This is a genomic window from Psychroserpens sp. BH13MA-6 (genome assembly GCF_052983595.1).
In genome coordinates this window covers 288,358-346,028 of sequence record NZ_JBRJGE010000001.1, presented here as the reverse complement: position 1 = coordinate 346,028, position 57,671 = coordinate 288,358, and the positions used below count along the sequence as shown (strand labels likewise).

The following is a 57,671-nucleotide window of genomic DNA, read 5'->3' as shown; positions in this document are numbered from 1 at the left end:
AAAATGAAAACTTCCATATTCCTTATATCAAGTCTTTGAGCTAGGTGCCGGCACTAAGCGGCACCTTAAAACTTTTTTTGATTCCACATATTTGTACAGGAAATAAATCCATACAAAGCAAATGGAATCAAGAAAAATAAGCCTGTATCAAATAACTCCCTCGGAGTTAAAAGAACTTATAAGCGATACGTTAGATAAGAAACTAGAACAGCTCCAAACAACTACTTCCACCAAGTCAGAGGAGGACCTTATGACTGTTGAGGAAACATTAAAACTTTTAAAGTGTTCCAAACAAGCGCTGTGGAACTGGCGTAAAAATGGTATTCTTCCAAGCTACAGAGTCGGCAACCGTGTCTACTACAAGAAAAGTGACATCTACGATAAACTTGTAAAGCAGAGCTAATATGATTGGACACGTAATAATGCATAGAGATATAATGGATTGGGAATGGTACCAATCACCTCAAGTTTCTAGACTTTATTTCCATTTGATACTCAAAGCAAACTTTAAAGAAAAAAGGTGGCAGGGTCAACTTGTGAAACGAGGACAACTTATTACATCGAACAATCATTTGGCTGCCGAATTAAGGCTATCTGTTCAGAATATTAGGACAGCATTATCCAAACTGAAAGAAACGAGATATATCACTGTAAATACAACAAACCGATTTACGCTCATTACTGTTGTTAATTATGATAAATTTCAATCTGCTAAGGGAGTTGCCAACAAACAAAACAACACTCAAATAACAGACAAACAACAATCAAACAACAATCAATCAACAATAACTAAAGAAAGTAATAAGGAAAAGAAGGTTAATAAAGAAAAAATAGAGTTAAGACGTGAAAAATTCAAAAATCAAGTTTTTGAACACTCTCAATATGATATAAAAATTTTAAAAGGTTTTTTTGAATACTGGAGCGAGTTAAATGGAGAAAAAAATAAAATGCGATTTGAAAACCAGCGTTTTTTCGAAATTGATAAGAGACTTGAAAAATGGAAATTAAACGAAAGGCAAAATTCAGTAAGTACTTCTAATAATAAAACTGCATCAAACAGATAACTATGGAAAATATTAATACTAAAATTTCAGAGTGCGATCTTGTATTAAGTAAGATAAGACAGAATGCAAAACAGAATATTAAAACTTCATCAGTGAAACATCCATTTAATAAAAAAGAACTGTGGGAGTTGTTCTTATCTTATTTTAAATCAATTCATGGAAAAGACTTTCAATATACAGAGAGCTATATGAAAACTAAATATGGTGCGTTGTTTTATTATTTTTTAGGAGATTTACTTTTTTTGGAAAGTTCTAACCTTTATCAACACGAGTTGGTTCCAAACCTTAATAAAGGGTTGTTTATAGTCGGGAAAGTGGGAGCAGGGAAAACGGCAATTATGGAAACCTTCGAAAAAATTTTCTTTAACTACAAACCACATAAGTTCAAAATAATTCCAACCTATAAAGTGGTTGAAGAGTTTGAGTCTTTACAGACTCAAAATTGCAGGAAAGAGTTTTTTAGAAATTATAGTATGGGAGATATATTATTTGACGACCTAAATTCAGAGCGGATTGCTAATAATTATGGTAAGGTCAATGTTATGAAAGAAATTATTTTTCGTCGTCACGGATGTGGTTATAAAACACATTTCACAATGAATCCTTTTCCTGGTTTAGAACATTTGCCAGAGCAGAATTTGTTAATGTTGGCAGATTTTTATGACGCTAGAGTTGCGGATCGGCTTTTTGAAATGTGCAACTACATAAATATTGACGGAAAGAGCAAAAGAGTCTAAAACGTTAAATTACACTTTATTTAACGTTTTACAACCCTAAAACTAAGAAAATCATGGCAAAACTAAGACTTTGTAAACATTGTAGACAACAATTTGAGTCACGAAGAAGTAATCATTTATATTGTGCACCAAGTTGTAGGACTAAAGCGAGTTATAAGAGAAACAATTATAAATATGTATCTGGTCACTATCAAAAATCTGAGATTGAAACAGACAGTCAATTACCAGCACCTTTACCTAACGACGAACTTATTATAGCCGTTCAAGAACTGGAAGACAAAATTGAACGCATTAATCAAAATAAAAATATAAACACAACATCTGTTAAAGAAGCTGCACTTGGAACTATGGCTGCTGATGCAGGTTCATACGTTGCTAAAAAATTATTTGCACCCAAAATGTTACCAGCAACAAAAGGCGATATAGAGAGTCTCAAGGAGCAGATACAACAACTCAAAGCCGCTTTAAACTTTTATCGGCCAAAATAAGTTTCTGAGTGAGTATTAGACACTTTTGAAGTATAGAAAACTTTTTAATTGCTATTTTTAGAAATTATAGACTCTTAATTTTTTTAATGGCATTATTTCAGACCTCAGTACTCAAAACATACCTCGCACAGCAAGACAATTCTATTGTAGAACGTGCATATAAAAAATACACTAAGTATTTTCACAATATTACGATACAAGAGAATATTAAAAACTCTAAAGAAGAACAGTACCAGGCAAAGTTTCTGGACGAGCTGTTTGTCAATGTCTTAGATTATACTCTAAATTCAAAGTCTAAGTTTAATGTCACAGCCGAATGCAAAAACCAAGAATAATAAATCAATAGGATATTCAGAATGTGAATAAAATTTTATTAAGTAATATATCAAAGTCTTAGGTGATCTTTATAAATTGAGTAAACTTATTAGATGAAAAATGATGGTAAAAAATTTGAAAAATTAACGAAGGAATTTTTCTCTTTTCTTTTTAACAAGTTGGGTTATATTGTTCATAAAGAGCGTATTCAATTTAACGGAACGCAAGATGGTTTTGATGTTCAATTTGTTATTAGTGAAAATTTAAAGGAAAGGTCAATTTACATTGAATGTAAAGATTATTCGACTGATTTGAGATTTGGGTCTATTTATGCTAAGGCAATTGATTTAGAATCAAATTATAATTTTAATAAATATGATCTGGCCTTATTTATTAGCCCAAGATCTAATTTTCGTAATAACAGAAATGCAGAAAAAACGGAGCCAGTATTCGAAAAATTCTCTTTTACGACAAGGCTTTTAGATCAAGCAAATGGAGTAGAATATTTATTCGCTCTGAACAAAGAAATATATAAAGAAATTTACAATAAGGATTGTAGTTTCATAATTAACGAGGATGAGGAGATTGACAAGTTTAAAAGTATCATTCTATCACGTGGAAATTTTAGGAAAATCATAATAGCTGAAGAGGATAAAGAAAATTATTTATCAAATGCTAAAAAATGTTCAGATTATATTCCACGAAATTTAATTAAAGAAAAAAAAGCAAAAAAATCTTATAGATACTTGTATCACGAAGAAAAAGATTCGGATAATCTAATCTCAATAGTTAAGGATAATATTTTAAACTCTAAGAATGATGGGTTAGCGTTGTTAGGTAATCCTGGTTTGGGCAAATCAGTTGAATTAGCTGAATTAGGATTATACTTTTGGGAGAATAGGGAAGAAACGAATATAATTCCTTTTTACAGAGTAATTAATAGCTTTACTGTTGATAGTGAAATAAGTAGTTTTCTTCCAAAAGACTGGGATAAAATACCCAACCTATTGATTATTATGGACGGCTTGGATGAAATATCGTATATAAATGAGTTCAAGGCTAAACTTCAAAACTTCATTACGAATAACAAAGATAAATTTCAGAATATTTATTTTGTTCTTAGTTGTAGAACCAACATTTACGAAAACATTGTAAAAGGGATACCTAACTTTGAATGCTATTTTCTTGATAGCATTAGCTATCAAAGCGCAACTAATCATCTACAGTCAGCATTCAAATTTCCTCGAAAAGTTATTTTAGGATTATATGTGAATGAAGACCAAAGAGAGTTTTTAGAAAACCCTTTTTATTTAAATCTTTTCGGAGAATACTATTCGGAAAATTCTAGCTTACCAAAAAATAAAACTGACCTTATTGAAAAATACGTTGATAAAAGGTTAGAGGATGACAGAGTTAGAAAATTTCAGAATAAAGAATATGATAAATCTATAATATTTTCAGCCTGTAAAAAAACTGCATTAACTATGGAAGCAATGCAATCAAGGGTAATTGAAGATTCCGAACTAACATTGCTTATTCCAAATCAAAAGACAAAATTAATCAACTCTTGCTTTATCGAAAAAGTTTACAACGTAGACAAATGGCAATTTGAACATAAAAACCTTCAAGAATTTTTTGTAGCTAAGGCTTTATTAAAACTTCCGTTTGAGGAAATTATAAATTTTGTTAGCCTTAATTCTGTAAACAACAAAACACATCCTTCGTGGTTAAATTCTATATCATACCTAATTAATTCTTTAGATTCAACCGAAGATACCTATATAAATTTGATTGAATGGTTAAAAAAGAATGATCCTGAAGTTTTGTTCAAGTCTGATTCTGACCGAATATCTAAAGAGATAAGGTCAGATGTTTTTCAAGAATATTTTATCAAAAGATGTAAAGAGAATACTTTATGGATAGGAACTAATGATGGTGAAACGAGAAAAATTGCTGCATTTGGCGATAGTACTGAAAATATAAATTTTTTAATTTCTGAAATAAAAGATAAGACAAATCATAGAAGAACTAGAATCTCGGCTTTTGATCTGTTATCTCGCATGAATTTAAATGAAAGAGAAAAGGAGATAAAAGAATTAATCTTAAAGAGCTTAGATGATATTAATGATGATTTTGATTTAAACGCTAAATCAGATGTATTAGGGTTTGTAAAGCGTTTAAGTTATCATTTAGATGAAACCTTCTTTGAAGAGCTTCTAAATGTTATGCAAGAAAATGATTATCATAGAACTTACACTGCAATACTTGGATGTTTCCAAACAGACCTATTAACAAATGAAAACCCTATTGATCCAAATAATCATATTGATTATATTAAGAATGTAGCCAAGGTGATAAACGGCGATAAAGAACGGAAGTATGAAAAAGAAAGAAATATTGCTTCTAACGAACGACAAAATTTGAAGAACGTTTTGTTGCAATTTCAAGATATTAATGACTACTTATTTGCCCTAGATTTTCTTTTAATAAGACAAGATAATTATCATCTTAATGAAAATGAGATTATAGATTCAGTTAAAAGGCTTTCTGCGATGTATTCCAAAGATGATAAAGTCTTAGATAAAGTTGTGAATTTTATTTATATAGGTATTGAAAATAGAAAATATCTTTTTGAGTTTGAAAAACGATTTTGCGAGTTTTTTAAAATCACAAATACCCAGCACAAAGGCTTTTTAAAGTTCTATGAATTACGTGATAAAATTGGTGTACGAATTATGTCTTATATAGCTACGGGTAAATGTATTAGGTTTTTGGTTGAAGAATACAAGAAAAATAATATTAATGACAAATCAATCCTCCATTTTAGAAATAATCTAAGTTATGAGGATTTAGAATTAAGTTTAGAATTTCAAAGACTAATACAGGAAGAAACAAGTTATGGTTTTGACGGAGATGTTTTAGAAGAAGTTAAGATAAGTGAATGGCAGCAATTTAATGAGGTTAAAGAAAGTTTAAGTTTTGATTTATTATTTAATATTAATAAAGTTGAAGATGCTATTAAAGCTCTTTTTAAAAATCTCGATTTAGAGAGAATAAATTTTGAAGCAATGGATACTTTCAGAAAGAAGTACTGGAAAAATCTTGAATTACAAAAGTCTATCCCTCAATCTGCTATTGATATTGTACATGATGCGTTACGTCTTTCCGACTTAAAATTTATTACTTACAACGACGTTTTAAAACTAATTAACAGCGAATTATACCTAATAAATAAAATTAGAGATGTTATACATTCCAAACGAAAAAACAGACTAAATCAAGGTACGCGTCAGGGAACAAAAATTACTAAGAAACAATATGATTTTATAAATGATTGGTGTCAAGAAACTATTGAGTCCATAAATCTCAAATCAGAATCTATAGTAGATAAAAAGGAATGTGCTCTGATTTGGTATTTTAGAAATTTACTCAACTTAGAGTATCCTCAAGAAATCCTTTTAGAATTATTAGAAGTTGATGGCAGAATGAATTTTAATGAACATCATCACGGTATTGGCTATATCAGTAAAATAGTGGATAAGTCTAAAGTTGATAATAGAATTATTCAAAATATAGAAAAAGGATTCAATGTTGAACAAATTAGAAAAAACCACTTCATTTATGCCATAGATAACCGTTTAAAAAAAGTTTATCCTATCATAGAAGATTACTTATTAGACAATAATCAAAACCATTATTTTAGAAAGGAAATCTTAAAGAAGTATTGTCAAGTTAACCTATCATCAGATTTACTCAAAAAAATTGCAGATAAAAATATGCAGGAAGAAATCACAGATGATATTGTATGGTCTATTTTTGATATTCTAATTGAAAACAATGAAAGTAACTTTGTTAAAGATAAAATACTGCATTATTATGAAGCAGATATAAAACATTTAAATGATTTAATCACCATTAAGTACCTTATTAAAACAAACTACGAAAAGGCATTTCTATACTTTAATAATTGGATTAAAGAACAAAAAGTTTATTCAAGAAAAACTAAAAATAGTTTACGTACTGAGGATTTTCCAAAACATACTAACTCAAAATCAATTCCTTATATTATTGAATTAATAAATACTTATTACACCAGTGACGAGTTTAATTTTGATGATTACAGTAATCCAATAAGATTTATAGTAGAATCAATTACTGCTATTGCTCAAAACAATTCCTCCGAAGTCTGTAAACAACTTATTATTGGGTTAGAAGAATGCAGAAAATCGCTTAATAAAACTGAACACGATTTGTATTACATCAATCAAGCTATATTAGATTTGAAAGACATAAGTATAAAACTTGAATCTAAACCTATGTCATTTCCTTCTATTGCAAATAAAATGGATGAATATCAATACCATTTGGCATAGTTCAATGGGCTTTTGCACAACCATTGCATCTAATAAATTAGTATCTTTGCTTCGATGAAATTCTTAGCACACATATTAGCTATAACAATACTAACATTATCTGTATTACCTTGTTCTGATGGTCAAAATATTGAAGACCAACAGCACGAGGAAATCAGTGTTGAGCATAATCATCAAGAAGATAGTGACGATTCTTGTCCTGTCACTTGTATTTGTAATTGTTGCGGTATGACAATTACTTACGAACCAATCAAGACATTTGATTTAAAACTCAATGTTGAAATCTCAACGGAGTTAATTTCTACATATCAGCCTATTTACGGGTTTAATTTCCTTTCCAATATTTGGCATCCGCCACAAGTAATTAGCTAAAACAAATCGATTTTAAATCAATTATTTAGTTAATTACAAATGCAATTCAATGAATAAATACCTATTGAGCATAAAGCTCATATTAATACTTTGCCTATCGTTACAGGCACAAACGTCAGACATACAAATAAAAGTCCTAACAGAAGCTGATAACGAGCCTTTGCTGGGTGCTACAGTTTACTTTGAAGCATTAGAAAAAGGAGCAGTAACCGATTTTGATGGTATTGCAACTTTTACAGAAATTCCAGATGGTCAGCATCAAATAATAATTTCTTTTTTAGGCTTTGAAACATTTGAGACAACAATTCAAATTCCAAGTAATACAGCGTTAGTCTTTAAATTAAAAGAAGGTGGCAATCAATTAGATGCTGTAGTACTGCAATCTTCAAGAAGTACGAGAACCGTTAGAAAAATACCGACACGTATAGAGTTTATAGGTGCAGAGGAATTAGGAGAAAAAGCTATAATGAATCCTACTAATATTTCTATGGTGCTTCGAGAAAGTACAGGAATACAGATGCAACAAACATCTTTAAGTAGTGGGAGTACCAATATTCGTATTCAAGGATTGGATGGTAGGTATACACAGCTTTTAAGAGATGGATTTCCATTATATGGTGGTTTTTCAAGTGGGTTAAGTATTTTACAAATCCCACCTTTAGATTTACAACAATTTGAGATTATTAAAGGAAGTTCATCAACACTTTATGGTGGAGGTGCTATTGCAGGATTGGTGAATATGGTGTCTAAAACACCAGACTTTGAACCTGCATTAGATATAATGCTCACACAAACACAAGCGTTAGGAAGTACAGCCAATGTATTTTATAGTAAACGAAATGAAAAATTCGGTGTTTCGCTTTACGGTTCTGGTCATTACCAAAAAGCATACGACCCAGAAGATGATGGTTTTAGTAACCTACCAAAAACAACATCAATTTCATTTAACCCAAAACTGTTCTTTTATCCATCAGATAAAACAACACTTTGGTTTGGGTTAAACGGTACGTATGACGATAGAATTGGTGGAGATATTACAAAAATTGAAAGTGGTGAAGAAGGTATTCATCAATATACAGAAGAGAACAATTCAAAACGATTAAGCAGTCAATTAGTATATCAAACAATATTAGATTCCGTTAGTTCATTAGAATTTAAAAATAGTGTCTCTTTTTTCGATAGGAATTTAACCGTTCCTGACTTTAATTTTGACGGTAAGCAAACAAACACGTTTACTGAAATTGCATATAACACAGCATCAGAAAAAACGGATTGGATAGTTGGAGCTAATCTTTATACCTCAAATTTTGATGAAAATGATAGCGCACCATTACAAAGAGACCAAAAAGATGTGACCTTTGGAGCATTTGCAAATAATATCTATGACCTATCAGAAAATTGGATATTAGAAACAGGATTAAGAGCAGATTATAATACTGATTACGGTTTTTTTCCTCTTCCAAGAATTTCATTACTCTATAAAAATAATAGTGGATTTTCAAGTAGAATTGGTGGTGGTTTAGGGTATAAGATTCCTGATATTTTTACAGAAGAAGCAGAGTATATCAATTTTGAAAATGTGCTCGCCATAGACAAATCTACAGTAGATGCAGAACGTTCTTTTGGTGTTAATTTCGATATAAACTATCAAACACGATTATCTGATGAGATTGGATTTTCTATAAACCAATTATTCTATGTGACTGCTATAAATGATGGACTGCTTTTAAATTCTACAGATAACGGATTATTTCAGTTTGAAAATGCAACAGATGAAATTTTAAGTAAAGGAGCAGAAACCAATATTAAATTTACTTACAAAGACTTTAGATGGTTTTTAAACTATGCGCTTATTGATACTAAACTAAATTATTTATCTGGCAATCCACAGAAACCATTAACCGCAAAACATAACGCAGGAAGTGTATTAATGTACGAATCTGAAAAATGGCGAATTGGTTATGAAACCTTTTATACTGGCAAACAGTTTTTATCAAATGGAACAGAAACTACTGACTTTGTGACTATGGGTTTATTGGTTATGCGTAATTTTAAATTAGGAAGTGTATTTGTCAATTTTGAGAATTTTACAGATAGAAGACAAAGCAGGTTTTCACCTTTGGTTTTACCGCCACACGACAATCCTGTTTTTCCAGAGATTTATGCACCTACAGATGGTTTTATATTTAGTGTAGGACTGATAATTAAACCATTTGGTAACGAAGACAACGATTAAATATGGAAACAATAGAACAAGTATTAGAGTCAAAAAATATTCGTGTTACAGCAATGCGTATATTAATTTATAAGTTTCTTGCAGAAAAAGAAATAGCAGTAACATTGAGTGACATTGAAAGTGCTTTTGAAAAAGCAGATAGAACTACCTTGTACAGAACTATTAAAACTTTTGAAGAAAAGGATATTGTGCATCAAATAGATGATGGCACAGGGCTTACAAAATATGCGTTATGCGAAAAGGGATGTAATTGTGATATAAAAACCGATTTACACTTACATTTCCATTGTAACAATTGTAATGAAACCATTTGCCTAACAGAACATAAAATACCGCAAATTAAAGTACCTGATGGTTTTGTATCAGAGAATGTAAATTTGGTGGTAAAAGGTATTTGCGATAAGTGTAGTGGCTAATAATTGCACTTCCATTGCACTTACTATTAAAGTACATTTATCCAAAATTAGAGGATATGAAGTTTAATACTAAAATACCTAAACATCTGAAACAGGCGTATAACGAAGAATTAAAACTATACAGTTTCTGTTTAGAAAATAAGCATTTTGGTGATGCTTGGTATCATTTAGAACGTAGTCATATAATAGGACAATCTTATCCTATAGAACATACCTATTCACATTGGCTTATGCTAAAGTTTGGATTTAGACAAAAAGATACGAAAGAAGTAATAGGTCAAATAATTAGGTTGCTTGTGGGTGGGTGGAAATCATTTATAAATCACGTTCCACTTGGTAATACAGGTGGAGCAAACGTGCCACCATTAAAACGAATGCCTATTCCCAATGACATTGAAAAATTATTAGATATTAAATGAAAAAAAAGAAAGTCAATTTAAGAGATTTAAAACCAAATTCAGAAGAACAACATTCTCACGATGATGGTCACGACCACGGTAATGGAAGTGCATTCAAAACATACATTCCTGCTATTATAAGTTTTGTTATGTTAATGGTAGGTATCGCTGTAGATTATTTTGATGCCATTCCTCAATTTGAAGGATGGATTCGAGTAGTTTGGTACACTTTAGCATATATTCCTGTTGGATTTCCAGTAATTAAAGAAGGATGGAAAAGTCTTATAAAAGGCGATGTTTTTACCGAGTTCTTTTTAATGTCTATTGCTACAATTGGTGCATTTATAATTGGTGAATATCCAGAAGGTGTTGCAGTAATGCTATTTTATGCAGTAGGAGAATTATTTCAAAACGCAGCAGTCAACAGAGCAAAAGGAAATATTAAAGCCTTGTTAGATGTTAGGCCAAAAGAAGCCAATGTATTTCGTGATGGTGATTATGTTAGTGTGTCGCCAGAAGCTGTAAATATTGGAGAGAAAATTCAAATTCGAGTAGGTGAAAAAATTCCATTGGATGGTATTTTATTATCCGAAAAAGCATCGTTAAACACCGCAGCATTAACAGGCGAGAGCAAACCAGATTCCATTCAGAAGGAAGCCAAGGTTTATGCAGGTAGTATTAATTTAGAAAGCGTTATTGAAGTTGAGGTAACCAATAAGTTTGAAGACAGTTCTATTGCGAGAATATTAGACTTGGTTCAAAATGCTACAGCACGTAAATCTAAAACAGAATTATTTATTAGACAGTTTGCTCGTATCTACACACCAATTGTGGTGTTCTTGGCTATAGGCGTGACATTCATTCCTTACTTTTTTGTAGATGATTATGTCTTTAGAGATTGGTTATATAGAGCATTAATTTTCTTGGTAATATCTTGTCCTTGTGCGTTAGTGATTTCAATTCCATTAGGTTATTTCGGTGGTTTGGGAGCAGCTTCAAAAAATGGAATATTGTTCAAAGGTGCTTCATTTTTAGATGCAATGACCAAGATAAATACATTGGTGATGGATAAAACAGGAACAGTTACCAAAGGTGTTTTCAAAATCAAAGAAGTAAAAGCAATTGATTGGAAAGAAACCGAATTTATGCAATATTTAATGGCGATGGAAGAACAATCCACGCATCCAATTGCTAAAGCAATTTTAGAGTATAAATCAGAAGGAGAAGATTTTGAAGCTCAAGACGTTTCTGAAATTGCTGGTAAAGGTTTAAAAGGCATTGTAAATGGTAAAACAGTTTTAGTAGGTAATAAAGCCTTAATGACTACTAATAATATTGATGTTCCATCTGAAACGGAATCTATTGTAGAATCGATAGTATTAGTTGCAATCGATAATCAATTTGCAGGTTATGTAGTCATAGCAGATGAATTAAAGGAAGATGCAAAAGAAACTATTACAGCATTACACAAAGTAGGTATTAAAAATATTATGATGCTTTCCGGTGATAAAGATTCCATTACGCAACAAGTCGCTAAAGAGTTGAACATCGAAGATGCAAAAGGTGGTTTGCTTCCAGAAGATAAATTAAACGAAGTTGAAATTTTAAAGAAAAATCCTGAAAACAAAATAGCCTTTATAGGTGATGGTATTAACGATGCACCAGTTTTAGCAGCGAGTAACGTTGGTATTGCAATGGGTGGTTTAGGTAGTGATGTAGCTATTGAAACAGCAGACGTTATCATTCAAACCGACCAGCCTTCAAAAGTTGTTAGAGCCATTAAAATAAGTCGTTCCACACGAAAAATTGTTTGGCAGAATATCATTTTAGCGTTTGGTGTTAAAGTCATTGTCTTGATTTTAGGAGCAGGTGGTTTAGCCACAATGTGGGAAGCAGTTTTTGCAGATGTAGGTGTAGCATTGTTAGCAATATTGAATGCAGTTAGATTACAACGAATGAGTTGGGGTTAAGCAGATTAGTCAATTAAACTTCTGTTAAACAAAATTAACATATATTAAATTTTTATACCTTTGCAAATAGATATGAAGCAATTTTTCCATAAAATAATGTCTTTAGTAATGGTTTTTGTAGTGTTATTTTCTACAATGTCATTTACTGTGAATATGCATTATTGCGGAGATACTTTAGTAGAAACTGCTATTTTTCATAAGGCCAAAGGGTGCGGAATGGAAATGGAAAAGCCTTCAACCGAAGGATGTTCTATTACCAAGAAAAATTGTTGTGATGATGAACAATTAGCAATTGAAGGTCAAGACCAATTACAATTGCAAGTTGACAAAATCACATTTGAACAACAAGTATTTATAGCTTCATTTGTTTACACTTACATTAACCTTTTTGAAGGTTTAGAAAATAACGTTTCTACTTACGAAGAATATAAACCGCCACTCGTCATAAGGCAACTCTACAAGATTGACGAAACATACTTAATTTGATTTTTAAACAATAGACTGTTTTATCCTATGGCTTTATGTCGTAAGGATAATTTGCTGTATTCGGTATTTTCTTACACCAATGTCTAACTGTTTAATAATCAAAGCCAATGCTCAATAAAAGCATCAAATTTTTAATAGAAAATAAACTCGTTGCAGTTCTGCTACTCGTCCTTTTTGTAGGATGGGGAACGGTTAATGCACCTTTCAATTGGGATACTGGTTTCTTACCAAGTAATCCAGTTGCTGTAGATGCCATACCAGATATAGGCGAAAACCAACAAATCGTTTTTACAAAATGGGATGGTCGCTCACCACAAGATATTGAAGACCAAATTACCTATCCACTTACAACATCTTTACTCGGTATTCCTGGAGTAAAAACCATTCGTAGTTCTTCTATGTTTGGCTTTTCAAGTATCTATATCATTTTTGAAGAAGACATAGAATTTTACTGGAGTAGAAGTCGTATTCTCGAAAAACTTAATTCCTTACCAAGTGGTTTATTACCCGAAGGTGTTAATCCTGCTTTGGGTCCAGATGCTACAGGATTAGGACAAATATTTTGGTACACTTTAGAAGGTCGTGACGAAAACGGAAATGTAACTGGTGGTTGGGATTTACAGGAATTACGAAGTATTCAAGATTACTATGTAAAGTATGCGTTGTCCTCTGCAAGTGGTGTATCTGAAGTTGCATCTATTGGTGGTTATGTACAGGAATATCAAGTCGATGTGAATCCAGAATTGATGCGTCAATACGACATTGGTTTAAACCAAGTTGTTAAAGCAGTTAAGGAAAGTAATAAAGATATTGGTGCACAGACTTTGGAAATTAACCAAGCCGAATATTTAGTTCGTGGTTTGGGTTATGTGAAATCCATTTCAGACATCGAAAATGCAGTAGTCACTTCAGAAGATTATACTTCAATTAGGATAAAGGATATTGGTAAAGTTTCATTAGGTCCTGCAACAAGACGTGGTTTATTAGATAAAGAAGGTGCAGAGGTTGTTGGTGCTGTTGTGGTGGCTCGTTATGGCGCAAATCCAATGGAAGTCATTAATAACGTAAAGGAAAAAATTAACGAGTTAAGCGCAGGATTACCTTCGAAAGTATTAGCGGATGGTAGAACCTCACAAGTAACCATAGTGCCTTTTTATGACAGAACAGAATTGATACAAGAAACATTAGGCACACTTAACCAAGCCTTAACTCTTGAAATATTGATTACCATTTTAGTAATAATTATTATGGTGTTTAATCTACGAGCTTCCGTATTAATTTCTGGACTATTACCTGTTGCAGTTTTAATGGTATTTATTGCAATGAAACTCTTTGGTGTAGATGCCAACATTGTCGCTTTATCAGGTATTGCTATTGCTATCGGTACAATGGTCGATGTTGGTGTCATACTATCAGAAAATATCATTCGGCATTTAGATGAAGATGATGGAACGCAATCCATTAATACGGTAGTTTATAACGCAACAGCAGAAGTTTCTGGTGCAATCGTAACCGCAGTAATGACTACGATTATCAGTTTCATTCCTGTATTTACAATGATTGGAGCGGAAGGAAAACTATTTAGACCATTAGCCTTCACAAAGACTTTTGCACTAACAGCATCCATTATTGTAGCTTTGTTTTTAATTCCACCGTTTGCTGCATTTTTATTCAGAAAGAAAAACATTAAAAACACTTTTAAATATGTTTTAAATGGTGTTTTAATGGCGTTAGGAATCGCTGCCATAATTTATGGGTATTGGTTAGGATTAATTTTGATAACGTTTGGAATTACAGCACTTCTCAATCTTCAAAGTAAGATAACAGACAAGCAAGCTAACCTTATTAATATTATCATTTCTGTATCAGCTATTGTGTTCTTGTTAGCCGAATATTGGAGGCCATTAGGCGTTGATAAAAGCATTTTCTGGAATCTCATTTTTGTTAGTGTTATTTGCTTTGGTTTATTGGGTGTTTTCTCATTATTCATCAAATATTACACACGCATTTTAAAGTGGTGTTTAGATAATAAGTTGCTCTTTTTGTCTGTTCCAACTGCTATTGTCATTGCAGGATTTTTCATTATGAAAAACACAGGTAAAGAGTTTATGCCATCATTAAATGAAGGTTCTTTTCTACTAATGCCAACCTCGATGCCTCATTCTGGTGTGGAAGAAAACAAACGTGTTTTACAGCAATTGGATATGGCTGTCGCCAGTATTCCAGAGATAAAAACTGTGGTTGGTAAAGCAGGTCGTACAGAATCGGCTTTAGACCCAGCACCTTTATCAATGTATGAAAACATCATTCAGTACAAACCAGAATATATGCTGAATGAAAACGGACAGCGTCAACGTTATAAAATCAATGATGATGGTGAATATGTATTAAAAAATGGAATGTCATTGCGAGCGGAACAACGTGAAGCGTGGCAATCTCTTAATGCAAAAGTACAACTCATTCCCGACGATGATGGCGAGTTCTATCGTAATTGGCGACCAGAAATACAATCACCAGACGATATTTGGAATGAAATTGTAAAAGTCACCAAACTACCAGGTGTCACTTCTGCACCAAAACTACAACCTATTGAAACCCGATTAGTGATGCTTCAAACAGGAATGCGAGCACCAATGGGAATTAAAGTAAAAGGTCAAGACCTAAAACAAATTGAAGCGTTTGGTATGCAATTAGAAAACATTATCAAGGAAGCTAAAGGGGTTAAAAAGGAAGCTGTTTTTGCAGACCGAATTGTTGGTAAGCCTTATCTGCTCATTGATATTGACAGAGAGAAAATTGCACGTTATGGCATTTCGATACAAGATGTTCAAGATGTATTAAAAGTAGCAGTTGGTGGTATGGTATTAACCCAAACGGTTGAAGGTCGAGAACGCTATGGTGTTCGAGTACGATACCCAAGAGAATTACGAGCAAACCCAACAGACTTACAACAGATTTATGTGCCAGTAGAAAAAGGAAGTCCTGTGCCATTAAGCGAATTGGCAACTATTCGTTACGAACAAGGTCCACAAGTCATTAAAAGTGAAGATACTTTTTTAGTAGGCTATGTCTTGTTTGATAAAATGGATGGTTTTGCAGAAGTCAATGTCGTAGAAAATGCACAAGCACTAATCCAAGAAAAGATAGATTCTGGTGAATTGATAGTTCCAAAAGGAATCAACTATGCATTCACAGGAACTTACGAAAATCAATTACGAGCAGAAAAAACTTTGTCGGTTGTTGTGCCTTTAGCATTGGCCATCATTTTCTTAATTCTGTATTTCCAATTCCGTTCTGTAGGGACATCACTAATGGTATTCACAGGTATTGCAGTGGCGTTTGCAGGTGGTTTTATAATGATATGGCTCTATGGTCAAGGTTGGTTTTTAAATTTTAATTTCTTTGGGGAAAATATGCGAGACTTATTCCAGATGCATCCTATTAATTTAAGTGTAGCAGTTTGGGTTGGGTTTATTGCACTATTTGGTATTGCAACCGATGATGGTGTAGTAATGGCAACTTATTTAACCCAAACATTCGATAGAAACACACCAGATAATAAAAAGGAAATTAGAGCATCAGTTGTTGAAGCAGGAGAAAAACGAATCAGACCCTGTTTAATGACTACAGCTACAACCATTTTAGCATTATTACCAGTATTAACCTCTACAGGTCGAGGAAGTGATATAATGATACCTATGGCAATACCAAGTTTTGGTGGAATGCTTATAGCCTTAATAACCTTATTTGTAGTTCCAGTATTATATAGCTGGAAAGCCGAATTTCAACTTAAAAGAACTGTAAAATGAAACAGATAAAATCATACATAAAATCAGTCTTTATTCTTTGTTCGTTATTCTTTGTTCTCATTGGAAATGCACAGCAATTAGAAACGTTAATCAATGAAGCAGTAGCTAACAACCCAGAGATTCAAAAGTTTGAGTTACAATACAAAAGAGCTTCTGAAAAAGTAAACGAAGTCAATACTATTCCTAATACCGAATTTGGTGTCGGTTACTTTGTAAGTGAACCGGAAACCAGAACAGGTGCACAACGCTTTAAAGTATCTGCTAAACAAATGTTACCGTGGTTCGGAACCATTACATCGAGAGAAAACTATGTAAGTTCATTGGCAGATGCTAAATACGAGGACATTGTTATCGCAAAGCGAAAACTAATGGCTTCGGTATCACAATCCTATTATAATCTATACGCCAACAAAGCAAAGCAAGAGGTTTTAACTGAAAACATCAAACTATTAGAAACTTATGAGACGTTGGCATTAACTTCTGTTGAGGTTGGTAAAGCATCCGCAGTAGATGTGTTGCGATTGCAAATGCGTCAAAACGAAATGCAAAAATTACAAGAGGTATTGCAACAACAATTTTTAGCAGAACAAACTAACTTCAATAATCTATTGAATAGAGATAATGATGTTACCGTGAATGTGGTAGATAGTTTAATTATACCTTCTGAAGACTTTGATATTACTTCTGGAAATTTAGCATTACATCCTGAATTACTAAAATATGATAAGCTCTATCAATCCATAGAGCAATCAGAATTATTGAATCAAAAAGAAAGCAGTCCAATGATTGGTTTTGGATTAGATTATATCAATGTTGCTGAAAGACCAAATATGGATTTCAGCGATAACGGAAAGGATATTGTAATGCCAATGGTTTCGTTATCTATCCCAATTTTCAATAAGAAATATAAATCCCAAACCAAACAAAATGATTTGCAACAGCAGGAAATTACTGCTCAAAAACAGGAACGTTTAAATGCATTGGAAACGCTTTTAGACAAGGCGATTAACGAACGCATTTCTGCAAGAATAAGTTATGCTACCCAAGTCAAAAACCTAAAACAGGCTAAAGATGCAGAAGACATTCTAATAAAAAGTTACGAAACAGGAACCATTGATTTTAATGATGTTTTGGATATTCAAGAGTTGCAGCTAAAGTTTCAAATGAACCAAATAGAATCTGTGAAGACCTACTATGTGCAAAGTACAATCATTAATTATTTAATTCAGTAAAACAATGACACACACATATCACATACACGGAATGACCTGCAACGGTTGTCGCAGTCACGTTGAGGAAACGCTCTCTAAAGTAGGAGGTGTTTCAAAAGCAACAGTCGATTTAGATAAGGCAGAAGCTAACATAGAAATGGAATCACATATTCCCATAGAAACATTTCAAGAAGCCTTAAAAAAGGATGGTGGTACATATAGCATTCATAAACAAGGTGAACACCATCAGCATTCAGAAGCTAAAAAGGAAAAGCAACCTAAAGGTACAGGCACATTTTATTGTCCTATGCATTGCGAAGGCGATAAAATCTATAACAAACCAGGTGATTGTCCTGTTTGCGGAATGGATTTGGTGGAAGAACAAAATCTATCAGCAACTTCAAAGGAACAATGGACGTGTCCGATGCATCCAGAAATTGTAAAAGAAGAAGCAGGTTCGTGTCCTATTTGTGGGATGGATTTAGTGCCAATGGAAGCAGATAGTTCAGCAGAAGAAAAAACGTATAAAAAGCTATTAAAGAAATTTTGGATTGCCACAGCATTTACCTTGCCCATTTTCTTAATGGCTATGAGCGAAATGCTCAATAACAATCCGTTGTACGATATAATGGAACAGAAATATTGGAACTGGATTCAGTTTGCATTATCAATTCCAGTAGTGTTTTATGCCACTTGGATGTTCTTTGAACGTGCCTATAAAAGCATTAAGACTTGGAATCTCAATATGTTTACACTTATTGGGATTGGTGCAGGTGTGGCGTGGTCGTTTAGTGTTTTTGGTATGTTCTTTCCAGACGTATTTCCAAGTCAATTTAAAACAGAATCAGGTGCAGTTCACGTCTATTTTGAAGCAGCAACTGTGATTTTAACGTTAGTGCTTTTAGGTCAATTGTTAGAAGCTCGTGCACATAGTAAAACCAATTCGGCAGTAAAAGAACTGTTGAAATTAGCACCTAATAAAGCCATAAAAATAGTAGATGGTGAAGAAGTTGAAGTCAGTATTGACGAGATAGAACTTAATGATATTCTAAAAGTGAAACCAGGAGATAAAATTCCTGTGGATGGTGTGATAACTGAAGGCGAAACAACTATTGATGAATCTATGATTACAGGCGAACCTATTCCTGTAAACAAATCTCAAGAAGATAAAGTAAGTAGCGGAACCATTAATGGGAATCAATCCTTTTTAATGAAAGCAGAAAAGGTAGGAAGTGACACTTTATTATCACAAATCATTCATATGGTTAATGATGCCAGTAGAAGTCGTGCACCTATTCAAAATTTAGCAGATAAAGTTTCAGGCTATTTTGTGCCAGTTGTAGTTCTTATTTCTATTATCACATTTATTGTATGGTCTATTTGGGGACCAGAACCAGTTTATGTGTATGCGTTTGTCAATGCAATTGCAGTACTAATCATTGCTTGTCCTTGTGCTTTAGGTTTAGCAACACCAATGTCTGTAATGGTTGGTGTGGGTAAAGGTGCTCAAAATGGTGTATTGATTAAAAATGCTGAAGCTCTTGAAAAAATGGATAAGGTAAATACGCTTATCGTTGACAAGACAGGAACAATTACCGAAGGAAAACCAACAGTTGAAACCGTTGGAGCTTTTAATGATGCTTTAAGCGAAAAAGAAGTGTTACAATACATCGTGTCATTAAATACAAATAGCGAACATCCTTTGGCAGAAGCGACAGTTAAATATGGCAAAGAACACAACGCAGAAATTTTAAAGTCAGAAGATTTTAGTGCTGTTACCGGAAAAGGTGTTGAAGCCAAAATAGATGGAAAAAAAGTAGCATTAGGAAATCCTAAAATGATGGAATATGCTAAAGCGGATATTACTTCTAAAATGAAAGACGAAGCTAAATCTTACCAAGAACAGGGTAAAACAGTTTCTTATTTGTCAATAGATGAAACCGTAGTTGGATATGTAGTTATAGGCGATAAAATAAAAGAAACAAGTGCTAAAGCCATTAAAGCACTTCAAGATAAAGGGATTGATGTTATAATGCTTACAGGTGATAATCACGATACAGCACAAGCAGTAGCATCAGAACTAAATCTTGCAGATTTTAAAGCCAGTATGTTACCAGAGGACAAACTCAAAGAAGTAGAAAAATTACAAGAAAACGGAAAAGTAGTTGCTATGGCAGGTGATGGTATTAACGATGCACCAGCATTGGCTAAAAGTGATGTCGGTATTGCTATGGGAACTGGAACAGACGTAGCGATAGAAAGTGCTATGATAACTTTAGTAAAAGGCGATTTACACGGTATTGTAAAAGCAAAAAATTTGAGTAATGCTGTAATGAAGAACATTAAGCAAAACCTATTTTTTGCACTTATCTACAACACTTTAGGTGTACCTATTGCAGCAGGTGTGTTGTTTCCATTCTTCGGAATACTACTCTCGCCAATGATAGCAGCTTTAGCAATGAGTTTTAGCTCGGTTTCGGTAATAGGTAACGCATTACGATTAAGAACAAAAAACATTTAATTATATGCAGAAAACAGTTTTCAAAATATCAAAAATGGATTGTCCTTCTGAAGAAAATCTAATTAAGATGAAGCTATCTGATATAGATGGTATCAAACAACTTGATTTTAATTTAGAAGAAAGAATCTTAACACTATATCATAATTCAAATGTAAATGAAATTGGTAATGCCTTAAATGAATTAAAATTAAATGAAAGTTTAATCAGTTCAGAAGATACAGACACAATTATTACTGAATCTACAAGGAGTCAATCCAAACTGTTGTGGACAGTTCTAATCATCAATTTTGCATTTTTTATTATCGAAATGAGTACAGGACTTATTTCAAAATCAATGGGATTAGTTGCTGATAGTTTAGATATGTTGGCAGATTCATTTGTTTACGGATTGAGTTTAATAGCGGTTGGTGGTACAGTTTTAAAAAAGAAACGGATTGCAAAATATGCAGGCTATTTTCAGATAACACTTGCAATTATCGGAATCGTTGAGGTAATACGTAGATTTTTAGGCTATGAAGCTTTACCTGTATTTTCAACAATGATTATAGTTTCAGTATTTGCTTTGATTGCAAATGGCATTTGCTTGTACCTCTTACAAAAATCTAAAAGTCAAGAAGCACATATGCGTGCCAGTATGATTTTTACCTCTAACGATATTATAATAAATCTTGGCGTAATTACAGCAGGCGTTTTAGTCAATTGGCTGCATTCTGGTATTCCAGATTTAATTATAGGAATCATTGTATTTGGATTGGTGATACAAGGTGCATTCAGGATATTAAAATTAAGTAAGTAAAAAGTTTAACTATAAAATCAAAAAATATGGAAAATTCAAAAGAACACTCAAACAAAGGAAATTACAAAACCTTCTTTATAATGTTGGCTTGCTCATTTGTAGCAATGTACATAACGATGTATTTAAACACCTATTCCATAGACCACGTATGGTTTAGTCTAACACGATTCTATATGACGTGTTTAGGGATTTCAACAATGGCAGTAATAATGTGGTTTTTTATGCGAAAAATGTATAATGATAAAAAGAAGAATATCGCAATACTCGCAAGTAGTTTCATTCTGTTTGTTGGTGCATTAGGGTTGGTAAGAACACAAGCACCCATTATTGGTGATGTCCTTTGGATGAAAGCAATGATACCACATCATTCTATCGCTATTTTAACAAGTGAGAGAGCAGATATTCAAGACCCAGAAGTTAAAAAATTAGCAGAAGACATTATAAAAGCACAACGTAAAGAAATAGAAGAAATGAAAGCAATGATAAAACGATTAGAGAATGAAAAATAATAAAATAGTCATATATATTGGCATACTCGTAGTAGGTGTGTTATTGGGTTGGTTGCTTTTTGGTGGCTCGACAAATGAAGAAACAGACCATAATCACGATGCGGTTGCAGCAACCAATCAAATGTGGACGTGTTCTATGCATCCACAAATTATGCAACCAGAACCAGGCGATTGTCCTATTTGTGGTATGGATTTAATTCCTGCGGAAAGCGGAAGTGATGGCTTAATGGCAGACCAATTTAAACTAACAGAAAATGCGATGGCATTAGCCAATATTCAAACAACTGTTGTAGGCAAGGGAAATGTTGAAGGCAACACCATAAAGTTATCTGGTAAAATTGCTGAAAACGAAGAAGCCAATGCAGTACAGGTAAGTTATTTCGCTGGAAGAATTGAACGTTTGAATGTGAGTTTTACAGGCGAAGAAGTTCGTAAAGGTCAATTATTGGCAACCATTTATTCGCCAGAACTCTATGCTGCACAACAAGAATTAATCACAGCAGCTTCTTTAAAAGAATCTCAACCTGCTTTATACAAAGCAGTCCGTAATAAATTGAAATTATGGAAACTCTCTGAAAATCAAATCAACCAGATTGAAGAAACAGGAAAAGTAAAAGAAAACTTTCCTGTTTATGCAACCGTTTCGGGTACTGTTACAGAAAAATTGGTAGAGCAAGGCGATTACATCAAACAAGGACAACCCTTATTAAAAATTGCCAATCTCAACACAGTTTGGGGAAACTTTGATGTGTATGAAAATCAGATTGACCGCTTTAAAAAAGGACAGGAAGTGATGATAACAACCAATGCTTATCCTAATAAAGAGTTTAAAGGTAAAGTTGATTTCATTGACCCAGTTTTAAACACGAAAACAAGAACTGTAACCTTACGTGTTGTTTTAAGCAATAAGGACGATGTATTTAAACCAGGAATGTTTGTAACCGCAAATATTGAAGGCAGTACAGCTAAAAATGATGAAGTATTATCAATTCCTGCATCTTCTGTATTATGGACAGGTGAACGTTCTGTGGTGTACCTTAAAACAAATCCAGACCAACCTATTTTTGAAATGCGTGAAATTAAATTAGGCAATCAAATTGGTAATGAATATGAAGTTGTAGAAGGTTTATTTGTTGGAAATGAAATAGTGACTAACGGAACATTTACGGTTGATGCAGCAGCACAATTACAAGGCAAAAAGTCTATGATGAATAAAGATGGTGGTAAAGTAATGACTGGACACGAAGGTCATTTAGGTATGGATAACAATGCATCTAACAAAGAAAGTGACCACACTAATATGAATGAGCGTTTGGAAGTATCAGAGAAATTTCAAGAGCAGTTAAATAGTGTTTACAATGCGTATATCAATTTAAAAGATGCTTTAGTAAAAGAAGATTCAATAAGTACTTCAGCAAACGCAACAACTTTATTAAATAAATTGAACAAAGTAGATATGAAATTGTTGTCAGATAATAAGGCGCATAACCATTGGATGTCATTAGAAGGCGAAATAAAATCTTCTGCAACTTCAATTTCTGAAACGTCCGATATAAAATCACAAAGAGACCATTTTAAACATTTATCATCACATCTAATCAATGCTGTACAACTATTTGGTATCAATGAAAAGGTCTATGTAGAATTTTGTCCAATGGCAGATAACAATAATGGTGCTTATTGGTTAAGCAAAGAAGAAAAAGTAATCAATCCATATTTTGGCGAAGCAATGCTAACCTGTGGTGAAGTAAAACAAGTAATAGAATAATAAATCAAGTAATAACAATTAAATTTTAAACAATGAATTTTTCAAAGAAAAATCACGAACACAAAAACAAAAATGTAATCGACGTGAGTAAAAAAGTAATTTTAAGTGTAGCTGTAATAGCAGCATTAGGTTTAACAAGTTGTAAAAACGAAACCAAAAAAGAAACAGAAACAACAACAACTGAAATGTCTAAAGATATGGCAATGACAAATCTGTCCTTTGGTGTAAGAGGTAATTGTGGTATGTGTAAGAGCACTATCGAGAAGGTGGCTAACGGAGTTGATGGTGTGGCAAGTGCCAATTGGGATGTCGATAAAAAGAAAATTGATGTGACTTTTGATGATTCAAAAACAGACGTCATGGCAATTCATAAAGCAATTGCAGCTTCCGGGTACGATACCGAAAAAGTTGAAGGTGATGAAGAAGCGTACAAAAATTTACCAGGTTGTTGTAAATACGACCACGATATGATGATGAATCAATCTGGTGAAGAAAAAAGTGATGACCATTCAAATCACGACCATTAGGATTTTTGTTGTCCCTAATGTTGTCCCTGTAAAATTAAAAAACCCTGTAAAACAAGTGTTTACAGGGCTTTAAGGTGGTGCCTCCAGGAATCGAACCAGGGACACAAGGATTTTCAGTCCTTTGCTCTACCAACTGAGCTAAGGCACCAGTTGCATAAAAATGCGAGTGCAAATATAGACCCATTTTTATTATTCGCAAAATGAAACGACAAAAAAATGTGTATAATGTCTTATGATCGAATTAAATCATTGATTTCTATCCAAATAATGTTATAATTTGGTTAATTACAATCAAAAATTGGCAATTCATTTCGTAGTTTTAACCCTTTAAAATAGTTATGAATTTAATTGTTGATGTTGGGAATACCCAAGTCAAGTTAGCCATTTATAATAACAAGCAACTTAAGAAAAAGTTGGTAGGCGCGCTTGATAACTTTGAAACCATGATAGCGCGTCTATTTCAAGAGTATGAGAATATTACACGAGCTATTGTATCTTCCGTAGGGAATCTGAAAGCATCTCAAATCAAGTTTTTGGAGAAAAAGGTAAAACTCTTAGTCCTGTCACATGAACTAGATTTGCCCTTTACGAATTTGTATACAACACCTGAAACCTTGGGTGTTGATAGGATCGCTCTTGTTAGTGCTTCCGTTCAACAGTTTCCGCATAAAAATGTTCTCATTATCGATGCTGGAACCTGTATTACCTATGATTTTATTACGGCATCAAACGACTATTTGGGTGGTGCTATTTCGCCAGGTATTCGGTTGCGATATAAGTCACTAAATCAATTAACCGCGAATTTACCCTTACTTGAAACAAGGGAACCAGAGACCCTTATTGGTGATTCTACCCAAAACGCCATTCACTCTGGAGTGGTTTTTGGTGTTTTGAATGAAATTGATGGTATTATTAATGCATATGCCGAAAAATATTCAGATTTAACAGTTATTTTAACAGGAGGAGATGCCAAATTCTTGTCAAACCAATTAAAAAATAGCATATTTGCCAACTCAAATTTTCTTTTGGAAGGTTTGAACTTTATTTTAGAATATAATTCACAATAATGATAAAAAAACTTGTTATAGTTTTAGTGGCTTTTTTCTCCATACAATCGTATGCACAAGAAGGTACAGCTTCGCCTTATTCTTTTTACGGAATAGGAAGTCTTAAATTTAAAGGGACGGTTGAAAATCGGAGCATGGGAGGATTGAGTGTTTATACAGACAGTATTCATGTGAACTTGCGAAATCCAGCAGCTTATGTCGCACCCAATCTTAAAATTTGGGATGAGGAAACCCGACCAGTGAAATTTTCTTTTGGAGCCAGTCATAACAGTTTAAATCTTAAGACCGAATCGGGAGAAGCTAAAGCAAATTCGACCACGTTTGATTATCTAGCACTGTCTGTTCCAGTTGGTAGGTTTGGACTCGGTTTCGGTTTAGTGCCTTACACGTCGGTTGGTTATAAATTAGAAGATTCAGAAGATGACGTCATTCAGAACAGGTATAAGGGTGAAGGTGGTGTTAACCGTGTGTTTCTCGGTCTTGGCTATAGTATTACTGATAAGCTAAGTGCTGGAATTGATGTCAATTATAACTTCGGAAATATCCAAAACAGTGTGGTAAAGTTCGTTTATGACGATGACGGCAATCTTGTCCAATACCAATCAAGGGAAAGTAATCGTTCGGATTTAAGCGGACTCAATGTGAATTTGGGACTGACTTATAAATCAATGATTAATGAAAAGCTTGAGCTTCAAGCTGGACTGACCTATTCACCGAAAAGTGATTTGAACTCGTTGAATGAACGGTCTTTTGCTACTATCGTGATTAGTGCGAATACAGGGGAAGAATTTGTTTTAAACGAAATTGAAGCCGATTTAGAATCTCAAGGACTGGATGAAACAAATCTTACATTACCTTCGAGGTTGTCATTTGGTGCCGGAATTGGTGAGCCTAGAAAGTGGTTCCTAGGAGCAGAATTTACAACACAAAACACCAGCAAATTTTCAAACCCAATTGTTTCAATAGAAAATGCTAATTTTGTAAATGCTTCCAATATCGCTATTGGTGGATTTTACATTCCTGATTATATCTCTTTTTCAAGTTACTGGAAAAGAGTGACATATAGAGCTGGTCTTCATTTTGAGCATACAGGATTAGAGATTAATAATGAGGCCATAAGAGAGTTTGGCATGTCTTTTGGAGTAGGATTACCAATCGGACAAGTTTTCTCAAATGCTAACATTGGTCTTGAGCTCGGAAGAAGAGGAACAACAAACCAAAACCTGATACAAGAAAACTTTTTCAATTTGAACATCAGTCTGTCATTAAACGATAGATGGTTCCAAAAACTAAAATATAACTAACGTAAAAAAAGAAGAAGATGAAAACGAGAGTCACATTAATCATTGCAGCTTTGTTAATGGCTACCAACTTTGGTTTTGCACAACAAGACGAAGAGTGCATGCTTAACTTAACATTGATGAATGATTATGTTAAGAGTAAGAAATATGATGAAGCTTATGAGCCATGGATGAAAGTAAGAAACAAATGTCCTAAGTTCAATAGAGCTATCTATCAATACGGAGCTAAAATTTTAGACCATAAAATTGAGAATGCTACTGGCGCTGAGAAAGTGGCTTTTATTGAAGACTACTTTGTGCTTCTAGAAAAGGCTAGAGAATACTACCCAAGTAAATACGAATTAGGTGAAATTCTCGAAGATATTGGTGTCATGAAATATGATAACCAGAAAGAATTAGGTCTTTCGGATATGCAAATTTATGAGGCGTTCGATAAGGCATATAAAGAAGATTTGCCAAACTTTACAAGTACCAAAGGTCTATATGTGTATTTCACTAAAACAGTGGATTTATACAAAGCAGGTAAATTTGAATTGCAGAAAGTCTTTGATAAATATGATGACGTTAATGAGCAACTTGAAAGTTTAAACGCTAAATATGCAACCGACTTAAACAAGTTGATTGAAAAAGAAGAAGCTGGACAAAGTTTGACCAAAACAGAAAAGAAATACAAGCCTTACTACCAGGCCAAATTAGAGGCAAACGATAAAATTTCTGGTAGTTTGGATTCTTACTTGGGTCAGTTGGCCAATTGTGAAAACTTAATACCACTTTACAAAAAAGATTTTCCGACGTATAAAAATGATGCAGAATGGTTGAAAAGAGCCGTGAGCAGAATGTATGCCAAAGAATGTACTGATGATCCATTATATATAGATCTAGTAAAAGCTTATGATGCTACAGCACCATCTGCCGATACAAAATACTTTGTGGCTACCATTTTATATAAGCAAGGTAAAAACTCAGAAGGCGATAGCTATATCAAGCAAGCTTATGAGTTAGAAACGGATACATTCAAAAAAGCAAGGTTGGCTAAAAGAATTGCTGCAGGATTTAAAAAGCGAGGAAGTTATAGTTCTGCAAGAAACTATTATAGAGAAGCACTCAAGTTAAATCCATCAGATGGAACACCTCACTTGTCAATTGCAGCTATGTATGCAAGTAGTGCTAACAGTTGTGGCGATACAGCATTTAATAAAAGAGCCGTTTTCTGGTATGCAGCACAAGAGGCTTTAAAAGCCGGTCAAGCAGATCCAAGTTTAAAGGGTGCAGCAAAACAAGCAGCAGACTCTTATAATGCGAACGCTCCTACAAAGTCAGAAATATTTACATGTAGTTGTGAAGGAACTACCATCAACATTGGATGTTGGATTGGAGGTAGCGTGAAGGTGCCAAGCCTATAAGATGATCGCGAAAAATAGACATACAAATAAATTCATAGTCACGGCCATTGCTGTGACTATGTTTTTTTCATGTAAAAATAATTTTAAGGAAGTCCAGAAAATTGGTGTGCTGCAAAACCAGCCTATCGGTGAAGCAAAAAATATTAATTTAAAATATACCGAAGCAGAGGATTCTCTCGGACGCGTTATTGCAAATTTGGAAAGCCCTAAAATGCTAGACTATTCCAACCGAGAATTTGCCTTTTCTGAATTCCCTGATGGTGTGCGTTTGTCACTTTATGATGAGAACAACCAAAAAAATATAGTATTGGCAGATTATGCCATTGTTTATAACGCAACAGAGCTCATTGACCTTCAAGGAAATGTGATTTTAATTACGCCTCAAAAAGATAGCCTGTTTGCAGAACAAATGTATTACGATCAAAAACAAGAATGGCTATTTAGTAATCATCCCGTCGAGTTAAAGTCTGTCGCATCCCGAAGTGGCCATGGAAATATTTTTGATGCCGATACTAAGTTTAACAATTACACCATATTAGAAGGTCGTGGTGAAACCATCTTAAAAGATTAAGCTTCCTAAAGATTGTTTATAAAACATCTTTATCTTTGTATCCAATAAATTATAACAATCAATGAAACTACTCAAGTTTTTTCAATATGTTTATCTGTTCTTTGCCATACTCTTTATTTGGGACGCTATCTCAAATATAGGTGTGGATAGCTCAAGGGTCTTGATTTCATTTGCTTTTGCAGGCTTGTCGATATTTATGTTTTTCTTCCGAAAAAAATTTAGGAAAAAATTCGATAATAATAAGTAATCACAGATGGACTATAGCATTGTGATTATTGTGCTTATGCTGTTGCTTTCGGCCTTTTTCTCCGGAATGGAAATAGCCTATGTCTCCTCCAATAAAATTCATATTGAGATTGAAAAAAAACAGGGAGATTTCTTAGCGAACATTTTAACGAAGCTTACAGAGAAGCCATCAAAGTTTATTGCTACGATGCTGATTGGAAATAATATCGCATTAGTGGTCTATGGTTTTGTAATGGGTGATGTTTTGGTAGATTGGTTTCAGTCGATGCTACCTTCAGACTACGCACTGGTCAATTATCTATTAAATGATTTAAGCCTGTTAACTCAAACCATCATATCGACTTTAGTCATATTAATTACCGCAGAATTCTTACCAAAAGTCTTTTTTCAAATTTATGCGAATTCATTTTTGAAGATATTTGCCTTTCCAGCCTACCTATTTTACATTTTATTCTGGTTTATTTCTTCATTTATTATTTGGATTTCAGATAAAATATTAAAACGGTTTTTTAAAACGGAAGGCGATGATGTGCAATTGGCGATGACCAAGGTTGAATTGGGTAATTATATCAGTGAGCAAATGGAATCGGTTGAAGAACACGATGAAGTTGATAGCGAAATCCAAATTTTTCAGAATGCTCTTGAGTTTTCAGAGGTTAAGGCGAGAGAGGTCATGGTGCCTAGAACAGAAATTACAGCGGTAGAAGTGAACGACTCTATCAAGAATATTAGCACACTTTTTATTGAATCGGGATTGTCTAAAATTTTAGTTTACAAAGAGAGTATTGACGATATATTGGGTTATGTGCATTCATTCGAATTATTCAAAAAGCCTAAATCGATTAAATCAGTTACAAAACCCGTAGTGTATGTGCCTGCAACCATGTTGGTCAAGGATGTGTTGAATATTTTGACCAAAAAACGTAAAAGTATGGCGGTGGTTATAGACGAATATGGTGGTACAGCTGGTATTATGACCATAGAAGATATCGTAGAAGAACTCGTTGGTGAGATTGAAGATGAACACGATAGTGTCGAGTTGCTAGAAGAAAAAATTGATGATACGCACTTTAAATTTTCCGCGCGATTAGAAGTGGATTACATTAATGAAGTCTATAAACTCAATTTGCCTGAAGATGAAACGTATGAAACATTAGGAGGATTGATAGTCAATGAAACAGAAGGTATTCCTCAGGTCAATGATGAGGTCGTTATTGGTCATTTTCAATTTAAAATCTTAGAAGTATCGTCTACAAAAATCGATAGTGTATCGCTTCAAGTTCTCGAAGAAGATTAATTTTTTACAACATTTATTCAATGAGATTTTGTCGGTTTATCATCCATTGTATAATGCGCTTCTGAAACTTTCGATGAAACCCATGAAATATCGGGAATAAAAATAGAAATCTACTTTTATTATTTAATAGAAAATGGTATTTTCGCCCACTTATTATTCGTTAAATTATACAATATAATGGCAGTTTTAAATAAAATTAGACAACGTTCACTGTTCTTGATTTTAATCATCGCATTAGCGTTATTTTCATTTGTTCTTACAGATCTATTCAAAAATAGTGATGCTTTGTTCGGTGGTGCTCAGGATGTCGTAGCGACAGTTAATGGTCAAAACATTAACAGAATAGAATTTATGAATCGAGTGGAAAACATGCAAAGGCAAATGGGACCTAATGCCACTTCTACTCAAGTTATGGAAAGAGTGTACGACCAAGAAGTGCGTCGTGCTGTAATGAAAACACAATTTGAAGAATTAGGTTTGACCGTTGAGAAGGATCAAATGAAAGATCTTTTGGAACAAAGTTTTGCCAGTTATCCAGAATTTCAAAATGAAGCCGGTTTGTTTGATGAAAACAAATTAACAGAGTTCGTTGCAAACCTGAAGTCTTTAAATGGCGAGAGAGCCTTATTAGGGAATTTTCAATTAAATTATAATGACTGGGTGAACAATGAAAGTTCGATTGCCATTGGTGCTCAGGAGCGTGCCTACTATAATATGGTAAAAGCTGGAGTCAATGCTACCTTGAATGAAGCGGAAGTAGATTACATGTTGGAAAGTGCTACACGTGATTTAAAGTTCGTTCAAATACCTTACACTACAATCAATGATAGTTTGGTTGAGGTAACGAAATCTGATATTAAAGCGTACATCAACGAGAATAAAAAGAAATTTGAAGTAGAAGCTTCTCGTGATATTGTATTTGTTGAGTTTAAAGAAGAACCGAGTCTGAAAGATGAGGACGCTCTTAAAGCGAGTTTCAATAAGTTTATTGATGGCAAGCTTGAATATGATAAGGACAATAATGATACAATCAGAATCAAAGCATTCTCTCAAGTGAAAGCTGATGAGATGACCGATTACATAAATTATACGGCAGAATCTGATGTGAGTTATACAGACACTTTTGTCAAGAAGTCACAGTTATCAGATGCAGTCGCAGACACCTTATTCAATTTAAATGTTGGAGATATTTATGGGCCATACAAGGACAATGGAATGATGAAATTGACCAAAATGGTGGCGACTACTCAAATTCCTGATTCAGCGAAAGTAAGACATATCCTTATTCCTCATATTGGAGCAACCAGAGCAGCAGCTGATGTGACTCAAACAGAAGCACAAGCTAAAGAAACAGCAGATAGTGTGTTAGCTGTAGTGAGAGCAGATCGATCTAAATTTCCAGAATTGGTAACAGCCTTGTCATCCGATCAAGGAAGTGTTGAGAATGGTGGTGTCTATGATTTTCACCCTAGTACACAAATGGTGAAGCCTTTCAGTGATTTTGAGTTCCAAAATAATGTTGGCGATATTGATGTGGTACAAACGCAGTTTGGTTTCCATATTATTGAAATTTTAGATCAAAAAGGGTCATCTAAAGCAGTAAAAGTTGCGACCATAGCAAGAACGATAGAGCCTTCCGAGGAAACTATTGATGAGGTATTTACGAATGCTTCTAAATTTGAATTAGCCATCCAAGATACAGATTTTCAAGAGGCTGCTGATGCACGTGATTTGAAAGTTAAACCAGTCAATAGTATCAAGATATTAGATGAAAACATTCCAGGTATTGGAAGTCAAAGACCTATTGTAAGATGGGCTTTTGAAGAAGGAACTAAAGTTGGAGATTATAAACGATTTACGATTCCAGGTGGTGGTTATGCCGTTGTTCAAGTCACTAAGATCAACAAAGAAGGTTTAATGGATCCTGAGAATGCTTCGGCTTCAGCTTTGAGTGAAATCAGAAAAGAGAAGAAGGCGCAAATGATTCGTGAGAAAATCTCAGCAACAACGGTAGAAGAGGTTGCTAAAAGTCAAAATAGAACAACAAGTACAGCAGCTTCTGTTAATATGAAGAATCCAACCTTGTCTGGTGCTGGTCTAGAACCTAAAGTAGTAGGCGTCGCATTTGGCTTAAACGAAGGTGAAACTTCTGGTTTAATTAATGGTAATAGAGGTGTGTTTATGGTGGAAGTTACCAAAGTGAATGAAGCTACGAAACTTGACAATTACCAAGCCATTGCAAACCGATTGAGCACAGCTAGATCGAATGCCGCACAAACTAAAGTTTACAATGCGCTTAAAGAAACTGCAGACATTGAAGATAATAGAGCAAAATTCTATTAATCTGAGCAAAATGATATAATTGAAAAAGCTTCACCTTGTGGTGAAGCTTTTTTTTATTCGTTCATGATTATGTCTGAGTACGATAAGATGGTCTTGTAGCCTTTGCCTAAGAAATAATTGGTAGGGTCTTGCTCTGACGCAGTCATTATAAAATCACCACCCCAAGCACCAAGGCTTTTAATACTCCCTTGAAAATCGGAGAACAATCGCTGCTTTACAGAAGTGGTTTTAATCACTTTGGAAATAATGGATTCATGGTCTTCCATGAGGGTTCTAAACGTCTCAAGCGACTTGCAATGAATCATTTGACTGGTAATCCTATTAATTTTTAGAATGGATGATTCATCTAAGCCTTTGTTCGTTCTATATTTAGCGATGCCATCTCTACTGTTTTGCTTCTGATTCAGATGTATAAAGTACAGCTGTTGTTTAAAAGACGGATTGAAATCAACGGTGTTTACTAAAGGTTGTTTTCGGTTGTTCAATTGATAGGTAAGTGATTGATTAGATTGCGCACAAGCGATATCGTAACCACTACCACCAAAAGTTAATGCTAATAATCTATAAGGGTCAACACCAGCCCATGAGGCGATATTGTTAATTAGCGTGGAAGAGGTTCCAAGACCCCAATTTTTTGGAAATTCAAGTGTTGTCGTGATCTCTACACGGTCTTGAGTAGCCAAAAATTCAGGATTAAGTTGTTTTGTAGCATTCAAAATTTCAAGGAGACGATCTGTAATTGGATCCGTTTTTTTTGTGGTCTTAGAAATAGAATTCCCGGAGAGATCAAATGTGGATGTGTACCATTCTGAGCCATGATCATCGAGGCTTCTCCATTTTAGTAAATGACTGTCATCAGAAGTTTGTGTCACTTTCAGAGATTGTCCAAATTTAGTTGGAACAGCCAAAGCGAGTGCACCATCAAGTACCAGGTATTCACCTGAGATCAGTAATTTACCATGACTGTAGTAATGGGTCATTTATTGTCTGAGTTTTTCTATTTCAGAAACGACATCACTATGAGTGACTGTATGCGTTTTAAAGTGCTCAATTAATGCTGTTTTTTCGTCGGAAGTCGCTTCTAGTTGATTCAATATATTCATGAGATGCATTTTCATGTGTCCTTCCTGTATTCCTGTCGTTGTTAAAGACCGTATAGCTGCAAAATTTTGAGCTAAGCCAGCCACAGCGACTATTTGCATAAGTTCTTGCGCTGATGGTTTACCGAGCATTTCCAATGTTAATTTTACCAATGGGTGTAAATTTGTTAAGCCTCCAACCGTTCCAAGTGCTAAAGGGATTTCCATCCAAAACTTAAAGATGTCACCTTCAATTTCAGCATGTGTTAAACTTGTATATTGACCATTCTTCGAAGCATAGGCGTGAACACCAGCTTCAACAGCTCTAAAGTCATTGCCTGTAGCAAGAACAACAGCATCAATGCCGTTCATAATGCCTTTATTATGAGTCACCGCTCTAAAAGGTTCAACTTCAGCAATTTTTACGGCTTGGACAAATTTTTCTGCAAAAACTTCTGGAGCGATATCAGGATGGTCATCAAGGTCATTGATTGGGCAACTCACCTCGGCTTTAACAATGCAATTGGGGACATAATTGGAAAGAATGGACATGACAATTTCTAATTGACAGGACAATGATTTTTGAGCTTCCCTTTTCAGTGTTTCTGCAAATTGCTCTAAGCAAGAATTTATAAAATTGGCACCCATGGCATCCAAGGTCTCAAAAGTAACGTGTAATTGGTAATAGTGCTCTAATACATCTGTTTTATCTCTAAATTCGATGTCAACAATACCACCACCACGCTTTACCATATTTTTTGTGATGTGCTTGGTGTCTTCATAAAGTTTTTCTTTAATCACATGATTTATAAATATTGCTAAATCCTCTGGATCTCCGTCTGAGGTAAAATGCACTTGACCAATTTTTTGTGTAGAAATAACTTCCGTTTTAAATCCACCACGATCATACCAAAATTTGGCCGACTTACTAGCAGCAGCGACCACAGAACTTTCCTCAATGGCCATTGGTATGGTATAAGTTTTACCATTGATTAAGAAATTTGGTGCAACACCTAACGGGAGATAGAAATTAGTGATGGTGTTTTCTATAAACTCATCGTGCAGCTGCTGTAGCTTTTCATCAGAATTCCAGTATTGTTCAATGAGTGTGCGCGCAGATTCAGGATGCGCAAAGTAAGTAGTAACTAACCAATCGATTTTTTCTGATTTCGATAATTTGGAAAAACCTGAAATGGGTTTGGTCATGAGCTAAATTTTAAAATGTCTAGAATTTTGAAGTCATCAAATACGAATTACAAAGATAGTATTCTTGGTATTATTATTGATGCCTTACCACAATATTGCGCATTTAACTTACATTAGTTACTGTTTTTTGCATTATTTTTAGTAAACTTGACATTATTTTATCAAAAAAATAACTTTATGAGAATATTGAAATCCTTAGCACTTCTTCTGTTTTTTGTAACCGCTTTAGCATCAGCACAAAATAAAGAAATAACACTTGAGGAAATATGGGATGGAAGTTTTAGAACCGAACGAATGGATGCCCTACATTCCATGAAAAACGGTCAGCAATATTCTGTTTTGAATTATGAAAACAGAACCTCTCAAATAGATATTTTTGATTATAAAACACTAGAAAAAGTGAAGACTTTAGTGAGTGCTTCATCCCTAGACGACATTGACTACTTTACAGATTATACATTTTCAGCAGACGAAACTAAAGTCTTACTAGCGACAGATGTGGAACCAATATTCAGACGCTCAACGTTAGGGAAATATTATGTATATGATACCAATACCAACAAAACCAGTTTGGTGTCTGAAGAAAAAATTCAAGAACCAACATTTTCACCTGATGGGACTAAAATCGCATATGGTTTAAATAATAATTTATACGTTAAAGACTTAAACACAAATACCACAAGACAAATCACGTTTGATGGTGAAAAAAATAAGATTATCAATGGAATTACGGATTGGGTTTATGAGGAAGAGTTTAGTTTTGTACGTGCTTATGAATGGAACGCAGCGAGTAACCACATTGCATTTATACGTTTTGATGAAAGTAATGTTCCAGAGTTTTCAATGGACGTCTATGGAAAAGAATTATACCAAACCCAACACGTTTTTAAATATCCAAAAGCAGGAGAAGCCAATGCTGTAGTGTCTCTCCATTTGTACGATTTGAATTCAGAAAAAACAAAAGAATTTAAACCGAAAAAAGCTTACAACGACTTTTATATTCCTAGAATTAAATGGACCAATGATGCCAAAATATTGAGTGCTCAATATATGAATCGTCATCAAAATGAATTGGACTTATGGTTAATCAACGCCAATACTGGTGACGGTAAACTTGTACTTGAAGAAACGGATAACGCTTATGTGGATGTCACGTTTGATCTCACCTTTTTAAAAGACAATAGTTTTATTTGGACCAGTGAAAAGGACGGTTGGAATCATATTTATCATTACGAGGATACTGGTAAGTTGATTAACCAAGTCACTTCGGGTAACTGGGAAGTCACCAATTATTATGGATACGATGAGGATACAAAGCGTATTTTCTATCAATCTACTGAAGATGGCTCCATCAACAGAAGTGTTTACTCGATAGGCTTAAATGGTAAGAACAAGAAGCGTTTAACTAAAAACACCGGTACCAACAATGCGGCATTTAGTGCCGATTTCACGTACTTTATAAATACGTATTCAAGTGCGACAAATCCACCTGAATACACGTTAAATAACGCCAAAACGGGAGACGTCATCAAAAGTATTAAAGACAATGATAAGCTCTCTCAAAAGCTAGCAGAATATAAGACGTCTGCCAAAGAATTTAGCACCATCAATGTCAATGGAAATGATTTAAATATGTGGATGATTAAACCCGCTAATTTTGATCCGTCTAAAACTTACCCCTTATTTATGTACCAATATTCGGGTCCAGGTTCACAACAAGTGGCGAATCGATGGAATTCTTCCAATGATTATTGGTATCAGCATTTAGCACAACAAGGTTATATAGTGGCTTGTGTTGACGGAAGAGGCACTGGATATAAAGGTGCCGACTTCAAAAAAGTGACACAAAATGAATTAGGTAAATACGAAGTTGAGGATCAAATTGCAGCAGCAAAGCAATTGGCACAATTGCCATATATAGATGAAAATAATATAGGTATTTGGGGTTGGAGCTATGGTGGTTTTATGAGTAGTAACGCCTTATTGAAAGGCAATGATACGTTTAGTATGGCAATTGCGGTTGCTCCAGTAACTAGCTGGCGTTTTTATGATACCATATATACTGAACGCTATATGACCACACCTCAAGAGAACCCTTCAGGATATGATGAAAATTCGCCTATCAATCACGTAGACAAGCTGAAAGGAGACTTTTTATTGATTCATGGGACGGGTGATGACAATGTGCATGTACAAAATACGATGCGCATGGTAGAAGCCTTAATTCAAGCGGATAAGCAATTTGAATGGATGCTATATCCAGATAAAAATCATGGTATTTACGGCGGAAATACGCGATTACATTTGTACAAGAAAATGACGAATTTTATTCATGAGCATTTAGGAGAAAACCGAAACGTTCCTGATTCGAAGAAAACAGAAAACACGAAAATAAAAGGATAAAATAAACTAACTAACTCATAAACCATGTCAACTACAGTAAATAATAACCAGCAAAAGGAGTTATTTGGGCATCCAATAGGGCTCTATATTTTATTTTTGACAGAGATGTGGGAGCGCTTTTCTTTTTACGGAATGAAGGCGTTGTTAATTCTTTATTTAGTAAAATATCATTTATTTAGTGATACAGAAGGCAATTTATTGGTTGGAAGTTATGCAGCATTGGTATATGCAATGCCAGTTATCGGAGGTTTACTGGCAGACAAATATTTAGGGTTTAGACGTGCTGTAACTTTTGGTGGAATACTCTTAGTTCTGGGCCATTTAGGAATGGCATATGAAGGAGAAGCGGCAAAGGAAATGACAGCTGGAGTAATTGAACGTGATGAGTCAGCACTCCAAGTGTTTTATTTATCATTAGCACTTATAATAATGGGTGTCGGTTTTTTAAAAGCTAATATATCATCTATCGTTGGAGAACTTTATAAGAGAGGGGACGCTCGCCGTGATTCTGGATTTACAATTTTCTATATGGGAATTAATTTGGGTTCGGCACTCGCAACTTTAGTCTGTGCGTGGTTAGGAGAGACATATGGTTGGAATTATGGATTTGGTGCCGCAGGTATAGGAATGGTTATAGGCCTCATTACTTTTATTTCAGGAAAAAAGTATTTTTATGGTAAAGGAGAATCAAAAGATGAGTCTCTTTTAAAGAAGAAATCTCCTTTAGGTTTAAGTAATGAGTGGACCATTTATATACTTGCCGTAATAGGAGTATTTGTTGTATGGCAAATGGTTCAAAGACATAGTATTGTAGAAATATTATTGTTAATTGCAGGTGCAGGATCTCTGATATACATTATTTGGTATGCCATCACTAAATCAAATAAGACGCAAAGAGAGCGATTATTTGCGCTAACAATCTTAATTCTATTTTCAGTGATATTTTGGTCCTTATTTGAACAGGCATATACGTCTTTAAATTTATATGCCGATAGAATCCTTGATAGAACAACGAGTATGTTTGGAGAAATTCCAGCAGGAGCTTTTCTGAGTTTAAATGCAATTTTTATCATTCTATTCGCACCTGTTTTTGCTTGGTTATGGATTAAATTGGAGAAGCGTCAAATGAATCCTAATGCTGCGGTAAAATTCGCCTTAGGTATAATTTTAGTTGGGTTAGGTTTTGGAGCATTAGTGCTTGGAGCTGACCTTTCTGGAACAGGAAAAGTAGCTATAGTTTGGTTGGTTTTGGCATATTTATTACATACATGGGGAGAATTATGCTTGTCTCCAGTGGGATTATCTTATGTCACAAAACTTTCTCCTGCAAAAATTGTAGGTTTCATGATGGGCGTTTGGTTTTTAGCGACTGCAGGTTCTGAGTATATTGCCTCGTTATTGGCTAACTTAGCTAGCATAGATACTACAGGAGGTGTAGCAACCGATTTAGCTGGAGCTAAAGCTAGTTATACCGAGTTATTTAAAAAACTTTTATACACCGGATTAATTTTTGGAGTTCTTTTACTAATCATTTCGCCTATAGTAAAGAAAATGATGCATAATGTTGATACTGATGAGAGTGGAGAAGATGAGGTGCTGATGGAAGAAAAACATTGAGTCTGGTAGATGGTCAATACAAATAATATTTCTAACTAAATAAATCTTATATGGAATTTAAATTTGGTGGTTCGGAAGAGAACCAAAAAACAGTTTTAGGGCATCCTTCAGGACTATTTGTACTTTTCTTTACAGAAATGTGGGAGCGTTTCTCATATTATGGAATGCGTGCATTATTGGTTTTATTTCTTGTGTCTGCTATCTTAGATGGTGGTTGGGAATGGGAAAGAGCAGATGCTTTAGTCCTATATGGATGGTATACGGGATTGGTGTACATAACACCAATAATTGGTGGCTTTATTGCCGATAAATTCATGGGTTACAGAAAAGCAATTATTTTGGGTGCATTTATAATGACGCTGGGTCATGCATCTATGGCATTAGAAGGATTGACTTCCATGTTCTTTTACGCAGGTTTAACTTTTTTAATTATAGGTAATGGCTTATTTAAGCCAAATATATCTTCGATGGTTGGACAATTGTATAAAACACAAGGGAAGGAAAAGGATGCTGGCTATACCATCTTTTATATGGGGATTAACGCAGGAGCATTCTTAGGGATACTTTTATGTGGATACATAGGAGAAAATGTAAATTGGCATTATGGATTTGGTCTGGCAGGTGTATTCATGTTTTTTGGAATGTTACAATTTCATTTCTCTCAAAAGATATTTGGCAAAATAGGTTTGACTCCTATTAAAGCTGGAGATGTTGATGATGTTATAGAAGATAGTGTAGAGCAAATGGAGGAAGACATTGAAGATGTAATAGATCAAACCGAAAGTTCAAAAGTGGTTAAGGACAGGATGATTGTTATTGGAATTTTCTCATTATTCGTAGTTTTTTTTTGGTGGGCATTTGAACAAGCAGGTGGTTCAATGACCGTTTTTGCCGCAGATTATACAGATAGATCCTTAGCGGGAAGCGCAGCGACAACTTTTAAGATTATAAATTCTGTTATAACTGTGGTTCCAATGATTGTTATTACTTGGGTTTTGGCTATGCTATTTAAGCAAACCTATAGTAAATATTCCCTTGCGAATATTATATTAGGGTTTAGTTTTGTCATTATTTGGGGAATCGTGATTTGGATGCTAAATAGAGAATTTCAATCTGATACCACTGAAGTTCCTGCTTCATGGTTTTCAGTTCTAAATTCGTTATTCATCATTTTATTTGCACCACTGTTCTCTAAAATTTGGCAAAGTAAATACAATCCATCAGGTCCAGTTAAATTTGCAATAGGATTATTCCTAGTAGGTCTAGGGTTTGCGGCTTTGGCCTACGGTGCAGCAGGTATTCCAGATGGTGCTAAAACTGCTTCAGTGAGTTTAATCTTCTTGGTTATTGCCTATTATTTACATACTATGGGTGAATTATGTGTCTCTCCAGTTGGATTATCCTATGTGAGTAAATTAGCCCCTGTTAAATTCGTTAGTTTTATGTTTGGAATTTGGTTTACTGCGAACTTTTTCGCGAACCTTTTGGGAGGTTTTACAGGAAGTTTTATTGATCCAATTTCTGAAGAACACGGATTGTCCACATTCTTCTTAATATTTACAATAATTCCGATTACTGCGGCATTGATTATGTTAATGCTAAATCCAATGATGAAACGAAAAATGCATGGTATTAAATAAATAGTTTTTTAATTCTATAATAATAGAACCGTTAAAATAACCTAAAATGCACCAACTTAGGTGCATTTTTTGTAAGTTCGGAATAACTTTTGCAACAAATCATATTATGAAAAAAACAGTATTATTTATAGCAGTCGTACTGATGGTATCCGTCGCTGCAACGGCACAAATGGCCAATGAGATTAATTGGATGACTTTGGAGGAGGCATTGGCGGCTCAAAAGAAAAAGCCTAAGAAAATAATGATGGACGTCTATACTAATTGGTGTGGTCCTTGTAAAATGTTAGATAAAAACACCTTCCACAATCAGGATGTTGTGTCCTATGTCAACAAACACTTTTATGCGGTAAAATTTAATGCAGAAGGAAATTCAGAAGTGACCTACAAAGGAGAATCTTATGCAAACCCAAACTATAAAGAGGAATTAAAAAATAGACGTAATAGCGTGCATCAACTTTCGCGAAAGTTAGGCGTGAGAGCTTACCCAACAATTGTATATTTTGATGAAAAAGGAGACGTTATTCAACCTATTAGTGGTTATATGAAACCACAACAAATTGAATTGTATTTAAAGCTGTTTCAAACAGACGACTATAAAAATATCAAGACTCAACAAGAGTTTAACGACTATTACAAATCTTTCAAAGCTGAATTTCAAGAATAACAGCCTATTAAAATTTAATAATAAATGCTCCCTTTTCACCTGTATAGTGAAAAGGGAGCTGTTTTTTTAGACAACTAGAACGCCATCTATTGACATAGGATTTGTAATTGCTAGCGTCTGCAATAATCATCTTAGGATGTATAGAATCAATTAAGCGCTCTAGATTTATTTTTGGTGAATTTCTCAATAAGATATAATCTGGTTGAAAGCTTTTAGTGTGATATACCCCTAAACTATCAACTACCAAAATCAGCGTATCCTTGACTTGAAAGATGTGTTCAAGGTTTTGATATTCAATAGTGTCTATGAAGTTAGTAACACGGTAATTAGCCAGCATCATATTTCTCGTGGCATCTGTACTATCTAAGTTGTGAAATATTGTGAGATGATGATTGTGTTTTTGAGCCATGATCGTGTGCCGACTTTTATGAAAAATGATGAATTCTAGAGATCTCGTCTGGTGCCTTATGTATATCGAGACACTTTGGAATAATAAGACACTGAGAAGTAAATGTCTTAAAGATCGATAATCTCTATGCTTTTGAAACATGATTAAAGTTAATAGAATGACATAGCTTGTAATGACTTGAAAAATATGAATGGATATGTCTTTAAAAAGAAAGGCTTCTTGCATAGATACCCATGACACCAATGTGTTCATGGTCTGAATGATCAGTCCGTAGAATTGAGCCAAAATTTCAGGAAGTAGATGTGTGATTGCCAAAAGAATGACAAGGATGCCCAATCCTAAGATGAAACCTAAAAATGGAATAATGGCTAGATTCGAAATAAAAAACAACCCAGGAAATTGATGAAAATAATAAAGACTAATGGGTGCAACACCTATTTGAGCGGCCAAAGTCACGGTTGTTATATTCCAGAAATAATCAACAATTTTCCATTGAGGTTTCCAAGTTTGGTATAAAATGGGTTGTATGGAAACAATGGCTAAAACGGCTAAATAGCTCATTTGGAAGCCAACCTCAAATAAGAGCATTGGCCTAAATAAGAGAAGCAATAAAATAGAAAATGCCAAGGTGTTGTAAATATTAGTAGGTCTTCTTAAGTGCATGCTCACGGCAATAATGCTGAACATGGTTACTGCTCGGGTAACTGAAGGTGATAAACCTGCGACAATCGCAAAACACCATAATATGAGTACGATGATACAGGCTTTAAATGTTTTGCCATGCTTCACTCTTTCCAATGGACGTAATAAATAATTGAGAAGCCATAAAATAATACCAATATGAAGACCCGAAACTGCTAGAATATGAATGGCACCGGCATTCGCATAAGATTCGTAAGTTCTTTTGTCAATATCCTGACGCTGTCCGAGGAGTAGTGCATTAATGATGGCCAGTTCACTTTCTGCGAAATTATATGATTTCAGTTGCGTATTTATGTGCTGACGGAATGTTTCTGCATAACCTAGAAGTGTATGAGTTGTTGTTGATATGGTTAGTAGTTCATTAGGTCCAAGAGTGATTTGATTATAAATGTATTGTCGCTCTAAATAACGTTTAAAGTTGAACTGATCTGGATTGAGAGGCGGATTAATTGTTTTAAGTTCGGCTTCAGTGAATAGCACATCATCAACCTTGTAATGTCTCGTAAGGGAGTCACGTTTAATATTAACTAATAGTTTTCCACATATTTTTATTCGGTCGACTTCTAGAAGCTCTACAATATACTTTTCGTGGTAAATGGAAGGCTTTAGACGTTCTCTAATCTTAAAGATCATCGAATGATTAGCGTCAATTAAGAGATTGTATTGTTGACTGTAATGGGTCTTAAAGTTTTTTTGATTGTGGAGGTTATAGGAACAAATACCGAGAATTATTGCTAGTGAGAATGTAAGAATACCATAACTCACCTGCCTTTTTAAGCTGTGTCGCGCTCTTTTATAATCGATAAATAAGAACAGGAGAAGGACTAAAGCAACAACTAATGTGTGCGTATTTGGAATCGTATGCCAATGTGCCATTGCTATTCCAAGGACCAAACAAATGGTCAATTTAATGACTATAAAATTAAGAGGTTTCACCTCCCTAATATAGTAAATATTCTATATATAGAAAATATACTACATTATTCGTCTCGCCTGCACATAGGCTAGGTACCAATAGCGTTCAGATAATGTGGACGTGATAACTCCTTTACTGGTCGTAGAATGAATAAATTCAACATAACCTGGCCTCACTTTAGTAACGATAGCGACATGGTTGATTCTTCTACTGTTCTTTTTAGTAGCAAAAAATAAGAGATCACCTTCTAAAACTTCCTTGACATCAACCCAATCTCCTCGCGTAGATAGGTCGGCAGTAGTTCGTGGTAATAAAATATCTTCTTTCTGAAATGCTGTTACGACAAGACCAGAGCAGTCCATGCCTCGTTTGGTTGTGCCACCATATTTATAACGGGTACCTTGAAACGATTTGGCATAATCAATAATATTTTCTATCGTTTTTGACGTTGCACTAGTTGTCGTTCTTGGATGTTTCGCTGTATGTGTTGTTTTATTTTTTTTGGTAACAATACCTTTGGAAGATTTACAATTTGCAAAACAAAGACACAAGGTAAAAAGTAGAATGATTTTTTTCATGTATAAGAAATAATGTCTAAAAATAAATAAATATGATTTTTGGACGCTACAATAACGTAGGGGTTTTCAACAATCTTATTTACAACTATCATAGATTAAGGTGGCTGTTTTTTCACTGGCGCCTTTACCACCGAGCTTTTTCTCTAAATCATAATAGTCTATAAAGAATTTAATACGTTGATCTTCATCGAGAATTTTAGTTAGTTCTTTTTTAAGACATTTTTTGTTCAGATTCCCTTGAATGAGTTCAGTGACGACCTCACGATCCATGATTAAATTAACCAACGAAATATACTTCAGAGTTATTATGCGCTTTGCAATTTGATAAGAGATACTATTAGCTTTATAGCATACCACTTGAGGAACTTTAAATAAAGCCGTTTCTAAGGTTGCCGTGCCTGAAGTGACTAAGGCTGCCGTTGAGACGCTTAATAAATCATATGTTTTATTATTGATGAAGGCAACATTATGCTGCTTGATAAAACCTTCATAGAAACTGAAATCTTGACTAGGTGCTCCAGCTATTACAAATTGATAATTGGGGAAATCTTCAACAAGACTTAACATGACATTGAGCATCTTATTTATTTCCTGTTTCCGACTTCCCGGAAGTAAGGCAATAATTGGCTTGTCATTAAGCTTGTGTGTTTGCCTAAATGTCTGTTCATCTACTTGAACCCTATCTGATATAGCATCAATAAGTGGATGACCAACAAAATGAACCTCATAATTATAGGATTTGTAAAATGCCTTTTCAAATGGAAGAATCACGTACATGGCATCAATATCGCGTTTGATTTTTTCTACGCGATTGGCCCTAGAAGCCCATACCTGAGGCGAAATATAATAATGAGTTTTATAATGATGTTCTTTTGCCCATTTTGCGATACGCAGGTTAAATCCTGAATTGTCAATGAAAATAATAACGTCAGGATTAAATTCTTCAATATCATTTTTGCAGAACTTTATCAAGCCAAGGATTTTCCTTAAGTTTAAAATCACTTCGGCAAATCCCATAAAAGACCGCTCTTTATAATGTTTAACCAAAGTGCCACCAACAGACTGCATCAGATCGCCACCCCAAAATCTGAATTCTGCATTGCTGTCTTTATTTTGCAATGCTTTCATCAAATTGGAGCCATGTAAATCTCCAGAGGCTTCGCCCGCAATGATATAATATTTCATAGTTAAACAAATCTAACAATAATGGTTAGGATAGCCACTACAACAGTTGCAATAAGTACGCCTTTAGCAATGATATCTTCATGGCGCTTAATAAACAAAAAAAACGCAGCTAAGTTTAAAAGTGCACCCATACTCATTAATTTTGTAAATACGCCTGTATGCAACGCAATATCTAAAGAATTGATGATAGAGTTTCCTTTGCCAAAAACTAAAAGTACAATGACTAATCCGATGGCACTAGCAAGTAGGCCAATGATTATGCCTTTTAATAAGTGTTGGTTATTTTTCATTAAATTCCCAAGTATTTAAATGTTGGATGCTGTGGTGCGCTGTTAAATCAAATTGAATGGGAACTACAGATACATAACCATTTTCTAAAGCCCACTCATCGGTATCCTCACCGTGATCTAAATTAACAAATTTCCCTGTTAACCAATAATAGTCTTTACCATATGGGTTTTGACGTTTGTCAAATTCTTCCTCCCAATTCGCCTTCGCTTGCCTACAGATTTTAATACCTTTTATGTCTTTTTTTTCCAACTTAGGAAAATTAACATTGAGAACTGTGCCATTGTCCAATCCATGCTCCAAGGCATTCTCAACTATCGTCTTTACAAAGGGTTTACAAGGTTCAAAATTGGCACTCCAATTATAATCGCATAATGAAAAACCAATCGCGGGAATACCTTCAACACCAGCCTCAATAGCAGCACTCATGGTGCCAGAATAGATGACATTTATGGAAGAATTAGAACCATGGTTAATACCAGAAACACATAGGTCTGGACGTCTTTTTAGTATTTGTTTGACACCTAGTTTTACACAATCTGCTGGCGTCCCTGAACAACTGTATTCCTCTTGAGGTCCATCATCGATAGTGACGTTCTCAATATGTAGTGTAGAGTTTATGGTAATGGCATGACCCATACCACTCTGAGGGCTATCAGGAGCGACCACAACAACATCGCCAATAGTGTTCATCACGTCAATAAGTGCTCTGATTCCAGGAGCGGTGATACCATCGTCATTTGTCACAAGAATTAGCGGTTTTGTAGCCATACGTTTAAGGTGTTAGATTTAAAGACAAAAATAGATAAACTGCCATGAATTTCCTATGTTTATAGGTTTAACAAAAAATTAGTAGCGCATGATTTTAATGGCATGATTTTTTCTGTTACATTAGTAAAAATTATAAAATTAGCCCTATTTTACATGACTAAAGAATTAATTTCTTGTTAAATGCGTGTTATAATTAAAACAATGAAAAATATGATGAAGAGGAATTATAAACTGCTGCTACTAGTATTACTCTTAGCCTTTGCCTCATGCAGTTTTACGACTAAAAAATTTCAAGACCCGAATAAAGATAAGCTTCTAATTCAGCTTATAACCTATGTATTGGAACAAGGACATTTTAACCCACAAGACATAAATGATGGCTTTTCTGAGGAAGTTTTCAATGATTATCTTGAGCAACTAGATCCGTTCAAGCGCTATTTTTATGCGTCGGATATCAAGGAATTTGAAGCCTATAAAAACCAGTTAGACGATCAAATTAAAGCATATGATATTACATTCTTTAATATCACCCACGATCGCCTTTTAAAACGCATTGCTGAATCTAAAAATATTTACAAAGAAGTTTTAGCGAAACCTTATGATTTTTCAATAGCGGAAGAGTTTTCTACAGATTATGATAATCTTGGCTATGCGTCGTCAAAAAAAGAAATGAAAGAACGCTGGAGAAAACAATTGAAGTTTTCAACCATAGCTAATTTCGATGATTTATTAGAAGATCAGAAAAATGCTAAAAAGCAAAATTTAATCGACAACGACGGTTCTGAAACGATCAAAAAATCACTCGTAAATAAAACGAAGAAAGAACTTGAAAAGGATGCTAGAGATGCCACAAAAAGATCATTGGATGAGCTCTATGACTTTATAGATGACAGACAGCGTAAAGATTGGTTTGCTGTTTACATAAATGCTATTGTTGAAGAGTTTGATCCACATACATTTTATTTTGCACCAGAAGACAAAGACCGTTTTGATGTTGCTATGTCTGGTAATTTCGAAGGCATTGGTGCGAGACTTCAGAAAAAAATGGATGCCATTATCGTTAATGAAATTATTAGTGGTGGACCAGCATGGAGACAAAATCAATTAGAAGTTGGTGATCAAATTATAAAAGTGCGTCAACAGAATGAAGATGAGCCTTTAAATATAGTGGGAATGCGTCTTGATGATGCGATCAAATTCATTAAAGGACCAAAAGGTACCAAAGTCACACTAACCTTGAAAAAAGTAGATGGTACAATTGAGGATATCACTATTACCAGAGATATTGTTGAATTAGAAGAAACTTATGCGAAATCGTCAACAGTAATTAAGGATGGTAAAAAATTCGGTGTGATCAATCTTCCGAAGTTTTATGTAGATTTCGAAGATTACAACAAGCGTAATGCGGCTTCAGATATTCGATTAGAAATTGAAAGGTTAAAGGCTGAAGGAGTCGTAGGTTTGGTCCTAGACTTAAGAAATAATGGTGGTGGATCCTTGCAAACGGTCGTTGATATGGGTGGTTTGTTTATCGAAGATGGACCTATTGTTCAAGTGAAGACCTCAGGAGAGCCTAAAGAAGTTTTAAGAGATAAGGATAAGTCAATCGTTTGGGATGGTCCGCTCGTGATATTAGTCAATGAATTATCAGCGTCGGCTTCAGAAATTTTAGCAGCTGCCATGCAAGATTATAAACGAGCCATTATCATAGGTAGTAAGCAAACTTATGGAAAGGGAACCGTTCAAAATGTATTAGATTTAAACAGAATGGTGAGATCTAACAGTAATGGCGATATGGGAGCTTTAAAGTTTACAACGCAAAAGTTCTATAGAATTAATGGTGGTTCAACGCAATTGGAAGGTGTGAAAAGTGATGTCGTTGTCCCAGATCGTTATAGTTATATAAATATTGGAGAAAAAGATCAGGAAAACCCTTTAGGCTGGGATAAGATTGATGCCGTAGATTATAGCGTATGGGGAAGTTATTATGACTATGACACGACGATTGAAAAGAGTAAAAAGCGAATGGCTAACAATGAGCAGTTGAAATTAATCGATGCCAATGCGCAATGGGTTAAAAAAATTAGAGATAGAGAAATCTATTCTTTGAATTATGAAGCCTACAAAAAGGCTCTTGAGAATAACGAAGAGGAATCTAAACGTTTTGAGAAAATTTCAGACTATAAAACGAATTTAACTTTTGAATCATTGCCATATGAATTAAAGCTCATGGATAAAGATTCCATACTCAAGGAAAAGCGTGAACGCTGGCATGTCAGTTTAAGTAAGGATGTGTATATTGAAGAAGCATTAAACGTTCTTAATGATCTTAAAATGACCTATGAAATAAAAAAAGTAGCCTCATCAGTAAAAAATTAGAATGAGTAAATCAGGTGACTCATTATCAAAACTTGCGCTCCGAAAGTTTAAAAAAAACTTTTGGGGCGTTTTGAGTTTTTGGGTCATCATTAGTATCGGTTGCTTATCACTATTCGCATATATCATCGCTCCAGATGATTCGCAGAACGCTAATCAGATGCATTTGTCTATCCATTCGCAAAAGCCTGGTTTCAAAGTGCAAATGTTGTTCGTGCCAAGCGAGTCTGAGCAAAAGCAAAATTTTATTTCAGATATCTTATTTGGTAAAAAGCATGACGATTTAGAAATTCCTATTTCTGAGCATACCATAAAAAATGATACCTTGTTTTATACAGAATTTGCTTCAGATGGATTAATAGGTGCTGAAAAATTTATAGTGCTCAAAGACTATGCGCGCATGGACTCAAAACCTTATGTTGCCGAAAAAGCATTCTTGTTTGGTACCGATAAATACGGTCGTGACTTATTGAGTCGCGTTCTTGTGGGTTCTAGAATCTCATTTTCTATCGGATTTATTGCCGTGTTTATTTCACTAGTTATTGGGATTTTTATGGGAAGTGTGGCTGGTTATTTTGGAGGTAAAATAGACGCACTTATAATGTGGGTCATCAATGTGACGTGGTCCATACCTACCTTACTATTGGTGATTGCCATTACACTAGCCCTTGGGAAAGGGTTTTGGCAAGTGTTTATAGCGGTGGGTTTAACCATGTGGGTTGAAGTAGCAAGAGTGGTTAGAGGTCAAATAATGAGTGCCAAAGAGATGCAATATGTGACTGCGGCAAAGGCTTTAGGTTTTCATCATTTTCGCATTATTACGAGGCATATTTTACCAAACATCACAGCGCCAATAATTGTCATTTCTGCTGCAAATTTTGCAGCTGCTATCTTGATTGAAAGCGGACTTAGTTTTTTAGGTATTGGAGCGCAACCTCCAATGGCAAGTTGGGGAGCTATGATCAAAGATCATTATAATTATATCATTCTAGGGAAGCCTTACTTAGCAATAATACCGGGACTATGTATTATGATTTTAGTTATGGCCTTTATGCTTATTGGAAATGCTTTAAGAGATGCTTTGGATGTGAAATCTTGACTTATGATCGAAGCGCTTCAATTTCATCATTGGTCGATGCAATAAAATCTAATACATCCTCTCTTCCCATAGTCTTGGAAGAAGATGTTACGAAGTAATTTGGTAGTTCTTCCCAGCTCTTTAAAAGCTCTTGACAATATTCTTCAACATGGCGTTCAATAGCCTTTGGTTTTAATTTATCAGCTTTAGTGAAAATAATTGAAAATGGAATTTGACTCAAACCGAGATATTCCATGAATTCTAAATCTACTTTTTGGGGCTCATGCCTAATATCAACCAGAACAAATGCAGAGACCAGTTGTTGCCTTTTTTCGAAGTAATCAGTGATGAATTTTTGAAATTTCCTTTTAGCAGTTTTTGAAACTCTCGCATAGCCATAACCCGGTAGATCCACCAAAAACCAATTTTTATTGATTAGGAAATGATTGATAAGCTGTGTTTTACCTGGTCTACCTGAAGTTTTAGCTAAATTTTTATGATTGGTGAGCATATTTATTAATGACGACTTACCCACATTACTTCGGCCGATAAAGGCGTATTCCGGTAGCTGATTCTTAGGGCATTTAGCCACATCAGAGTTGCTCACTATAAATTCAGCAGTTTTGATAATCATACCAGGTCTTGAAAATTAAAAATCACACCTAAAACTTCTTGTCTGTTAGCCAGCCGTTAAGTATTTGATTGAATTTTTCCGGATGTTCCATCATAGCAGCGTGACCACATTTATCAATCCAAAACAGGTCGGAATTAGGTAAAAGTTCATTAAATTCTTCGGCCACTTCTGGTGGTGTAACGGTATCATTTTTACCCCAAATAATACACACCGGCAAGGTCATTTTCGGTAGGTCCTTAGCCATGTTATGGCGAATCGCGCTTTTAGCAATGGCTAGTGTTTTGATCAATTTGTTTCTGTCGTTTACAGTTTCATAAACTTCATCAACTATCTCTTTTGTAGCGACTTCTGGATCATAGAAGACTTCTTGTGCTTTTTTCTTAATAACTTCGTAATCACCTCGTTTCGTGTAACCTCCACCCATAGCACTTTCATAGAGTCCAGAACTCCCAGTAATGATTAATGCTTTTACCTTTTTGGGATAAAGTTTTGTATGGTAAAGTCCTATGTGTCCACCAAGAGAGTTCCCAAGCAAAATAACATCATCAAATCCTTTGAATTCAATAAAGTCATGTAAATATTTGGCAAAGCTTTTGACGTTAGTTTTAAGCAATGACATGGTATAAATAGGCAACTCTGGAATAAGCACTTTATAACCTCTTTCGCTGAAATAATCTGTCACGGCGTCAAAGTTACTAAGTCCTCCCATTAAGCCATGTAGCACAATTATTGGCGTGCCTTCTCCAACTTCAATATACCTGTAGTCTCTCTCTTTTTTTAAACGGTGCGCCATGTAATTAGTTAGTCATTTTCGTCAAAAACAAATATAGGTAATTCAATTAAAACAACAGCATAAATAATAAATGCGAGAATCAAACTTGATGCTAAGATGTTAACAATGCTCATGGGAATTCTCCGCCTAAATTTATGTATTTGATTATAAAGGACTTATAGGTGTTAATAGGACATGCATAAGGTACTAAATAGAATGAAAATATAAAATTATCAACAAAAGTGGGATGAAGTGGTAAATTGTGGTAAAATTTTCAATATATTTGAATCTTAATCGTTACAGTAAGTAAATCAATCATTTTGAACCCTTTAATCGGAACATACGAGTGTAAAGTTGATGCCAAAGGAAGGCTGATGCTGCCAGCTGCTATCAAAAAGCAGTTGCTACCGATGTTACAAAATGGGTTCGTGCTCAAACGAGCAGTCTTTCAACCGTGCTTAGAACTTTATCCTATGAGCGAATGGGAAACGCTGATGCAAAAGGTGAATAAGCTTAACCGATTCAAAAAGAAAAATAATGACTTTATCCGTCGCTTTACGGCTGGTTTAAAACAGGTTGAAGTAGATGCTGCTGGACGTTTATTGATACCAAAAGATTTGATGGCTTTCTCAGGTATTAAGAAAGACATTGTTGTGGCTTCGGCCATTAACATTATTGAAATTTGGGATAAAGATAAGTATGAGCAAGCTATAGATGACGCGACAGGAGATTTTGCCGATTTAGCGGAAGAAGTAATGGGACAAGATGATGACCATGGTATATCATAAACCGGTATTGTTAAAAGAAACAGTTGATGGCTTAAATATTAAGCCCAATGGCGTCTATGTGGATGTGACGTTTGGTGGAGGTGGTCATAGTTCTGAGATAATGAATCGCCTTGGTCCTCAAGGGAAACTCATTGCGTTTGATCAAGATAAAGACGCCTTATCTAACGCTATTTCTGATGAACGGTTTACTTTGATTAATGAAAATTTTAGGTATATCAAACTCTTTTTGAGGTTTTATGGTGTGAAGGAAGTTGATGGAGTGCTTGCTGATTTTGGCGTGTCATCACATCAATTTGATGTCGCGGAACGCGGATTTTCAACAAGGTTTGAAGCCGACTTAGATATGCGTATGAATCAGGATGATAAGTTGTCGGCCTATCATGTGATTAATGATTATGACGAGGAACAAATTAAGCAAGTATTGTTGCAATATGGAGAATTGAGACAAGCACCTGCTATGGCCAGAGTTATAGTTGACGCAAGGAAAGAATCAGCAATTAAAACAAGTGAACAACTGAAAAAAGTGCTAAACCGCTTTTTAAATCATAAGAAAGAAAATAAAGTATTAGCACAAATATATCAAGCTATTCGGATAGAAGTGAATCAGGAAATTGAAGCATTAAAAGAGTTTTTACAGCAAACGCCCGAGATATTAGTCAAGGGTGGACGCCTCAGTTTAATCTCGTATCATTCCTTAGAGGACCGTTTGGTGAAACGCTACATCAGAAATGGCTTGTTTGAAGGTGAGCCTGAGCGTGATGTCTTTGGGAATTTTGAAGTGCCGTTGAAAAAAGTAGGAGGTCTCATCGTTCCAACAAAGGAGGAGATTGCTGAAAATAATAGAGCTAGAAGTGCAAAACTGCGAATTGCTGAAAAATTATGAAAAAGAATCTGTACAGCATTTTAAGAGGTAAATTCTTGGTTAGTGATGACTCTTTTAAGAATTGGAGAATCATCATTTTTATATCAGCATTAGCAATCATCATGATCGCAAGTTCTCACAGTGCAGATAAAAAAGTTTATGAGATTGCTAGGCTTAAAAATGAAGTCAAGGAGTTGCGATCAGCCTTTGTAGATGGTAGATCAAAATTGATGCGACTCAAAATGGAATCATCAATTACCAATAAAGTAGCAGAGAAGGGAATCAGAATTTCAGAGATTCCACCGAGAAAAATAAAAGTTAAATCACAACACTGAGAAGGTGGCAACAACCGAAACCAACATATTAAACAGATTGTATTTCGTGGCTGGCAGTATGTTTGTCTTTGCGCTCGCTGTCGTATTCAAGTTGTGTACGATTCAGTTTGTGCAAGGTGATGCATATCGAAGTCTCGCTGAGGAACGTATTGTTAAAAATGTTGAAATTCCTGCGAATAGAGGAAATGTCTATTCTGCTGACGGAAGTCTGTTGGCTACCTCCATTCCAAAATATGATATCCGATTAGATGCTATACAACCTAAACAAGAAGTGTTTAATGAGTTAATTAATGATTTGGCAGATTCACTGTCTAATTACACTGGAAAATCTTCGAGTTTTCATCGTCAATCTATCAAAAAAGCCAGAAAAGATAAAAACCGGTATTTTCTTCTAGCCAGAAATATTAGTTACTCCGACTATATAAGACTGCGAAATTTTCCAATGTTGGAGTTGGGAGCTATTAAAGGAGGTTTAATTGTTGAGCAAACGACTAGACGTGAACATCCCATGGGTGGTATCGCCGAACGGTCTATTGGCTATGAGCGTTTTGATGAAGACGGAAATGTCTCTAGAGCAGGTATTGATGGTGCTTTTGGCGCAAAATATCTGCGTGGAGAAAATGGCAAGCGTTTAAAGCAAAAAATAGGAAATGGTCAATGGAAGCCCATTGTAGACTATAATCAAGTCGAGCCTCAAGACGGTTATGATGTCTACACGACAATTGACGTCAATATTCAAGATATTGCGCATCATTCATTGTTGGGTCAGCTTGAGAAATACGAAGCCGAACACGGCTGTGCTGTTGTGATGGATGTCGAGACAGGTGAAATTAAGGCCATCACTAACTTAGCGAAAACCAGTAAAGGTAATTATTACGAAAAGCGTAATTATGCCGTTTGGGAGTCACATGAACCAGGTTCTACATTTAAAGTTATGGCTTTAATGGCTGCCCTAGAAGATAGAGTAATTGATACTTCTACAATAGTTGATACAAGAAATGGTTCTAAAATGTTTTATGGTAGAACGATCAGAGATTCTAAAGGTCATGGAAAGATTTCAGCTGCGAGAGCTTTAGAAGTGTCTTCAAATATTGGATTGGCAACTTTAATAGATGATCATTACGCGAAACAACCTAAGAAATTCATCAACCGATTAAAAAGCTGGCATCTCGATGATACACTCGGTGTATCCATTAAAGGTGAAGGTAGGCCAGTAATACCAGAACCTGGCGATAAAATATGGAGTCGCAATGCTTTGCCTTCTATGGCCTATGGCTATAACTTACAAATGACGCCTTTGCAAACATTGACCTTTTATAATGCCATTGCGAATAATGGTGAAATGGTGAAACCAAGATTTATCAAATCGGTTAAAGAATTTGATAAGGAAATTGAAGTGTTTGAGAAGGAAGTCATCCATCAGAAAATATGTTCTGATAAGACCTTAGGAGAAATCAGAGATATCCTAAAAAATATAGTCATCCGAGGCACAGGTCAGCGAATGTACTCAAAGAATTTTTCTATGGCTGGTAAAACAGGGACAGCTAGAACTAATTACAATGATTTTGAAGAGTGGTTAAAGGATAAAAAGTATATCTCTTCTTTTGCTGGGTATTTTCCTGCAGACGCTCCGAAATATTCCTGCATCGTAGTGATTCATGAACCTAGCACCAAAGTGGGCTATTATGGCGCAGATGTTTCAGGTCCCGTATTTAAAAGAATAGCACAAAAAATATATACAGAAACGCCTCTTATAGATGAAGTGGAGTCACTTGAGATTGTGAATTCGAAAGTCGAGAAGGATTTTGAAGCCTATTATGAAACGGCTCAAACATACAAAACCATCATGCCAAATGTGGTTGGATTACCAGCTATGGATGCGTTGGCGCTTCTGGAAAATATGGGACTGAAGGTAAAACTGCAAGGTGCAGGAACTATTAAGGAACAGTCTGTTCCTAAAGGAATTAAAGTGAAACCCAATCAAATCATACGCCTAAGCTCATAATGGTACAACTAAAAGACATATTGTATAAGGTTACTATTAATGCAGTGGTTGGCAGCACGAGTATTGAAGTGGGAGCACCTCAATTTGATTCACGTCTTATTGACAGTGGCGATGTGTTTGTGGCTATCAAGGGGACGAAGGTTGATGGACATGAGTTTATAGATACAGCCATTAATAAAGGTGCGATAGCGATCGTGTGTGAAAAATTACCACCCAATTTGAAAGATGGCATTACCTATATTGAAGTTGAAAGAGCCAATCAGGCATTGGCATTTATGGCTTCTAACTTTTATGGAAATCCTTCTGAAAACTTAAGATTGGTCGGAGTGACTGGAACCAATGGTAAAACGACGATTGTCACATTGCTTTATCAATTGTTTAAGAATGCAGGTTATAAAGTTGGCCTGTTGTCAACAGTGAAAATCATGGTGGATAACACCGAATACAAAGCAACACATACGACTCCTGATTCACTAACGATTAACAAGTACTTAAAATTAATGAATGATGAAGGCGTGGAATTTTGCTTTATGGAAGTAAGCTCACATGGTATTCATCAAAATAGAACAGATGGTTTGCAATTTGCAGGTGGCATTTTTACAAATATCTCTCATGACCATTTAGATTATCACAGCACATTCGCAGAATATAGAGATGTTAAAAAATCATTTTTTGATCACTTACCCAAGAGTGCTTTTGCTTTGGTTAATATCGATGATAAAAATGGCTTAGTCATGCTACAAAATACGGTAGCTAAAAAATACACTTATGCTTTAAAGACGTATGCCGATTTTAAAGCCCAAATACTTGAAAACGAGTTCAGCGGATTACTACTTAAATTAAATGAAGCTGAGTTATGGACCAAACTAATAGGAAATTTCAATGCCTATAATATCACGGCTATCTATGGTGCTGCAGAATTACTCGGATTGGAGAAGGTTGAGATTTTGAGATTGATTAGTGAACTAGAAAGCGTGAGCGGAAGATTCCAGTATCTCATTTCTGAAGATAAAATTACAGCGATAGTTGATTATGCTCATACGCCAGATGCACTCAAAAACGTGCTTGAGACTGTCAATAGCATACGTACTAACAATGAAGATTTAATTACCGTAGTTGGATGCGGTGGTGATAGAGACAAAACCAAACGCCCAAAAATGGGGCATATCGCTTCCGCTTTGAGTACCAAGGTGATTTTTACGAGTGATAATCCGCGAAGTGAAAACCCAAATACAATTATTGAAGATATCGAGAAAGGTGTAGAGCCTCAAAATTTTAAAAAAACAATGTCCATTGTTGATAGAAGACAAGCCATAAAAACGGCTTGTCAATTGGCAAATTCAAATGACATCATATTAATCGCAGGAAAAGGTCATGAAACCTATCAAGAAGTCAATGGAGAACGATTGGATTTTGATGATTATAAAATAGTAGAAGAATATTTAAAGCAGTTACAGAAATAATATGTTGTATTACCTTTTTGATTATTTAGAACAACAGTTTCAAATTCCTGGAGCTTCACTTTTTGGGTTTATCACCTTTAGAGCTGCGATAGCCATCATTCTGTCATTACTCATATCTACCATTTTTGGAAAACGAATTATTCGGTTTCTTCAAAAGAAACAAGTGGGTGAAACCATTAGAGATTTAGGACTAGAAGGTCAAGTTGAAAAGGCTGGCACACCAACCATGGGAGGTGTCATCATTATTCTAGCCACTCTCATTCCAGTGGTCTTATTGGCCAAACTCGAAAATATATACATCATTCTTCTGGTTGTGACCACCGTTTGGATGGGAACTATTGGGTTCATAGATGATTACATTAAAAAATTCAAGAATAACAAAGAAGGGTTGAAAGGACGTTTTAAAGTTCTTGGGCAAGTAGGTTTAGGAATTATCGTTGGTACCACCATGTATTTTCACAATGACGTTACCATTAAAGAGAAGCTTCCAATACAGCAACAAAGAGTACTGTTGGCTGAAAATCCGGATATTTCTCCTGCGCAATTGTTTGAAGACGAAGAGAAGTCTACGAAAACAACCATTCCATTTGTCAAGGGTAACGAATTTGATTATGCCAATTTGATTACCTGGATTAACCCATCGTTAGCAAATTATGCATGGGTGATTTTTATACTGGCAGCCATATTTATCATCACAGCCGTATCTAATGGCGCGAACTTAACGGATGGCATTGATGGTTTAGCCGCTGGGACTTCAGCTATCATCGTGCTTACTTTAGGAATCTTTGCTTGGGTATCTGGTAATATCATATTCTCAGATTACCTAGACATTATGTACATCCCTCGTGTGGAAGAAATTACTATTTATATCGCGGCATTTGTAGGTGCTTTGATTGGGTTTTTATGGTATAATACATATCCAGCTCAAGTGTTTATGGGAGATACAGGGAGTTTGACTATAGGTGGTATCATTGCGGTTATTGCCATTGCAGTAAGAAAGGAATGGCTCATTCCAGTGTTGTGCGGAATTTTCCTTGCTGAAAATTTATCAGTCGTGATGCAGGTGAGCTATTTTAAATACACAAAGAAAAAATTTGGTGAAGGGAGACGCATATTTAAAATGTCGCCCTTACATCATCATTATCAGAAATCTGGGTATCACGAAAGTAAAATTGTTACGCGATTTTGGATCATAGGTATCCTTTTAGCAATTATTTCAATTGTGACCTTAAAAATCAGGTAAATGAAACGATTGGTTGTTCTTGGAGGAGGCGAAAGTGGCGTAGGTACTGCGCTCTTAGGAAAGGCGAAAGGATTTAAAGTATTCGTTTCTGATAGTGGAAAAATAAAGGAAACATATAAAGACGTTCTTATACATCATGAGATTGAATTTGAAGAGTGTACGCATTCAGAGGAAAAAATTCTAAAGGCCACACTGGTGATGAAGAGTCCGGGAATTCCAGATAAGGTTGCTTTAATTAAAAAGATTGCAGCACAAGGCATTCCGGTAGTTTCAGAGATTGAATTTGCGGCAACTTATACTAAAGCTACAATCGTGGGAATCACTGGGAGTAACGGAAAAACTACAACAGCGAGTTTAACGCATCATGTGTTGAGCCAAGAATTAGAGGTGGGTTTGGCCGGAAATATTGGCGATAGTTTTGCGAAGCAGGTTT

General features: G+C 34.8%; 48 protein-coding genes and 1 tRNA gene (2 of these 49 only partly in view). 39 read left to right on the top strand and 10 right to left on the bottom strand.

The window, feature by feature from the left end; all coding sequences use genetic code 11:
* From ACU8DI_RS01550 to ACU8DI_RS01455, 20 genes are all read left to right on the top strand, one after another.
* Nucleotides 1–44 carry the end of a hypothetical protein gene (locus ACU8DI_RS01550; protein ID WP_447110971.1) on the top strand. Its footprint begins 730 nt before the window's first position, so only the last 44 of its 774 coding nucleotides appear in the window; its start codon lies off the left edge, out of view; it ends in the stop codon at nucleotides 42–44.
* 77 nt (nucleotides 45–121) lie between these two features.
* Nucleotides 122–403, top strand: a complete 282-nt coding sequence (locus ACU8DI_RS01545; protein WP_447110970.1) for a helix-turn-helix domain-containing protein — start codon at nucleotides 122–124, stop codon at nucleotides 401–403.
* A 1-nt stretch (nucleotide 404) separates the two neighbouring features.
* Nucleotides 405–1,064, top strand: coding sequence for a hypothetical protein (locus ACU8DI_RS01540; protein WP_447110969.1), 660 nt, complete (start codon nucleotides 405–407; stop codon nucleotides 1,062–1,064).
* A gap of 2 nt (nucleotides 1,065–1,066) precedes the next feature.
* Complete coding sequence (locus ACU8DI_RS01535; RefSeq protein ID WP_447110968.1) at nucleotides 1,067–1,801, top strand: hypothetical protein; 735 nt, start codon at nucleotides 1,067–1,069, stop codon at nucleotides 1,799–1,801.
* A 53-nt stretch (nucleotides 1,802–1,854) separates the two neighbouring features.
* Nucleotides 1,855–2,289 (top strand): hypothetical protein, encoded by a 435-nt coding sequence (locus ACU8DI_RS01530; protein WP_447110967.1) that lies wholly within the window; start codon nucleotides 1,855–1,857, stop codon nucleotides 2,287–2,289.
* An 86-nt stretch (nucleotides 2,290–2,375) separates the two neighbouring features.
* The gene (locus ACU8DI_RS01525; RefSeq protein ID WP_447110966.1) at nucleotides 2,376–2,624 is read left to right on the top strand and encodes a hypothetical protein; all 249 of its coding nucleotides are present in this window, start codon (nucleotides 2,376–2,378) and stop codon (nucleotides 2,622–2,624) included.
* A 93-nt stretch (nucleotides 2,625–2,717) separates the two neighbouring features.
* Nucleotides 2,718–6,977 carry an NACHT domain-containing protein gene (locus ACU8DI_RS01520; RefSeq protein WP_447110965.1) on the top strand — a complete coding sequence of 1,420 codons (4,260 nt, stop codon included), beginning with the start codon at nucleotides 2,718–2,720 and terminating at the stop codon, nucleotides 6,975–6,977.
* Between the two features lie 54 nt (nucleotides 6,978–7,031).
* On the top strand, nucleotides 7,032–7,349 hold the full coding sequence (locus ACU8DI_RS01515; protein WP_447110964.1) for a DUF6660 family protein: 318 nt from the start codon (nucleotides 7,032–7,034) through the stop codon (nucleotides 7,347–7,349).
* Between the two features lie 49 nt (nucleotides 7,350–7,398).
* The gene (locus tag ACU8DI_RS01510) at nucleotides 7,399–9,585 is read left to right on the top strand and encodes a TonB-dependent receptor (protein ID WP_447110963.1); all 2,187 of its coding nucleotides are present in this window, start codon (nucleotides 7,399–7,401) and stop codon (nucleotides 9,583–9,585) included.
* Between the two features lie 2 nt (nucleotides 9,586–9,587).
* On the top strand, nucleotides 9,588–10,001 hold the full coding sequence (locus ACU8DI_RS01505) for a Fur family transcriptional regulator (RefSeq protein WP_447110962.1): 414 nt from the start codon (nucleotides 9,588–9,590) through the stop codon (nucleotides 9,999–10,001).
* Nucleotides 10,002–10,057: 56 nt separating this feature from the next.
* Entirely contained in the window at nucleotides 10,058–10,420 is a 363-nt protein-coding gene (locus ACU8DI_RS01500) for a DUF3703 domain-containing protein (RefSeq protein ID WP_447110961.1), read from the top strand.
* Nucleotides 10,417–12,369 carry a heavy metal translocating P-type ATPase gene (locus ACU8DI_RS01495; RefSeq protein ID WP_447110960.1) on the top strand — a complete coding sequence of 651 codons (1,953 nt, stop codon included), beginning with the start codon at nucleotides 10,417–10,419 and terminating at the stop codon, nucleotides 12,367–12,369. The genes ACU8DI_RS01500 and ACU8DI_RS01495 overlap by 4 nt, the downstream gene beginning before the upstream one ends.
* 72 nt (nucleotides 12,370–12,441) lie before the next feature.
* A complete protein-coding gene (locus ACU8DI_RS01490; protein WP_447110959.1) occupies nucleotides 12,442–12,855 on the top strand; it encodes an HYC_CC_PP family protein in 414 nt (137 codons plus the stop codon).
* A 107-nt stretch (nucleotides 12,856–12,962) separates the two neighbouring features.
* Nucleotides 12,963–16,664, top strand: a complete 3,702-nt coding sequence (locus tag ACU8DI_RS01485) for an efflux RND transporter permease subunit (RefSeq protein WP_447110958.1) — start codon at nucleotides 12,963–12,965, stop codon at nucleotides 16,662–16,664.
* Nucleotides 16,661–17,896, top strand: a complete 1,236-nt coding sequence (locus tag ACU8DI_RS01480) for a TolC family protein (protein ID WP_447110957.1) — start codon at nucleotides 16,661–16,663, stop codon at nucleotides 17,894–17,896. The genes ACU8DI_RS01485 and ACU8DI_RS01480 overlap by 4 nt, the downstream gene beginning before the upstream one ends.
* 4 nt (nucleotides 17,897–17,900) lie before the next feature.
* Nucleotides 17,901–20,396 carry a heavy metal translocating P-type ATPase gene (locus ACU8DI_RS01475; protein WP_447110956.1) on the top strand — a complete coding sequence of 832 codons (2,496 nt, stop codon included), beginning with the start codon at nucleotides 17,901–17,903 and terminating at the stop codon, nucleotides 20,394–20,396.
* 4 nt (nucleotides 20,397–20,400) lie between these two features.
* Nucleotides 20,401–21,192, top strand: coding sequence for a cation transporter (locus ACU8DI_RS01470; protein ID WP_027879802.1), 792 nt, complete (start codon nucleotides 20,401–20,403; stop codon nucleotides 21,190–21,192).
* Between the two features lie 26 nt (nucleotides 21,193–21,218).
* Entirely contained in the window at nucleotides 21,219–21,701 is a 483-nt protein-coding gene (locus ACU8DI_RS01465; protein ID WP_036122983.1) for a DUF305 domain-containing protein, read from the top strand.
* Nucleotides 21,691–23,469, top strand: coding sequence for an efflux RND transporter periplasmic adaptor subunit (locus ACU8DI_RS01460; RefSeq protein WP_103051066.1), 1,779 nt, complete (start codon nucleotides 21,691–21,693; stop codon nucleotides 23,467–23,469). The genes ACU8DI_RS01465 and ACU8DI_RS01460 overlap by 11 nt, the downstream gene beginning before the upstream one ends.
* A 32-nt stretch (nucleotides 23,470–23,501) precedes the next feature.
* Nucleotides 23,502–23,996, top strand: a complete 495-nt coding sequence (locus ACU8DI_RS01455; RefSeq protein ID WP_447110955.1) for a heavy-metal-associated domain-containing protein — start codon at nucleotides 23,502–23,504, stop codon at nucleotides 23,994–23,996.
* Nucleotides 23,997–24,071: 75 nt separating this feature from the next.
* On the opposite strand, the gene ACU8DI_RS01450 is transcribed toward ACU8DI_RS01455, so the two are convergent.
* Nucleotides 24,072–24,144: transfer RNA gene (locus ACU8DI_RS01450), tRNA-Phe, on the bottom strand.
* Nucleotides 24,145–24,334: 190 nt separating this feature from the next.
* On the opposite strand from ACU8DI_RS01450, the gene ACU8DI_RS01445 reads away from it, so the two are divergent.
* The 6 genes from ACU8DI_RS01445 (at nucleotide 24,335) to ACU8DI_RS01420 (ending at nucleotide 32,224) form a co-directional block, all read left to right on the top strand.
* Nucleotides 24,335–25,063, top strand: a complete 729-nt coding sequence (locus ACU8DI_RS01445; protein ID WP_447110954.1) for a type III pantothenate kinase — start codon at nucleotides 24,335–24,337, stop codon at nucleotides 25,061–25,063.
* On the top strand, nucleotides 25,063–26,367 hold the full coding sequence (locus ACU8DI_RS01440; protein ID WP_447110953.1) for a hypothetical protein: 1,305 nt from the start codon (nucleotides 25,063–25,065) through the stop codon (nucleotides 26,365–26,367). Before ACU8DI_RS01445 ends, ACU8DI_RS01440 begins: the two co-directional genes overlap by 1 nt.
* Before the next feature lie 17 nt (nucleotides 26,368–26,384).
* Nucleotides 26,385–27,767, top strand: a complete 1,383-nt coding sequence (locus ACU8DI_RS01435) for a tetratricopeptide repeat protein (protein ID WP_447110952.1) — start codon at nucleotides 26,385–26,387, stop codon at nucleotides 27,765–27,767.
* A gap of 1 nt (nucleotide 27,768) precedes the next feature.
* Nucleotides 27,769–28,338, top strand: coding sequence for an LPS export ABC transporter periplasmic protein LptC (gene lptC, locus ACU8DI_RS01430; protein WP_447110951.1), 570 nt, complete (start codon nucleotides 27,769–27,771; stop codon nucleotides 28,336–28,338).
* A gap of 253 nt (nucleotides 28,339–28,591) precedes the next feature.
* Nucleotides 28,592–29,881: a hemolysin family protein gene (locus ACU8DI_RS01425; RefSeq protein ID WP_447110950.1), complete on the top strand. Its 1,290-nt coding sequence runs from the start codon at nucleotides 28,592–28,594 to the stop codon at nucleotides 29,879–29,881.
* Nucleotides 29,882–30,058: 177 nt separating this feature from the next.
* Nucleotides 30,059–32,224 carry a peptidylprolyl isomerase gene (locus ACU8DI_RS01420; protein WP_447110949.1) on the top strand — a complete coding sequence of 722 codons (2,166 nt, stop codon included), beginning with the start codon at nucleotides 30,059–30,061 and terminating at the stop codon, nucleotides 32,222–32,224.
* A 53-nt stretch (nucleotides 32,225–32,277) separates the two neighbouring features.
* Here the strand turns inward: ACU8DI_RS01420 and ACU8DI_RS01415 are convergent, their stop codons facing one another.
* Complete coding sequence (locus ACU8DI_RS01415) at nucleotides 32,278–33,204, bottom strand: GYDIA family GHMP kinase (RefSeq protein ID WP_447110948.1); 927 nt, start codon at nucleotides 33,202–33,204, stop codon at nucleotides 32,278–32,280.
* Nucleotides 33,205–34,509, bottom strand: coding sequence for a hydroxymethylglutaryl-CoA reductase, degradative (locus tag ACU8DI_RS01410; protein ID WP_447110947.1), 1,305 nt, complete (start codon nucleotides 34,507–34,509; stop codon nucleotides 33,205–33,207).
* A gap of 177 nt (nucleotides 34,510–34,686) precedes the next feature.
* Here ACU8DI_RS01410 and ACU8DI_RS01405 point away from each other — a divergent pair, with 177 nt between their 5' ends.
* From ACU8DI_RS01405 to ACU8DI_RS01390, 4 genes are all read left to right on the top strand, one after another.
* Nucleotides 34,687–36,912: a S9 family peptidase gene (locus ACU8DI_RS01405; protein WP_447110946.1), complete on the top strand. Its 2,226-nt coding sequence runs from the start codon at nucleotides 34,687–34,689 to the stop codon at nucleotides 36,910–36,912.
* 24 nt (nucleotides 36,913–36,936) lie between these two features.
* The gene (locus ACU8DI_RS01400) at nucleotides 36,937–38,529 is read left to right on the top strand and encodes a peptide MFS transporter (protein ID WP_447110945.1); all 1,593 of its coding nucleotides are present in this window, start codon (nucleotides 36,937–36,939) and stop codon (nucleotides 38,527–38,529) included.
* Nucleotides 38,530–38,579: 50 nt separating this feature from the next.
* On the top strand, nucleotides 38,580–40,169 hold the full coding sequence (locus tag ACU8DI_RS01395) for a peptide MFS transporter (RefSeq protein ID WP_447110944.1): 1,590 nt from the start codon (nucleotides 38,580–38,582) through the stop codon (nucleotides 40,167–40,169).
* A 106-nt stretch (nucleotides 40,170–40,275) separates the two neighbouring features.
* Nucleotides 40,276–40,833 carry a thioredoxin family protein gene (locus ACU8DI_RS01390; protein ID WP_447110943.1) on the top strand — a complete coding sequence of 186 codons (558 nt, stop codon included), beginning with the start codon at nucleotides 40,276–40,278 and terminating at the stop codon, nucleotides 40,831–40,833.
* Between the two features lie 7 nt (nucleotides 40,834–40,840).
* On the opposite strand, the gene ACU8DI_RS01385 is transcribed toward ACU8DI_RS01390, so the two are convergent.
* From ACU8DI_RS01385 to surE, 5 genes are all read right to left on the bottom strand, one after another.
* On the bottom strand, nucleotides 40,841–42,820 hold the full coding sequence (locus ACU8DI_RS01385) for a ComEC/Rec2 family competence protein (protein WP_447110942.1): 1,980 nt from the start codon (nucleotides 42,818–42,820) through the stop codon (nucleotides 40,841–40,843).
* Nucleotides 42,821–42,919: 99 nt separating this feature from the next.
* Nucleotides 42,920–43,438 carry a C40 family peptidase gene (locus ACU8DI_RS01380; protein WP_447110941.1) on the bottom strand — a complete coding sequence of 173 codons (519 nt, stop codon included), beginning with the start codon at nucleotides 43,436–43,438 and terminating at the stop codon, nucleotides 42,920–42,922.
* Nucleotides 43,439–43,513: 75 nt separating this feature from the next.
* Nucleotides 43,514–44,623, bottom strand: coding sequence for a lipid-A-disaccharide synthase (gene lpxB, locus ACU8DI_RS01375; protein ID WP_447110940.1), 1,110 nt, complete (start codon nucleotides 44,621–44,623; stop codon nucleotides 43,514–43,516).
* Between the two features lie 2 nt (nucleotides 44,624–44,625).
* Nucleotides 44,626–44,913, bottom strand: a complete 288-nt coding sequence (locus tag ACU8DI_RS01370) for a hypothetical protein (RefSeq protein WP_447110939.1) — start codon at nucleotides 44,911–44,913, stop codon at nucleotides 44,626–44,628.
* Nucleotides 44,903–45,682, bottom strand: a complete 780-nt coding sequence (surE, locus tag ACU8DI_RS01365) for a 5'/3'-nucleotidase SurE (protein ID WP_447110938.1) — start codon at nucleotides 45,680–45,682, stop codon at nucleotides 44,903–44,905. The genes ACU8DI_RS01370 and surE overlap by 11 nt, the downstream gene beginning before the upstream one ends.
* Before the next feature lie 213 nt (nucleotides 45,683–45,895).
* On the opposite strand from surE, the gene ACU8DI_RS01360 reads away from it, so the two are divergent.
* Both ACU8DI_RS01360 and ACU8DI_RS01355 read left to right on the top strand, forming a co-directional pair.
* Nucleotides 45,896–48,061 carry a carboxy terminal-processing peptidase gene (locus ACU8DI_RS01360; protein WP_447111558.1) on the top strand — a complete coding sequence of 722 codons (2,166 nt, stop codon included), beginning with the start codon at nucleotides 45,896–45,898 and terminating at the stop codon, nucleotides 48,059–48,061.
* A gap of 1 nt (nucleotide 48,062) precedes the next feature.
* Nucleotides 48,063–49,157 (top strand): ABC transporter permease, encoded by a 1,095-nt coding sequence (locus ACU8DI_RS01355; RefSeq protein WP_447110937.1) that lies wholly within the window; start codon nucleotides 48,063–48,065, stop codon nucleotides 49,155–49,157.
* Nucleotide 49,158: 1 nt separating this feature from the next.
* Here the strand turns inward: ACU8DI_RS01355 and yihA are convergent, their stop codons facing one another.
* The gene (gene yihA, locus ACU8DI_RS01350; RefSeq protein ID WP_447110936.1) at nucleotides 49,159–49,770 is read right to left on the bottom strand and encodes a ribosome biogenesis GTP-binding protein YihA/YsxC; all 612 of its coding nucleotides are present in this window, start codon (nucleotides 49,768–49,770) and stop codon (nucleotides 49,159–49,161) included.
* 28 nt (nucleotides 49,771–49,798) lie between these two features.
* Nucleotides 49,799–50,563 carry an alpha/beta fold hydrolase gene (locus ACU8DI_RS01345; protein ID WP_447110935.1) on the bottom strand — a complete coding sequence of 255 codons (765 nt, stop codon included), beginning with the start codon at nucleotides 50,561–50,563 and terminating at the stop codon, nucleotides 49,799–49,801.
* Between the two features lie 299 nt (nucleotides 50,564–50,862).
* On the opposite strand from ACU8DI_RS01345, the gene mraZ reads away from it, so the two are divergent.
* The 7 genes in view from mraZ to murD are tightly spaced (at most 58 nt apart) and all read left to right on the top strand, a layout consistent with a single transcriptional unit that may run on beyond the window.
* Nucleotides 50,863–51,330, top strand: coding sequence for a division/cell wall cluster transcriptional repressor MraZ (mraZ, locus tag ACU8DI_RS01340; protein WP_447110934.1), 468 nt, complete (start codon nucleotides 50,863–50,865; stop codon nucleotides 51,328–51,330).
* Nucleotides 51,317–52,213 carry a 16S rRNA (cytosine(1402)-N(4))-methyltransferase RsmH gene (rsmH, locus tag ACU8DI_RS01335; RefSeq protein WP_447110933.1) on the top strand — a complete coding sequence of 299 codons (897 nt, stop codon included), beginning with the start codon at nucleotides 51,317–51,319 and terminating at the stop codon, nucleotides 52,211–52,213. Before mraZ ends, rsmH begins: the two co-directional genes overlap by 14 nt.
* The gene (locus ACU8DI_RS01330) at nucleotides 52,210–52,527 is read left to right on the top strand and encodes an FtsL-like putative cell division protein (RefSeq protein WP_447110932.1); all 318 of its coding nucleotides are present in this window, start codon (nucleotides 52,210–52,212) and stop codon (nucleotides 52,525–52,527) included. Before rsmH ends, ACU8DI_RS01330 begins: the two co-directional genes overlap by 4 nt.
* A 58-nt stretch (nucleotides 52,528–52,585) precedes the next feature.
* Nucleotides 52,586–54,532, top strand: coding sequence for a penicillin-binding protein (locus tag ACU8DI_RS01325; RefSeq protein ID WP_447111557.1), 1,947 nt, complete (start codon nucleotides 52,586–52,588; stop codon nucleotides 54,530–54,532).
* Nucleotides 54,532–55,995, top strand: a complete 1,464-nt coding sequence (locus tag ACU8DI_RS01320) for a UDP-N-acetylmuramoyl-L-alanyl-D-glutamate--2,6-diaminopimelate ligase (protein WP_447110931.1) — start codon at nucleotides 54,532–54,534, stop codon at nucleotides 55,993–55,995. The genes ACU8DI_RS01325 and ACU8DI_RS01320 overlap by 1 nt, the downstream gene beginning before the upstream one ends.
* 1 nt (nucleotide 55,996) lies before the next feature.
* Nucleotides 55,997–57,238, top strand: a complete 1,242-nt coding sequence (gene mraY / locus ACU8DI_RS01315) for a phospho-N-acetylmuramoyl-pentapeptide-transferase (protein WP_447110930.1) — start codon at nucleotides 55,997–55,999, stop codon at nucleotides 57,236–57,238.
* Nucleotides 57,239–57,671, top strand: partial view of a UDP-N-acetylmuramoyl-L-alanine--D-glutamate ligase gene (gene murD, locus ACU8DI_RS01310; RefSeq protein ID WP_447110929.1) — the start only. 899 nt of this gene lie beyond the right edge of the window; 433 of the gene's 1,332 nt are visible here — the first part of the coding sequence; its start codon is at nucleotides 57,239–57,241; the stop codon falls past the right edge of the window. It abuts the gene before it with no gap.

What these genes read in the sequence shown, in the direction of transcription:
- ACU8DI_RS01545 (WP_447110970.1), top strand. Translation starts at nt 122, where the DNA reads ATGGAATCAAGAAAAATAAGCCTGTATCAAATAACTCCCTCGGAGTTA.
- ACU8DI_RS01540 (WP_447110969.1), top strand. Translation starts at nt 405, where the DNA reads ATGATTGGACACGTAATAATGCATAGAGATATAATGGATTGGGAATGG.
- ACU8DI_RS01535 (WP_447110968.1), top strand. Translation starts at nt 1,067, where the DNA reads ATGGAAAATATTAATACTAAAATTTCAGAGTGCGATCTTGTATTAAGT.
- ACU8DI_RS01530 (WP_447110967.1), top strand. Translation starts at nt 1,855, where the DNA reads ATGGCAAAACTAAGACTTTGTAAACATTGTAGACAACAATTTGAGTCA.
- ACU8DI_RS01525 (WP_447110966.1), top strand. Translation starts at nt 2,376, where the DNA reads ATGGCATTATTTCAGACCTCAGTACTCAAAACATACCTCGCACAGCAA.
- ACU8DI_RS01520 (WP_447110965.1), top strand. Translation starts at nt 2,718, where the DNA reads ATGAAAAATGATGGTAAAAAATTTGAAAAATTAACGAAGGAATTTTTC.
- ACU8DI_RS01515 (WP_447110964.1), top strand. Translation starts at nt 7,032, where the DNA reads ATGAAATTCTTAGCACACATATTAGCTATAACAATACTAACATTATCT.
- ACU8DI_RS01510 (WP_447110963.1), top strand. Translation starts at nt 7,399, where the DNA reads ATGAATAAATACCTATTGAGCATAAAGCTCATATTAATACTTTGCCTA.
- ACU8DI_RS01505 (WP_447110962.1), top strand. Translation starts at nt 9,588, where the DNA reads ATGGAAACAATAGAACAAGTATTAGAGTCAAAAAATATTCGTGTTACA.
- ACU8DI_RS01500 (WP_447110961.1), top strand. Translation starts at nt 10,058, where the DNA reads ATGAAGTTTAATACTAAAATACCTAAACATCTGAAACAGGCGTATAAC.
- ACU8DI_RS01495 (WP_447110960.1), top strand. Translation starts at nt 10,417, where the DNA reads ATGAAAAAAAAGAAAGTCAATTTAAGAGATTTAAAACCAAATTCAGAA.
- ACU8DI_RS01490 (WP_447110959.1), top strand. Translation starts at nt 12,442, where the DNA reads ATGAAGCAATTTTTCCATAAAATAATGTCTTTAGTAATGGTTTTTGTA.
- ACU8DI_RS01485 (WP_447110958.1), top strand. Translation starts at nt 12,963, where the DNA reads ATGCTCAATAAAAGCATCAAATTTTTAATAGAAAATAAACTCGTTGCA.
- ACU8DI_RS01480 (WP_447110957.1), top strand. Translation starts at nt 16,661, where the DNA reads ATGAAACAGATAAAATCATACATAAAATCAGTCTTTATTCTTTGTTCG.
- ACU8DI_RS01475 (WP_447110956.1), top strand. Translation starts at nt 17,901, where the DNA reads ATGACACACACATATCACATACACGGAATGACCTGCAACGGTTGTCGC.
- ACU8DI_RS01470 (WP_027879802.1), top strand. Translation starts at nt 20,401, where the DNA reads ATGCAGAAAACAGTTTTCAAAATATCAAAAATGGATTGTCCTTCTGAA.
- ACU8DI_RS01465 (WP_036122983.1), top strand. Translation starts at nt 21,219, where the DNA reads ATGGAAAATTCAAAAGAACACTCAAACAAAGGAAATTACAAAACCTTC.
- ACU8DI_RS01460 (WP_103051066.1), top strand. Translation starts at nt 21,691, where the DNA reads ATGAAAAATAATAAAATAGTCATATATATTGGCATACTCGTAGTAGGT.
- ACU8DI_RS01455 (WP_447110955.1), top strand. Translation starts at nt 23,502, where the DNA reads ATGAATTTTTCAAAGAAAAATCACGAACACAAAAACAAAAATGTAATC.
- ACU8DI_RS01445 (WP_447110954.1), top strand. Translation starts at nt 24,335, where the DNA reads ATGAATTTAATTGTTGATGTTGGGAATACCCAAGTCAAGTTAGCCATT.
- ACU8DI_RS01440 (WP_447110953.1), top strand. Translation starts at nt 25,063, where the DNA reads ATGATAAAAAAACTTGTTATAGTTTTAGTGGCTTTTTTCTCCATACAA.
- ACU8DI_RS01435 (WP_447110952.1), top strand. Translation starts at nt 26,385, where the DNA reads ATGAAAACGAGAGTCACATTAATCATTGCAGCTTTGTTAATGGCTACC.
- lptC (WP_447110951.1), top strand. Translation starts at nt 27,769, where the DNA reads ATGATCGCGAAAAATAGACATACAAATAAATTCATAGTCACGGCCATT.
- ACU8DI_RS01425 (WP_447110950.1), top strand. Translation starts at nt 28,592, where the DNA reads ATGGACTATAGCATTGTGATTATTGTGCTTATGCTGTTGCTTTCGGCC.
- ACU8DI_RS01420 (WP_447110949.1), top strand. Translation starts at nt 30,059, where the DNA reads ATGGCAGTTTTAAATAAAATTAGACAACGTTCACTGTTCTTGATTTTA.
- ACU8DI_RS01415 (WP_447110948.1), bottom strand. Translation starts at nt 33,204, where the DNA reads ATGACCCATTACTACAGTCATGGTAAATTACTGATCTCAGGTGAATAC.
- ACU8DI_RS01410 (WP_447110947.1), bottom strand. Translation starts at nt 34,509, where the DNA reads ATGACCAAACCCATTTCAGGTTTTTCCAAATTATCGAAATCAGAAAAA.
- ACU8DI_RS01405 (WP_447110946.1), top strand. Translation starts at nt 34,687, where the DNA reads ATGAGAATATTGAAATCCTTAGCACTTCTTCTGTTTTTTGTAACCGCT.
- ACU8DI_RS01400 (WP_447110945.1), top strand. Translation starts at nt 36,937, where the DNA reads ATGTCAACTACAGTAAATAATAACCAGCAAAAGGAGTTATTTGGGCAT.
- ACU8DI_RS01395 (WP_447110944.1), top strand. Translation starts at nt 38,580, where the DNA reads ATGGAATTTAAATTTGGTGGTTCGGAAGAGAACCAAAAAACAGTTTTA.
- ACU8DI_RS01390 (WP_447110943.1), top strand. Translation starts at nt 40,276, where the DNA reads ATGAAAAAAACAGTATTATTTATAGCAGTCGTACTGATGGTATCCGTC.
- ACU8DI_RS01385 (WP_447110942.1), bottom strand. Translation starts at nt 42,820, where the DNA reads ATGGCACATTGGCATACGATTCCAAATACGCACACATTAGTTGTTGCT.
- ACU8DI_RS01380 (WP_447110941.1), bottom strand. Translation starts at nt 43,438, where the DNA reads ATGAAAAAAATCATTCTACTTTTTACCTTGTGTCTTTGTTTTGCAAAT.
- lpxB (WP_447110940.1), bottom strand. Translation starts at nt 44,623, where the DNA reads ATGAAATATTATATCATTGCGGGCGAAGCCTCTGGAGATTTACATGGC.
- ACU8DI_RS01370 (WP_447110939.1), bottom strand. Translation starts at nt 44,913, where the DNA reads ATGAAAAATAACCAACACTTATTAAAAGGCATAATCATTGGCCTACTT.
- surE (WP_447110938.1), bottom strand. Translation starts at nt 45,682, where the DNA reads ATGGCTACAAAACCGCTAATTCTTGTGACAAATGACGATGGTATCACC.
- ACU8DI_RS01360 (WP_447111558.1), top strand. Translation starts at nt 45,896, where the DNA reads ATGAAGAGGAATTATAAACTGCTGCTACTAGTATTACTCTTAGCCTTT.
- ACU8DI_RS01355 (WP_447110937.1), top strand. Translation starts at nt 48,063, where the DNA reads ATGAGTAAATCAGGTGACTCATTATCAAAACTTGCGCTCCGAAAGTTT.
- yihA (WP_447110936.1), bottom strand. Translation starts at nt 49,770, where the DNA reads ATGATTATCAAAACTGCTGAATTTATAGTGAGCAACTCTGATGTGGCT.
- ACU8DI_RS01345 (WP_447110935.1), bottom strand. Translation starts at nt 50,563, where the DNA reads ATGGCGCACCGTTTAAAAAAAGAGAGAGACTACAGGTATATTGAAGTT.
- rsmH (WP_447110933.1), top strand. Translation starts at nt 51,317, where the DNA reads ATGGTATATCATAAACCGGTATTGTTAAAAGAAACAGTTGATGGCTTA.
- ACU8DI_RS01330 (WP_447110932.1), top strand. Translation starts at nt 52,210, where the DNA reads ATGAAAAAGAATCTGTACAGCATTTTAAGAGGTAAATTCTTGGTTAGT.
- ACU8DI_RS01325 (WP_447111557.1), top strand. Translation starts at nt 52,586, where the DNA reads ATGTTTGTCTTTGCGCTCGCTGTCGTATTCAAGTTGTGTACGATTCAG.
- ACU8DI_RS01320 (WP_447110931.1), top strand. Translation starts at nt 54,532, where the DNA reads ATGGTACAACTAAAAGACATATTGTATAAGGTTACTATTAATGCAGTG.
- mraY (WP_447110930.1), top strand. Translation starts at nt 55,997, where the DNA reads ATGTTGTATTACCTTTTTGATTATTTAGAACAACAGTTTCAAATTCCT.